Below are 53,619 nucleotides of genomic sequence, written 5' to 3' on the forward strand. Positions count from 1 at the left end.
CCCAGTAACGCCCGAACGGGGATGTCTGGAGAGGTCCGCGGCGGCCTCGCGGGACCGGCCGGAGTTTGCCGCGGGAATCAGTAACTTGTCTGACTTTTGAATCAAAAATTATCCCGGCGGCCGGGTCACGGCCGCCGGGAAATAAAATCCGGACGAGAGCGCGTTGCCTGTACGCCAGAGCGGATCATGGCCTGGCCATCGCCGAAAACAGGGTCCGTTGGGGTAGAGTCGACGCTGTTTCTTGTTGGCGGTCGCCGCTCCCGCCCGTAACTGAAAGGCGGAATCGATATGCCCATTGTCCTGGCTTGGCACATGCTTTGATATGGTGCGATCGCACCATACGTATGCGTCAATGCTCCTCGCGGGGTGCCGCCGGTCTGTCTCGCGCTTAGCCGGCGCTGCGCCGGACTTCCGCTTCGGCGCTCAGCCAGCGCTCGAGCTTTTCCAGCAGCGCGCGCGGGCTGATCGGCTTCGGCAGGTAATCGTCCATGCCGGCTTCCAGGCAGCGTTCGCGGTCGCCCTTCAGCGCATGCGCGGTAACGCCGACGATCGGCACATGCGTGCCCATGTCCTCCTCGAGCCGGCGGATAGCGCCCGTCGCCTCCAGCCCGTTCATTTCCGGCATCGACACATCCATCAGGATCATGCGTGGATTGAGCTTGCTGAAGGCGTCGAGCGCCTTGCGGCCGTTGCCGACGATCTCGAATCGGTAACCGGTCTCGCCGAGGATCTGGGTGAACACCAGCTGGTTCACCTCATTGTCCTCGGCCACCAGGATGTCGAGCCCGCGCTCCGCATCGGCGGGGCGTGGACGCGCCCGCCCCGGCGGCGGCTGCAGCATGGCGCGATCCGATGCCGCCGTCGGCGCCGGCGCGGCTTGCGGGGGGCTGCCGCCGCCAACAGCGGGTTGCGCCGCGGCGCTGCTGTGGCGATGGCGCTGGATGGTCGCGACCAGCGTTTCCAGGAGGATGGAGGAGCGCGCCGGCTTGATCAGCTGCGCGTCGATGCCGAGGTCGCGATAGGCCGTGTTGGCGAGCGACTGGTCGACCGAGGTCAGCATGATGATGGGTGTATGCGCCAAGCCCGCCGTGTTGCGCACGATGCGCGCCATCTCGGCGCCTGTCATGCCGGGCATCTGGTAGTCGAGCACGACGCAGTCGACCGGCACGCCATAGGCGGCGGCGGCAATCAGTACCTTTAACCCTTCGGCGCCGCTTTCGGCCGCGCAGGAATCGAACGTCCACGACGCCATCTGCTCGCTCAGAATCGAGCGGTTGACGGCATTGTCGTCGACGATGAGCACGCGCGCGCCGGTGACGTCGATCGGCATGATGCGCTGTCCGCCCTGCTCGGCCCTGGGCAGCGTGACCGTGAACCAGAAGGTCGAACCCTTGCCTTCGGCGCTGTCGACGCCGATCTCGCCGCCCATCATCTCGACCAGCCGCGAGGTGATGGCAAGGCCAAGACCGGTCCCCTCATGCCGCCTGGTCGAGGAGGTGTCGACCTGGCTGAATTTCTCGAACACCAGCTTCAGCTTGTCTTCCGGAATGCCGATGCCGGTGTCGGTCACGGAAATGGTGAGCTTCGTCCCCGCGGGGACCCGGTCGCCCGTCACATCGACCAGAACATGGCCCTCGTCGGTGAACTTCACGGCGTTGCCGAGCAGGTTGGTGACGATCTGCCTGATCCGGCCGACATCGCCGACGAACTGGCCGTCGAGCCCGGGCTGGACACGGACGATGAGCTCGAGGTCCTTCTCCTTGGCGCGCGTCGATACCAGCGTCGCCACGTCCTCGATCGCCTCGGCGAGATTGAAGGGCGCCGGGTCGAGCACCAGCTGGCCGGCATCGATCTTGGAAAAGTCGAGGATGTCGTTGATGATGGTGAGCAGCGCGTTGCCGGATTTGACGATGATGTCGGTGAACGTCTTCTGCTTCGGATCGAGGTCCGACTTTGCCAGCAGCTCTGCCATTCCAAGAACCCCATTCATCGGCGTGCGGATCTCGTGGCTCATATTGGCGAGGAACTCGGACTTGGCCCGGTCGGCAAGCACGGCGCGCCGGCGCGCCTCGCCGAGCTCGGCCTCGCGCTGCTTGAGCTCGGTGATGTCGGTGGTGGAGCCGATGAGATAGAGCGAGCCGTCCGAGGCGATCATCGCGCCCTTGCGCGCGAACTGGTGCCTGACGCTGCCATCCGGCATCGTCACCGTCTCCTCGATTTCCTGCGTCTCGCCGGTGCGCAGCACGGCAAGGTCGCTGGCGACGAAGGCTTCGCCGTCCGCGCCGAAAATCTCGACATCGGTCTTGCCGATGGCTTCTTCCCTGCTGAAGCCTGTGAGATCGCACCAGCCCTTGTTGACGTAGAACTGCCTGAGATCCGAGCGCTTGGCGTAGATCGACACCGGCACGTTGTCGATGAGGCTGCGGAACACCTCGTTCTCGCTCATGCTCTGCCGGAGCACCTGCTCGCGCGCCTTGACGTCGGTGATGTCGGTGCTGGAGCCGACCAGATGGACGGAGCCGTCGATCGCCACCAGCCGGCTCTTGCGCGTCATCAGCTGCCGCACCGTGCCGTCGCGGTGGGTGACGGCTTCCTCGATCTCGCGCCCCGCGCCGGTCGTCACGACTTCGGTGTCGTCATTGCTGAAACCGTCCGCCTCTTCCGTCGCGAAGAGCTCGCGATCCGTCTTGCCGAACACTTCGTCCTTGGCGAGGCCGGTCAGCGCGCACCAGGCCTTGTTGACGAATTCGATGCTGAGATCGTCGGCCTTGATGAAGGCGGCCACCGGCAGCTCGTCCATCACGTGCCGGTAGAGGTCGATCTGGCGCATGGAGTCGCCCAACGCCTTCTCGCGCGTCTTGATGTCGGTGATGTCGACGCGCACGCCGATAAACGTCCCGTCGTCGGTGCGCATGTCATAGACCTGGTACCAGCGCCCGTCGGCGTTGAGGCGTTCGTAGGCGGAACTCGGCAAACGGTACCGCTTGAGCATGGCGTCAAGCCAGCGCTCGGTGTCGACGCCATACAGACCGTCGATCTCGGCGTCGCCGCTCGAGCGGAAGTAGCCGACCGAATGGCCGAGCGACAACGCCTCGCGGAATGTGCGGCCCGGCTGCCAGGCCGGCTTCAGCGCCGGCAGCGTATCCTGCAGCTTGCGGTTGGCGAAGACGAAGCGGTCGTCGCGATCGTAGATGATGACGCCCGCCGGCAGCGACTCCAGCACGATGGCAAGGTTCCTGTGCGCGTCCTCCGCTTCTGTCTCGCGCTGTTTCATGTCGGTGATGTCGACATAGAAGATCAGCCGCTTGCCGCCGGGAAGCGGCGCCAGCGAGGCGATCAGCGTGCGGCCGTCCTTGCGCGGCAACTGCCTGGATCCCGAGGTTCCAGCCCGGATTTCAGCCTCCCGCTCGGCCACATGGCTTTGCCAGGCCTGTTCCTCGCCGCCGAACGGATCGGCATCGCGGCTGGCTTCCATGAGGTCGCGAAAGCGGCTGCCGGCCGGAGCGCGCAGCGGATCGATCTTCCAGAAATCGTAGAACGCCCGGTTGACCACCTCCGCCCGCAATTCGGCATCGAGAACGATGACGCCGATCGGCATCGAATCGACCATCAGGCTCAGATTGGCAAGCGCCTCCGAAGGCCCGGCCATGTCGTGGACGTCACTGGGAAAAGCCCCGTTGCCGCTCATATCCGCCTTGTCGAAATTCCGCGCGCTGTCCGCCCCGACAGTCCCGTCCGTATCCGCCATTCCTACCCCCAAGGCCGAACCGCGCCGGTTCGTCGACGGAATGTGCCCGACAAGCATTAACGATCCGCTAACCATAATGATTGCAACCGCCTGCCCCCGGTGCCGTTGCCGCAAATTCCGGTCGCCGCCGGCTGCGGTAATCCGCCGGTTGGCGATTAAGGCAATGACGCATTATAAGGTGCCTGAGGTGTTGCTAATGTTTGGTCGAATCACGGCTTTCGTCTTGTGCCCGGTGCTGCTTGCGGCGGGCGGCTGCGTGCGCAGCGACGACGGCACGGTGATCGTACCCAGCCGGATGGATGTCAGGCGCGTCTGGGACGAGGCGCCGCCGGGAACGACCGCGTCGCGGCAAATCGCCTCGGACGTGTTTCCTCTGCCGCCAGGCCCGCCGCCGGATCCCGCTGTCCGGCGTCATTCCAGGCCCGCTTCGGCAAGGCCCTCCTACAGCCGGGATTTGCCCGGCACGTCTTCCGCCGAGCAGCCCCCCCTGACCTGCCGGAATGTCGGCGAAACTGGCAAGCGCTACCGCGTCGTCTGCGAGTAAATTTGCCTGGTCAACACAGCCGGGCGCCTCTGCCGCAAGGCAGGGAACGGCGGCCCGATCAAGTCGCGGGGAAGAAGGCCGGCCCGACCACGCACACCGGCTTCGCGTCTGCCAGGACGAGGGCCTCCGACTAATGCGTGTTGAGATTCAGGTCAGGCCGCGCCGAAAATGATGGGTTCCGAGAACCGGAGCGGAGCGTACTTCGGGTACGTGAGCACCGGAAGCGCAGGAAGCCGTCATTTGCAGGCCGGCCTCACCTGAATATCAACACGCCTTAATGCATGTCGCGCAAAAGTGCCCTCGGTTTTGCGGCAACGACATGCATCAAACAAAGGACCTAAAGCGCGTCGCCTGAATCCGTTTCAGCGCGACGCGCTTTAGGTCGGCGATGGCCAAACCCGCGGCGCGATCACGGATCACTGATGAAACCTTTGATGGGCGACAGGCGTTGTTGGCGTTGATGTGAGCCGCGCTGCGCGGAGGAGACTGAAGATGTCCATCCACTTCACCGTCTCTGGCCTGACCAGGAACCTGATCCATTCGCTTGGGCTGGATCATGAGCAGGCGCCGAGACCCCTTACCCCCGAACAGAGCCTTCTCTTGGATTGTTACCTTGCCGGGCAGATCCCGGACTCCGCCTGGAACGATTACGTCTTCGAGATGCCGGAACTGGAAAAGCACGCCCAGATTCGGCGCGCACGCGGTTTGACCTGAAAGCAATTACAGGAAAAGTGTGAGCGGTTAATGCATGTCGCGCAAAAGTGACCTCGGTTTTGCGGCAACGACATGCATCAAACAAAGGACCTAAAGCGCGTCGCCTGAATCCGTTTCAGCGCGACGCGCTTTAGGCTCGGCGTCTTCGCCGTAGTCTTTCGTCCGGAATTGCGTCAAAACAAATAGTCAAGCCTGCTGCTACTTCTTCGGCGAGTTGAACTGCAACGTGAAGACGTTTCCGGCAACGCCTTGCGCCAGCGACGGCGAAAAGCTGAGCGGCAGGCAATCGTTCAGGGCCTTGGTCGCCGCATCGACATAGGCCTTGCGCGCCTTGTCGTCGCCGCCGACATGGATGGCGGTCGTCCTCGGCGGCCCGATCAGCGTGCCGTCGCGCTTGAAGCTGAAGCTGAGCGTGACCGAGGAATTGTCGGAATTGGCCGGCGGTGTCCAGCAGGCGAGCAAGGCGCCGCCGACCTCGTTCATGCTGTTGAGCGACGCGGCGGCCGATGGAAAGGGCGCAATCGACAGCGTGACCGCCATCACCAAGGATCTTGCCATGTTCATCGCGGGTTCCTCGTTGCCATCGCTCAACCGCCTGGCGGCATCGTACGATCCATGACGAGGATGACAACAGGATTTCAGCCTGCCACGTCGGCGCCGCAATCATACTGTCGTGATTGCGGCGCGATGGCCGGAAAAGCAAAAGGCCGGCACGGAGCCGACCTTTCCCTTGCCTCGTCATGGCGCCAGTACATCCGTGGTCGCGGCGAGGACTGCGACCAGTAGACAGGCCTTAGGTAAACGAAACCTTAACCCCGAAGGACTGTTACGCCCTGGCCTGCGATTTCACATGCGCGATGTAGCCGCGCACGTCGCCGGCGGGTTCGGCGTAAGCCTTGCCGAGCTTCTTCTCCAGCGCCGCCATGTATTCCTTCGCCCATTTGGGCAGCGCGTAGTCGATGACCGCCAGGAATTCGAGCGTTGCCGCCAGCCTTATATCGGCGATCGACGGGTTGTTGCCGCCGATGAACGGCTTGCCGTCGCGAAAGAAAGAGTGAAACACCTCGAGCGGCTCGGCGATCGCGGCCATTGCCGCCTTCTGCGCTTCCGATTTCTTGTCGGGGTGGGCGTCGCTGTGACCGACCTCGCCGGCATATTGCGGGAAGCCGAGCGCCGGGTAGGTCGCGCGCGCGACGTAAGGGTAAAGCGTGCCGACCAGATAGAACATGGCGCTGTCGACCATCGCCCGCTTGGCCGGCGCCTTGGGATAGAACTTATCCAGCCCGTGCTTGTTGGCGAGGTACTGCATGATGGCACAGCTTTCCCACAGCACGCCGCGCGGCAGGCCCTTGTCCTCGATCATCGGCGTCAGATGCGCCGGATTGCGCGCCAGGAACTCGGGCGAACGCGTATGGCCCCAGGCATCGGTCTCCGCCGGATCGAGCCCGGCCGCGCGCGCGAACACCCGCACGGTCATGTTGTTGACGCTCGGCCTCAGCATGCTGAGTTTTACACCCGGCTTCTTAGCCGGCTTCACTTTGGCCTTAGGCGCGGCCTTTGCCGTCGCTTTAGGCGCGGCTTTTGCCGTCGCTTTAGGCGCGGCCTTCGCCGTCGCTTTGGGTGCGGCCTTGGCCGTCGCTTTGGGTGCGGCCTTGGCCGTCACTTTAGGCGCGGCTTTTGCCGTCACCTTCGCGGCCGCCTTGGCCGCGGGTTTCTTTGCACTCTTCGTTGCAGCTTTTGCCATGTCGGTCCTCCCTCTGACCCGGTTAATAAGGATTTTTTGCCGCCCTGTTTTCCGACAGGGTTTCGCGTGACCGCTCGACCAGCGCCTGGATGGCGTCGGCCAGGTGCAGTTCGGCGATGTTGTAGTCGCCGCGCGCCACGCGGATCTTGTGCGCCTCCATCAGCACGTCGGCATGGGTGAAGCCGGCCGGCGGGTCGAAGCGGTAGGAGGCGAGCTCGATCAACAGTCCCAGCGGATCCTCGAAATAGATCGAGTCCATGAAACCGCGATCCTTGACGCCGCTGTGCTTGATGCCGCGCTCGTCGAGCCGCGCGACCGCCTGCAGGAAGGTGACCCGCGACACCGAGAACGCGATGTGGTGGACGCAGCCGATATCGGTCGGTGTCCGCCGCCTGACCGGGGTCCGGCTCTCGTCGGTGAAGACGGTGATCAGCCGCCCGTCGCCCGGATCGAAATAGAGATGGCTTTCGCTCGCCTTGTCGAGATTGGGCTGCTCGAAGATGAAAGGCATGCCGAGCACGCCCTCCCAGAAGTCGATCGAGGTCTGGCGCCCGGCACCGACCAGCGTGATGTGATGAACGCCTTGCGACTGCAGCTTCTGCATTGGCTCCTCCCCGCCTGCTCTTGCGCCTTGCCGGCTGGCGGGTTTCCAAGGGCCTGGCCGCGCTTGGACCAGCCCTAGGCACGCGACCGCCGCCCGGTTCTCGTCGCGCTCCGAATTCCGCATCTTGTCGGATCGCGGCCGGAGCATCGATGAGGGGATGCTAATTCAATCCGAGGCGTTGCGCCAGAAGCGCTGACGCTTCACGGGGTAGGCGCGGGCGTCTCGATCCCTCAGGTCGGGATCCAGGCCACGGTCCTGCCGGTATCGCTAGGAACACCTCCGATTCCGGCCGATAAATGAGGCGAAATGGCACCCAGGGGTACTTCCAGGATGTGCGCGATTGCCTTGAGGGTCTTGGTGGAGGCCGTCTTTCCGGAGCGCTCTATCTGCGACAGCATGCTCGGGGTTATTCCGGCCTGGGCGGCGAGCTGCCTTCCGCTCAGGCCGCGCAGGACCCTGACGGCGCGAACCGGGTTCTCGCCGGCGGCGATCCTGTCGAGGACGCGCTTGGGCAAAGGACTGGTGGCGGCAGGCTCGTCAAGCTCGCTCACACCCGCCATCGCGGTCCGCTTGAGTATGCGGAACTGGGATTCCGGCAGCACGACCATGCGCTCTTTCGAGCCCGGGTGCCTGATGAATTGGACGTTTAGCTTCATGGCAACCTTCGACCTACCTTCTTGGACGAGGAAGGGATATCTGCCGAAAGTCAGGGGCGACGATGACGAAAGTCATATTCGTTTGCGGCCGGTTCGGGCTTACGTCAAAGTGGACTGCCGCGCCCCGCGGTTGTTTTTGCGAGAACGAATGATCGATATCGGCACAGAATTACTGCCGGCCGCGCAAGCGGAAGTCATCGGGCTTGCTGTTTTGCGGGCCGACAGGACAGTTCAGCAAAAAGTGGGGCGCTTGGTCGAGTGGCTCCCCGCCCTTGGAGCGGACTGCTGCCTGTGCACGCTGCTGGTCGGCATGGAGGCCGAGATGGCGGCCTTGTCCGAGGGACGCCGCGACCTGATCGCCTTGTCGGGCGTGCGGGCCGAATTGCCGGGGCTGGACCGCCCCGTCACCGCTGTGATCCTGTGGAATGGCGATCGATCGCACTACGTCGTGATCGCGATGCCCGACTTCACGGCGCGCCAGGCCGAGATCATGTTCGAAAGCGAGCGGCGCGCCCGACGCTTGATGGAGCAGCAGCTGGAAGCCGCCAATTCCGAGGTGCGCTTCGCGACGCTCGCCCGCACCCGCCTTCGCCTGGCGCGCGACCTCCACGACACGCTCGTGCATTCGATCATCGCGTTGCTGACGCAGATCCGGTTGACGCGGCATTTCCTGGCGACCGATCCAGCCCGCGTTGCGGACGGGCTCGCGATTGCCGAGGAAGCCGCGATAGCCGGCCTGGCGCGGGCGCGCGACGCCATCGCCCGGCTCAGGATGCCCGACGATCTTGAGTCTGGTTCGGATGTCGAGAAGATGCTGTCGGACTTCGCGCAGCAGACCGGCATCGAGGTCTCCACGCAAATCGATGACGGAGCTCGCCCCGGGCTGCAGGATCACGAGACGACGATTCGGCGCATCGTCGGCGAGGCGTTGCGTAACGTCGAGGCGCACGCGAAGGCGCGACGGGTTCGGTTCGACGCGGTCGTGGAGAGAACCGAAGCTGGCGGAAGGCTTGTTGTCGATGTCCGCGACGATGGACGCGGCTTTGACGGGGCCGTCCCTAAACAGGGGCATTTCGGGCTGATTGGAATGGCCGAATTCGCCGAGCTCGCCGGGGGACAATGCGCGGTCGAAAGCGCGCCGGGGGCGGGTACGCTGGTTAGGACATCCCTGCCCCTGACCGTGTCGGCGACGAACGAACGGCCCAGCAGCGGCGAGCGTATAGCCGGATGACCGATCCGCAGCTCAAACCCGAAAGGATACGCGTGCTGATCGCCGAGGATCAGACATTGATCCGGGAAGGCCTTGCCACGCTGCTTGCCCAGCAAAACGACGATTTCGAGATCGTCGGCGCCGCCGCCGATGGCGAGCAGGCGATCGAGTTCGCGCGTCGGTACCGTCCGGACGTCGTCTTGATGGATCTGCAGATGCCGCGCGCCGACGGCGTCACGGCAACCCAGCGTATCCTGCGCGAATTTCCGGGAACCGGCATCGTCGTCCTGACCACGTTCGACACCAACGACCTGATCTTCGAGGCTGTCAGCGCCGGAGCCAAGGCATATCTGCTGAAGGACTCCAGGATCGACGAGATCGCGGCGACGATCCGAACCGTAGCGAACGGCCAATCCGCGCTTTCACCCGGTGTCGCCGCGAAAATCCTCGAGGAATTCAAGCGATTGCGTCCGCGCCACGCCCCGGCGAGCGCGCCGGCGCGCGGCGACCTCACCGCGCGCGAGAACGAAATCCTCAAACTGATCGTCGAAGGCAAGAGCAATGGCGAAATCGGCGCCCAACTGCATTTGGCCGAGGGGACGATAAAGAACTACGTCAGCACGATCCTGGAGAAGTGCGGGGCCAAGAACCGGACCGAACTGGCCATCAAAACGATAGGCTGAGCGATCTCGCGGGTTAACGCCCGTCCGGCACGGCAGGGCCGTCGATTGCTCAGAAAGGCCCGCGGCTCGGGGTTTAGGAAAGCCACGGGGAAGTCTGGTTGCCTGAGTTCCTGTTCTTGGCGGCAGGTCGGAGAAGACGACGCCGGTGCCTCGCTGAGGCCCTCGACGGCTATTTCCTTGCCTGATTGCGAGCTTCGATTTCACGAAGCGCCAGTATGGTCAGGACCATCTCGGCGCTGCCAACCGACGGTCGCGGCGCGAGCAGGCGCACGAGTGCGTTGAGCCGCTCGGTATCCATTTCGGCCAAATGGCCTTTGACGGTCCGCATGGTATCGTCGAGCTTCGTCAGCAATTCCGCAACGATCGTCATGTCCGAAGCCTTGCCCATGGTTCGCGGGCGATTTTGTTAGAGGCGGAACGCTGTGCTGAAGATTTCCGCTGATCGGCCGAGAGGGCTTGCGGATTGAGAAACGACGCAGTCTGGAGCGAGATCGAGGCGGCCGGACCAGGGTCCGGCCGCCTCGAACGATTCTGCTATTTTCTCGCGAGCAGGTCGCGGATTTCGGTCAGAAGCTGCACATCGGCAGGCGGCGGCGCGGCGGCAGGGGCCGGCTTTTCGCGCTCAAGCCGCTTGCGCATATTGTTCACCGCCTTGACCATCAGGAAGATGATGAAGGCAAGGATCAGGAAGTTCAGCACCACGGTGATGAAGCTGCCATAGGCAAAGACCGCGCCCTCTTTCTTGGCATCGGCCAGCGTGGCCGAATGGACGTTCGAGGACAGTCCGAAGAAGTAGTTGTTGAAGTCCAGCCCGCCGAAGATCGCGCCGACGATCGGCATGATGATGTCGTTGACGAGTGAATCGACGATCTTGCCAAAGGCGGCGCCGATGATGACGCCGACGGCCAGGTCCATCACATTGCCCTTGGAAATGAATTCCTGGAATTCTTTCAGCATCCCCATCTCCTCTTAGCCATTTGCCTGTTGCCGCCGTCAGGCGAAGACGCTCTCGCGCCTGAAATGCTTGACGAGCAGATAGTAGAAGACCGCGCGATGTTTGTTGCGGTTGGTGCGGCCGTACTGGTCGATGACCCTGGCGAGCCCCGCGTCCAGGCCGGCATCGGCCGCGAGCCCCAGTCTTTTGACGAGAAAATTCTGCTTGACCCGTTCCAGCTCCTCCTTGTCCGAAGCCGAAACGGTGGATGCATCCTTGTCGTAGATCGCCGGGCCGCAGCCCTTCGTCACCTTCGTCAAGAGATCCATATCCGCCGTAAGGCCGCACTTCACCCTCAGGTCCGCCGCATATTTGCTGATCAGTTCGTCTTGCTTGCTCACACGCTTGCCCTCTCGTTTCCGGCTGAACAGCGACGTTGCCGTCGAGCCGCGCGGCCTGGTTGCCGCAAAGCCATGTCCGGATTTGTCTTGTCGCCCGTGGTGTCAGCCGCGGCGCGTCGCGAGCACCCCGTCGGGGCTGGCCTGGTCGACGGCGGCCGGAAGATGCTGTGCCAACACGGCGGCCACCTGATCCAGCGGAATCCCGAACTGGCTCGCCAGTTGCTGAAGACGTTGGTCGCCAAGAGCCGACTTGATCTCGTCGGGCGCGATCGGAAGATTGGCGCCGTTGGTGCTCAGCCAGGATTCGACGCGGTCGCCGAGACCCGACTTCTGCAGCATGGCAAGCACCCCCTGATAACCGCCAACACTGGTCAACGCATCCGCCAGGAGGTTCGAGCCTCCGCCCTGCTGCCCGCCCTGCAACGCGCTTTGCAGACTGTCCAAAAATCCCATCCGGAAACCTCCCGTCGAAAATCACGTCCGCCGTCGCGCAGCGTTCAGTCGTTCTGATCTAGGTCGTTTCGTCGGGTCGCGACACCTGACGAAGGTCAGGACCGGAGATGACGAAGGTCATATTCGGCGGCAGCCTGACAGCCTCGATCCGATCAGGCTCGAAGGATGACTGGCGTGAGGGTAGTCATTGCGATAGGTGACGATGGACATGGCGGCGCGAATGCCACGCTCGACCTATGACAGCCCGGCGACGGCAATAAGTCGATTGCCTGTCGCACGAATTAGGATTTGATATAACGATCGTCACAGTGTCAGTGAGCGTGGAAAACCGGGGAACGAACATGAAAGCCGCCGAGCAAGCTGGAAAAGCCAAGGATGGAGCCGCATCCGCCAACGGATCGGAAGCGACCATCCATCCCGACGCGACGATCGATCAGGTTCGCAATCTCCTGTTCGGAGGCGCGCAGCGATCGATCGAGAGCAACCTTGCCGGCCTGCGCGAGGAAATGCAGGCCACCATCAAGCAGCTCCAGGCGGACTTTGCCAAAGAGCTCGCGATCCTGCAGGCGCACATCCTGGAACTTGAGCGGGAGACCGAACAGAAGCGGCTCGCCTCGCAAAGGGACATCGGCGCCGCGATTTCGGAGCTTGGAGCAACCATCAGCGGGCTAGGGTCCGGCCGCGCGGGAAAGTAGCATGACGTCCGCCGCCGGCCAGAACCGTGAGATCGAGCAGCTTAGAAAACTGCTCTTTCAAACGGAGGCGGCGCGTCTCGAGGCGCTGGGGGCGGACGTCGCCCTGCTTCAGCAGTATATAGGCAGCCCCTCCCGCCTGGAAACGGCAACGGCCGACATCCTCGTCGCAGCGCTGGAGCGCGCCGAGGTCGTTCGGCCGCGCGAACTGGCGAACGTCATCGCGCCATCGGTGGTCTCCGCGATCCGCAGCGAGATCAGGAACTCACGCGACCTCATGGTCGATGCGCTCTACCCGATCACGGGCAGGCTGGTCAGCGCGGCCGTGGCAAACGCTTTCAAGGAACTCGTCGCGCGGCTGGAGCAGCGCCTCAACGCCCTGACATCCACGGAGCTGTGGATCGGGCGCATCAAGTCGCTGGCGACGGGCCGTCCGATCAGCGAGTTCGTTCTGGCAAATGCCAGTCCGCCGCGCGTCAACCGGCTGCTCATGATCGAGCGCGGCAACGGACGCCTCGTCGCGGACTGGAAGCGCCAAGAGACCTCTGACGAGCGGGCCGACCTGCTGAGCGCGATGGTCGCGGCGATCCTGGAATTTTCCGTCCAGGCCCTGGCGGGAGAGGGCAATCTGCAGCAGCTCGATTTCGGCGGACGCGAGATCGTGCTGCGCGCCTCGCCCCGGTTCATCCTGGCGGCGGAATGCATCGGCCCCCTTCGCCCCACCGACGACGCCAGGATCAATTCGCTTTTCTTCGACACGATCGAGACCATGGATGGCGGCATCGGCTGCGACGCGGCCATGCTGGCGTCGCTGGCCTCCTCCATAGAAGCGGGTCCTGCCGTGGAGCCGAAGCCGCGTCGGAGCGCAAAGGTCGTCCTGTTCGTGCTCGCGGCTCTCGTCGCCGCCGGGTTGGCATGGCTGGCGAGCGTCTATTGGACCCGCACGATGCTGGAGCGCCGCACCAACGATGCGCTCCAGGAACTGGCCGGCAAGGAACCGCTGCTGGAAACGTTTCCGCTGCGTCTGGATTTCGACCACCGCAACCGCAGCGTCTCGGTCTCCGGCATAGAGCCAAGCCAGGTGCAGACGGCTCCGCTGATCGACGCCCTGGCCACGGCCGCCACGCCCTATCGGGTCGTCGGCCGAATCGGCGTCGTGCCAGGCACGGAACAATTGGCGACGCTCAGCGCCGACATCGACGCCCTGCGGCAATCGGCGACCGGCCTCCAGGCGGGCATCGACGAAAACCGCCGGGCGCTCGCTGAACTGCGGCAATCTCTCGCCGGCTTGCAGAGGTCCGCCGGCGAAACCGGCGAAGCGGTTGCCGGTCAGCGGCAGTCCCTCGCCAGCTTGCAGGCCCGCATCGATCAGGCGCGCGTGCCGAGTGAAGAAGAGGCGAAATCCCTTGCCGGCCTGCAGGCAGGCCTTGACCAGACACGGGCAGCGCTCACCGAGGAAACAAAATCCAGGAACCAGCAATATGATGCCATGCGGTCGATCGCCGACGGCCCCGCCGAGCGGCTCGATCGCTTCATGACCGCGACGGCAATCTTCTTTGGCGACGCCGACGCCTTTGCCGATGACAAGGCGGCCGACCAGCAGATCCGCGATCTGGCCGGACTTCTTGCGGGCAACGACCTGAGGATCCGGGTCGTCGGGCACGCGGATGACACCGGAACGGAAACGACCAACCGCGCGGTCGCCCGCAAGAGAGCGGATCAGGTGGTGAGGAAATTGACCTCGCTCGGGATCGAGCCGTCGCGGTTGTTCGTGGTTTCGCGCTCGTCATCGATGCCGATTTCCGACGTGCCGAGCGAAGGCAACCGCCGCGTCACCTTCGAAAACGTGTTCCGCGCCGAGCGCCCTCAATGATGCTCAGCGCAAAGGTCATGCTGCTTGGCGACATGGGTGTGGGCAAGACGTCCATCATGTATCGCCTCGTGCACGATCGCTTCGACGGCGAATACAAATCGACGCTCGGTGTCGAGGTGCTCAGCTACGATGTTCCGGCCGATCCGGTCCGCGGCGGCGACGCGGCGCGCCTCGTGCTATGGGACACCGACGGCGATTTCGGGACGCGCATCTTCGACACCGTCTACGTGACCGGCGCGTCGGCCGCCATCGTCGTGTCGGACGTGACGCGCCCGCAAACCGTGACGCGCATGGTCGAGCTGGTTCGCAGCTTCGAGACGAGATTTCCGGGCAGGCCGTACAGGGCCCTCGTGAACAAGATCGATCTCGCCGAAGCCCCCGGCAGTGCCGAAGAGATCGGCCAGCTGCCGCGATCGAGCGTCAAGTTCGTGAGCGCCAAGAACGGCGAGGGAATCGTGGAGGCCTTTGCCGAGCTCGCCGAAACGATACGGCGCCGACAGCTTTAACTTTAGATCGGTCGGTGTGGCTTTGCCTTGACGGTCGCGGCTAACGACCTCAGCCGGGTCAGCTTGAGGTAATTTCGTAGTGAAGAAGCTGGGCGTCGCCGAGCGACGATGTCCGTCCAGGCGAGATGACGCCGGAGCCGAAGAGCAGAACATCTTCACGGCGCACGAATACTTCATGGCCGGGTCCCATCGACAAAAATGTGCCCGACGAGCTTCGCTCAATAAACCGGGCCTTGCCGTTCGAAATGGTGAAAGTCGCGTGGTGCCGTGAGACCCAGGGCCGCTGGACGACGATATTGCATTCGGGAGATCGGCCGATCGTCACCGATTCGTTGTTTCGGCAGGTTCGCAACTGATCTCCATAGCGGATGACCAGATTGATCTGCCGCGGCAGGGCGGAGCGCCTGTCGACAAAGGTGCCCCGGCTGGTGATGTGCGTGCTGGGAACCCCGTCGTCTCTCCCCAGCGTATAGACATCGAAGAGTTCTTGCTTCCCCTTGAAGGCCATTTTGTCGAGAAGCCGCAAGGCACCGCGGCTGCCTGCGGAAAGGGCTTCGAAGAAGCTCTGGCTGATCAACACCTCCCCGGGATTGGCCGTGCTGGACAACCTTGCGGTGACATTGACAACGTCGCCGAATAGCGCGCCCCGGGCGCGAATGACCGCCCCGAAATGCAAACCGATACGGGCGCTCAACGGTCCTTTCGTCAGTTGGCTGCTGATTTGGCAGACAGCCCCCAGCGCCGCCTCCGGTCTCTCGAACAGGCTGAGCACGTCATCGCCCTTCGAGTAAATGAAATCACCGCCGTGCCGGCCGGCGATCTCGCGTATCACGTCCAGGCAATCCGACACCTGCTGCAGGGCGGCATCGTCGCCGATGCGCTCATAGAGCGGCGTGCTGCCCACGACATCAGCCAAGAGGACTGCGGCTAGAAGTCTTTCCTGATCCATCGACCCGTATCCGCCCCGAGAACGCGGCGTGTATAACATAACAAAGTTGCCCTTGACCTATCCATGCAGTTCTCGGTGACGGGAATGGATTCAGGGCCGGGCGTTCATGACGCGGCTCGATTGTTCGAGATAACAGCTTGGTGCTTGGCGAGCTACTCGGAAGGGCTCCGCTGACGCTGTTCCTGCGTAGGCAGTTCGCGCAGCGTTGCGGCTTCATGACCTCCAAACCGAATGCTTTGGTAGCGCCGATCCACGAGAAGGCCATGCCGGTGATCCTGACTACGCAGGAAGAGATCGAGACGTGGATGACAGCGGCATGGTCGGAAGCAAAGGCGCTCCAGCGCACGACACCTGATGACGCGCTGGTCATCGCCGACAAGCCTGCGACGCAGATCAAGTTTCCGCAGCAGGCGCAAGCACAAGGTTCGATGTTATGAGACGGACCAACCCGTCGAGGGCTCCGGCCAAAACGGGCGAAAACGCCGCGCAGGGTATTGTTGCGGGATCGCTAATACTACGGTCTGGTTTTAGCCGTCTTGCCCCCGAGTTGACTAGGCTCGGCGGTCAGCCCAACTCACCCCAACGCGGACTGCCGGGCCGCATCAGGCAAACCCTTTTGCCAGTGTCTGTCTAAGCCGTTGCAGGGGTTTTCTGCAATCGGGCGGCGGCAGTGTAACGTCCTCCGTTCGTACGGCGAGTGAATTAGCAGTCCCTGATATAATGACATTCAGGTCGGCGTTTTGTTCCTACCCCTAACCCCGCGCCGGCCAGGCCCGGCTCGCGCGCGGCACCCCCCGCCTTACGCGGCCGGGCCGCCCTAGGGCCGCTACTGTTACCCCGATGGACTGCCCACCCGATGCGCGGTCGAGTGTCGCTCGAAAATTGCGAGCTTGTGCCTATAAGTCATTCGCACAGTTGCAGAGCAACCCTCACATCTGAAGGTTGCGACGCTCTTGATCCAAGAGCCTTTCTTGACAATCTTCCTATGGCACTCCGGGCAATCAAACATCAGGTTCTTGTCGCCCAGGTCATTTGATAAGGGCATACGCATCCCCCAGCCAAGCACGTACCCCAACACCTTTGCTCGGACTGATCGCATACACGATCCTTTACAACTGTAAGCTTCGTCACACTGGCGCGCATGCGGCCAGGATTGAGCTGCTGCGGTCCAGCACAAGCTTGTGTGGGCGCTCGCCAGTGGCGCAGGCAGACCGCCCGGCGTGATCTTATGCCGGTCGTTTCGTGAACGAAAAAGGCGGGCCTTCCGGAGCCCGCCGCCGGCTTGAGGGCGCCCCGCGACGGGCCGGCAGACGGGTACGCACCCGTTGTTTCCGCTCAAGCTCTCGGGTTGCTAATCGCCAACTCGTCCAGTTCCCGACTATTGGGTCGAGCACCTCATCACAATGAAGGGCGACATGCGCAGGCAGCTATGGGATCCATTCTGAAATATTCACGGGGAATTTCTAAGATGGACGCAGTAGGCCTTTATCGATGTCCTGGAAATCCGCCCTTTGCCTGCATCCTGGATAAGGCCAACTGCAATTACATGGCCCAGGACGCCTACCGTGCTGGGGGGATCAAGCCGGACTTTGACGCATTGCCGTGGGAAGCTGACTACAGGGCCGCAAAGCAAAATTCTAGAAAGGCATGACTGTTGGAATGCGGCCTCGCCAGCCACCGGCGCGCTTGCCAAGGGCTTCCGCGATCACACCATTTCTGGCATCCGCCACTTTAGTCATACTGCATATGCGGCGGACCACGGTTCGCCAGGCCGGCGCACCCTTAGGCAATCTCCAACGAGAGGCGCCGGCCACCCCTAGCCCGCTGCGGGTGATGGTGGCACATCTTGCAGCGGGCTATCGGTGAATATTAGCAATTTCTTGACTAAGCCGCCTGCCGTGCCAGAGTCCATAGGATGGACATTCCGTTAGCGCCTACTAAAAAAGCGCCAATGACGGGCGGAACGATTCTCCGTGTTTGCGCTTTCTGGGTGCATGGCCCCGCTGCCACCAATCCAATCGCCTCTGCTTCCTGATGGGAGCCCCGACCGCCCCATCAACTGCGAAGTTGCCCTCGAGCCCGCGTTTGAAGCTTTGGTGAAGGCCTCCCTTGTTAGAGGCTGGTCGGCGCAGGAAGTCTCCGAAACGCTGCTCAAACTCGCGACAGAACATGCGGAAACGGTTATGGGGCGCGAAAGAGTGGCCGCGCGGCTGTACCGTTGGCGCGTCAGCAGCTTGCTGGATATGTACGTTAGCCAATTCTTCGGCAGACTTAGGTGAATGCCTCGCCCGTCTACTACTAATGCATGTCGCGCAAAAGTGACCTCGGTTTTGCGGCAACGACATGCATCAACGAAGGACCTAAAGCGCGTCGCCTGAATCCGTTCCAGCGCGACGCGCTTTAGACCCTCGCCACATTTTTTGGAGCATTCTCCGTCGCGGGGAAAAGGGCTTGAACAAAGTACGACAGCCGGTTCCGACCAATGGCTCAGGCGCACCGGTGCTAGGTGCTCCCGCCGACTGCGGTTGGCGAGCGTACCGCGTGGCCTGATCTTCGTCGCCGTAGCCGCTGCAAGCGCCTTCGTCACCGGAATGGCAGCGTCGTCGCGACGCATCTTACATTGCAAAATTGCAGCGCTCGGAAGGCTTATTTGACCGTTATTTGACGGTTCCGTCCGCCGTATCGCTAAGTGATTGAAAATATTTGGTACGCCCAAGGGGAATCGAACCCCTGTTCCCGCCGTGAGAGGGCGGTGTCCTGACCGCTAGACGATGGGCGCGCTCAAGAACCGGCTACATAGGCTGGCGGCGGGGAAAAAGCAACCGAGCAGATTCCGGAAAAGTGTCGTGCGGTTTTCCGGCAGAAATCCGCGACAAACAAAAAGACCCAAGCGGGGCATTCGTTGGCTTGCCAAGGAATGCCCCGCTTGGGCTTTCGACCGCTTTGCGCTTTGACGAGTGGCCTTGGTTAGCCCTGCCGCTTCGGCTCGATCAGGTCCCAGAGATTGCCGTGGAGATCGGCGAACACCGCCACCGTGCCATAGGCCTCGTGGCGCGGCGCTTCGCGGAACTCGACACCCCTGCCGAGCATCGCTTGGTGGTCGCGGGAAAAATCGTCGGTTTCCAGGAACAGGAAGACCCGGCCACCGGTCTGGTTGCCGATGCGGCTTGCCTGCTCCTCGCCGGAGGCCTCCGCCAGGAGCAGCCGCGCACCCTGGCCGTTCGCCGGCGCGACGGTGACCCAGCGCTTGCCGCCGCCGAGATCGACATCTTCGGTGAGCACGAAGCCGAGCCGCTCGACATACCAGGCGATCGCCTCGTCGTAATTGCCGACGACGAGCGCGACGGTCGCGATGCTGCGGTTTACGGCAAAGCCGCTCATGTCCGCGGCAAACTCGTTTGTCCGCATTGCGGGCTCATTTGTTTCGGATTGGGAACTGGCCGATGACGCGGCGCTCTGCGATGTCGTAGACGAAGATCGAACGGCTACCGTCGGCAAGCTCGGCGTCGATCGACAGGCGGTTGCCGGAGAGCGACTGGCTGACCACCTTGGCGCCGACCGGCAGCACGATGTCGCCGGAGAGCGGCGCTCCAGAGGGCGCCTGGACCTCGCCGGCCGGCGCCGGGCCGGCGACAGGGGCGTTGCGGGCTTTGTAGACAAGCGCCCCGATCACCACCATAAGGGCGAGGAACAGAAGGCCGAGATTGACGATCATGAAGCGGACGAGCTTGCGGCGCACGTTCTCGGCCGCGGGGTCGAGCGGCTTTTCCTCATCTTCATCGGCGATCGGCCGGGCCATGGCTAAACAATCCGCAACGGGTTTCGATGAGCGCTCATAACGAAGAGACCCCGATATTGATAGAGGACGAATTGGCGGACGAGGAATCCGGCGAAGCCGTCGTGCTCGAAGCCGGCACGGACGCCGCCGGCCAGCGGCTCGACCAGTGGCTTGCCGGCCGGCTCGGACCGGAGCTCTCGCGCAGCCGCGTGCAGGCGCTGATCAAGCAAGGCGCGGTCTCCATCGCCGGCAAGCCGGTGCTGGAAGCCAAGCGCAAGCTGATCGCCGGTGAGCGGATTGAGATCCTGGTGCCCGCGCCGGAACCGGCCGAGCCGCAAGGCGAAGACATTCCCCTCGACATCCTCTACGAGGACGACGAGCTCATCGTGATCGACAAGCCCGCGGGACTGGTCGTCCACCCCGGCGCCGGCAACTGGACCGGCACGCTGGTCAACGCGCTGATCCATCACTGCGGCGACAGCCTATCCGGCATCGGCGGCGTCAGGCGGCCGGGCATCGTCCACCGGCTGGACAAGGAGACCAGCGGCGTCATGGTCGTGGCCAAGACCGACCGGGCGCACAAGGCCCTGTCGGAGGCCTTTGCCGATCACGGCCGCACCGGCGATCTCGAACGCGCCTATCTGGCGCTGGTCTGGGGCATCCCGCAACGGCAGGCCGGCACCATCGACGCCGCGCTCGGCCGCGCCGCCGACCGCGTCCGCCGCGCCGTGGTGCCGGAAAGCCGTGACGATGCCCGCCATGCCGTCACCCATTTCAGCGTTGTCGAACGCTTCGGCGAGGACCAGCAGGCTTTCGCCAGCGCAAGCCTGGTCGAATGCCGGCTGGAGACCGGCCGTACCCACCAGATCCGCGTCCACATGGCCCATATCGGCCACCCCGTGATCGGCGACCCGGATTACGGGCAGGCCTTCCGCACCAAGGCCAACCGTCTGCCCGAACCCTTGAAAACCAAGGTCACCGCCTTTCCGCGGCAGGCCTTGCATGCCTGGCTCCTTGAATTCCGGCATCCGACCACCCATCTGATGATGAGGTTCGAAGCGCCGATGCCGGCAGACATGGAGGAACTCGTCGGCGACTTCCGAAAAATTTGAACCGACCCGCCACCAACAAGCTGCAAACCAGCCATCAAAAAACCTGACCGGCGTTGTTCACTTCAGCGTGACAGACTGTTTAGCGTTGAACAAATGCCTGTCTTTTCTGGTTTTGTTCCTATATATAGAGGTTGTCGCGGATGAGCCTTTGGCATCCGTGACGAATGCCCGCCGCGTTTCGGGGGCATCCACTCCAAAGAGAGAGGGGGCGCTATCATGGCCCAATCATTACCCAGTATCGTTTCCGGTGAAGGCGGTCTCGCCCGCTACCTGGAAGAAATCCGCCGCTTTCCCATGCTTCAGCCGCAGGAAGAGTACATGCTCGCCAAGCGTTATGCCGAGCATCAGGACACTACGGCTGCCCACAAGCTCGTCACCAGCCATTTGCGGCTCGTCGCCAAGATCGCCATGGGCTATCGCGGCTACGGCCTGCCGATCGGCGAGGTGATCTCGGAAGGCAATGTCGGCCTCATGCAGGCCGTTAAGAAATTCGAACCGGAGCGTGGTTTCCGGCTCGCCACCTATGCCATGTGGTGGATCAAGGCCTCGATCCAGGAATACATCCTGCGCTCGTGGAGCCTGGTCAAGATGGGCACGACCGCCAACCAAAAGCGCCTGTTCTTCAACCTGCGCAAGGTGAAGGGCAAGATCCAGGCGCTCGACGATGGCGACTTGAAGCCCGACCAGATCGCCGAGATCGCCACCCGCCTCAATGTTTCCGAGGCGGAAGTGGTGTCGATGAACCGCCGCCTGTCGGGCGACGCTTCGCTCAACGCCCCGATCCGGGCGAGCGAGGGCGAGTCCGGCGAATGGCAGGACTGGCTGGTCGACGACCACGAAAGCCAGGAAGAGATGCTGATCGAGCAGGACGAGCTGGAAAACCGGCGCTCCATGCTGTCGGGCGCTCTGTCGGTGCTCAACGAGCGCGAGCGGCGCATCTTCGAGGCACGTCGCCTCGCCGAGGAGCCGCTGACCCTGGAAGAGCTGTCGGCCGAGTTCGATATCAGCCGCGAGCGCGTGCGCCAGATCGAGGTGCGCGCCTTCGAGAAGGTGCAGGACGCGGTCAAGGCCGCCGCCAAGCGCCAGACCCAGGCGCTGCGCACCATCGAGGCGCAGCCTGCGGCGTAACAAGCTCAAGGTATCAATGGATAAAGGCGGCGCTTCGGCGCCGCTTTTTTGTTTTTGGCGAAGGCGGCGAATTAGCCCCTTTCTCCCCATCACCATACGGGGAGAAATGCCCGGTTCATCCTCCGTAGCTGCAGCGCAGCTGCTGCGAAGGAGGGCAGGACAATGAGGGGCAGCGCCGACGCTGCGAGGTTAATTGCTCAGCACAGATCTCCGAGCAGCTTGGCGCTCCATCCTCGACCGCCGCGCCGCCCCTCATCCGCCCTTCGGGCACCTTCTCCCCGTGGAACGGGGAGAAGGAAAGGCTCACGCCGAGGGCTGCTTGGTCTTCCTCAGATAAGGCAGCACCGTCTCGTACGCCCCAAAACGCTTGATCGCGTCCTCGTTGGAGACGGCGGCGGTGATGATGACGTCGTCGCCCTGCTTCCAGTTGGCCGGCGTCGCCACCTGGTGCTTGGCCGTCAGCTGGATGGAATCGATGACGCGCAGGATCTCGTCGAAGTTGCGGCCCGTGGTCATCGGATAGGTCAACACCAGCTTGATCTTCTTGTCCGGACCGATGACGTAGACCGAGCGCACGGTGGCGTTGTCGGCCGGCGTGCGGCCCTCCGAGCTCTCGCCGGCACCGGCCGGCAGCATTTCATAGAGCTTGGCGACATGGAGGTCTTTGTCGCCGATCAGCGGATAGTTCACCGTATGGCCGGTGGCGGTCTTGATGTCGGCCTGCCACTTGTCGTGGCTGGACACCGGATCGACCGAGATGCCGATGATCTTGACGTTGCGCTTTTTGAAGTCGCTTTCGAGACCGGCCATGGTGCCGAGCTCGGTGGTGCAGACCGGCGTGAAATTCTTTGGGTGGCTGAACAGCACCGCCCAGCCGTCGCCGATCCAGTCGTGGAACTTGATGGTGCCCTGTGTGGTCTCGGCCGTGAAATCCGGCGCGATATCGTTGATACGAAGACTCATGGCCTATCCCTACCCTATTTTGAAAAATTGTAGCCGGCTTGCGGCTGGCCGTTGCCGGCTCCGAAGCCTAGCACCATCACTGCACCGGTAAAACGCCGCACACGATGGCGGCGGCCCTCACGGAACAAAAATTTTCGCTGCCATCGGTGAGCCGCGGCAGGATTTTCTACTTCCGATAGAGGAGAAGCCGCTCAGGCCTTCTTTAACGCCAGCGTCGCCGCGAGATCTTCCATGCGCTGCGCCAGCGCGCCGAGCGCCGTGGTCAGCACGCTGTCGCTTTTGTCGGCCTTGGTCAGCGCCTCGTCGCGGGTCTTTCGCAAGGTCAGCACTTCGCTCTCCATGCCCTTGACGCGCTTGGTGAGCTCCGAGAGCTCGTCCATCACCATGATGCCGGCCATGACGGTGAGCCGCTGGTCGCCGATCTCGCCAAAGGAATCCTTCAGATGCGAGACATAGCGGTCGAAGCGCTCGGCAAGGTCGATCAGATGCTCTTCCTGGCCCTCGTCGCAGGCCATCCGGTACTGCTTGCCGTCGATGGAAACGGTGACCTGTGCCATTGACCCTACCTGTCCAGAACCGCCCGGATGGTTTCCATGGCGGTCACCAGCCGGCGCGACACTTCCTTGTTGGCATCTTCAAGCCGCTCGGCGCGCGCTTCGGAATTGTCGAGCTCCTGCGCCAGGCGCGAACGGTCGGCGTTCATGCGCTGCACCTCGGCCTCGGCTTCCGAATAATCGCGCTCATGCTCAAGCTTCGCCGCCACGGCGTTTTCCAGCCCTTCCATGGCTTTGCCCAGCCTGGCGATGACTTCCTTGAGGGTCGTTTCCCCGGTCATGGCCTCGTCCTATGCCCTGCCCATCACCGAATCGCTCGCGTTCAGAACGCGTTACCTCGGAAAGATTAGGCACCGGGTGAAGGGCGCGTCAACAAAGCTCTCGCGACTGTCCCCCGCTATCGCTAATGTAAGGCGCTCGATGCCATCACAAGCCCGGCAAAATCCACCCCGATTTGTTGACTAAAAGGCCGTGCCTGCTATGTGTCGCGGCATCTTTTCCAAGGGCTCTCCCCAGGCTCCAACCCACTTCCGGAGGAAGCATGACGTCGCGTGAACAACATGATCGGATGGCCAACGCGATCCGTTTCCTTTCCATGGATGCCGTCGAGAAGGCGAACTCCGGTCACCCCGGCCTGCCGATGGGCTGCGCCGACATCGCCACGGTGCTGTTCAGCCGTTTCCTGAAATTCGACGCCAAGGCGCCGCACTGGGCCGACCGCGACCGCTTCATCCTGTCGGCCGGCCACGGCTCGATGCTGCTCTATTCGCTCCTCTACCTCACCGGCTATGAGGATATGACGATCGACCAGATCAAGCATTTCCGCCAGCTCGGCTCCAAGACCGCCGGCCATCCCGAATACGGCCATGCCGCCGGTATCGAGACCACCACCGGTCCGCTCGGCCAGGGCCTTGCCAATTCGGTCGGCTTCGCGCTCGGCGAGCGCATCATGAACGCCGCCTTCGGCAACGACCTCGTCAACCACTACACCTATGTGCTGGCCGGCGACGGCTGCCTGATGGAAGGCGTCTCCCAGGAAGCCATCGCGCTGGCCGGGCATCTGAAGCTGAACAAGCTGATCGTCTTCTGGGACAACAACAACATCTCGATCGACGGCCCGGTCTCGCTGGCCGACAACACCGACCAGGTCGCCCGCTTCCAGGCTTCCGGCTGGAACGCCAGCCATATCGACGGTACCGATCCGGAAGCGATCGCCTACGCCATCGAGGCGGCGCGCCATTCCGACAAGCCGACGATGATCGCCTGCAAGACCACCATCGGCTTCGGCGCTCCGACCAAGGCCGGCACCAACAAGGCGCATGGCTCGCCGCTGGGTGCCGAGGAAATCGCCGGCGCGCGCAAATTCTTCAACTGGGAATCGCCGCCCTTCGAAATTCCCGCCGACATCCTCGACGCCTGGCGCGCCGTGGGCAAAAACAGCACCAAGGCGCGCGCCGACTGGGAAGGTCGCCTGGCCAAGGCCGAGCCGACGCTGAAGGCTGAGTTCGAACGTCGCCTCGCCGGCAAGCTGCCGTCGAATTTCGACGCCGTCATCGCCGACTACAAGAAGAAGCTCTCGGCCGACAAGCCGAAGGTCGCCACCCGCAAATCGTCGGAAATGGCGCTGGAAGTCATCAACGGCGCGGTGCCGGAAACCATCGGCGGCTCGGCCGATCTCACCGGCTCCAACAACACCAAGACCAGCCAGACCAAGAACATCACGCCCGACGACTACGGCCAGCGTTATGTCCATTACGGCATCCGCGAGCATGGCATGGCGGCGGCGATCAACGGCCTGACGCTGCACGGCGGCCTGATCGCCTATGGCGGCACCTTCATGTGCTTCTCCGACTATGCCCGCCCCTCGATGCGACTGGCCTCGCTGATGGGCATCCGCTCGATCTTCGTCATGACGCATGACTCGATCGGCCTCGGCGAGGACGGCCCGACCCACCAGCCGGTCGAGCATCTGGCGGCGCTGCGCGCCATCCCGAACCACAATGTCTTCCGCCCGGCAGACGCGGTCGAGACGGCCGAATGCTGGCAGATCGCGCTCGAATCCGAAAAGACGCCGTCGACGCTGGCGCTGACCCGTCAGAACCTGCCGACGGTGCGCACCGAGCATTCGGCGAAAAACCTCTCCAGCCAGGGCGCCTACGAGCTGGCCGCCGCCAGCGGCGAGGCCGTGGTGACGATCTTCGCCACCGGCTCCGAGGTCGAGATCGCCCTCGGCGCGCGCGACCTGCTCGAAAAGCACGGCCATCCGACCCGCGTCGTCTCGGTGCCCTGCTTCGAGCTGTTCGACCTGCAGAGCGAGGATTATCGCAAGAAGACGATCGGCAACGCCAAGGTGAAGGTCGCGATCGAAGCCGGCATCCGCCAGGGCTGGGACCACCTGATCGGCACCGACGGCATCTTCGTCGGCATGCACGGCTTCGGCGCCTCGGGCACGATCGAACAGCTCTATCCGCATTTCGGCATCACCGCCGATGCCGCGGCCAAGGCGGTCGAAGCCCGCCTGCACGGCGAGTAGGAATTGCCTCGGGCCCGGCAGCGCCGATAGACGGTTTTGCCGGGCTGGACCAACCTAATCGATTTAAATGCGACGTTCTGCGGCTGGATTCTTGGGCCTTCCGCCGTTATGAAGCTGCGGACCCATCCGCTTTCCAGCCCCCAAGGGAGAGAACAATGACCGTCAGAGTTGCCATCAACGGATTTGGCCGCATCGGCCGCAACATCCTTCGCGCCATCCATGAATCCGGCCGCAAGGACATAGACGTGGTCGCCGTCAACGACCTCGGCCCGGTCGAGACCAACGCGCACCTTTTGCGCTACGACAGCGTGCATGGCCGCTTCCCGCATGAGGTGAGTGTCGATGGCGACCAGATCTCGGTCGGCAAGGAGAAGTTCAAGGTCACCGCGATCAAGGATCCGACCCAGCTGCCGTGGAAGGAGCTCGGCGTCGACATCGCGCTCGAATGCACGGGCATCTTCACCGCCCGCGACAAGGCCGCCGCGCACCTGACCGCCGGCGCCAAGCGCGTCCTCGTTTCGGCTCCGGCCGAAGGCGCCGACCTCACCGTCGTCTACGGCATCAACCACGACAAGCTGACCAAGGACCACATCGTCATCTCGAACGCGTCCTGCACCACCAATTGCCTGGCGCCGCTGGCGGCGGTGCTGCACGAGACCGTCGGCATCGAGAAGGGCATGATGACGACGATCCACTCCTATACCGGCGACCAGCCGACGCTGGACACCATGCACAAGGACCTCTACCGCGCCCGCGCCGCTGCGCTCTCGCAGATCCCGACCTCGACCGGTGCTGCCAAGGCGATCGGCCTCGTGCTGCCCGAGCTCAAGGGCAAGCTCGACGGCATTTCGATCCGCGTGCCGACCCCGAACGTCTCGGTCGTCGACTTCAAGTTCATCGCCAAGCGCTCGACCACCGCGCAGGAAATCAACGAGGCGGTCATCGCCGCCTCCAAGGGCAAGCTGAAGGGTGTTCTGTCCGTCACCCATCACCCGAACGTGTCGATCGACTTCAACCACGATCCGCATTCCTCGATCGTCGCGCTCGACCAGACCAAGGTGATGGACGGAAACTTCGTTTCGGTGCTCTCCTGGTACGACAACGAATGGGGCTTCTCGAACCGCATGGGCGACACCGCCGTCGCCTTCGGCAAGACCATCGCCTGATCGCTGCCGTCAATTTACAGTTCAAGGCGCCCGGCTTCAGCCGGGCGTTTTCGTTTGTACGGCCCCGACCGCTAAACTTACCGAAAATCAGCGGCATAAGGCGAAAAACCACGCTGTTGCCTTGCACTGGTCACGTCTTCGCCCCACTCTCCCGCAAAGCCACGGATAGAGGGATTCTGGAGGGGCAATAGCGGATGGAGCATGCGATCTATCTCGTGACGCTGGTCGGTACGGCGCTCATTGTCGCCGCCGCGTTTTCGAGCCTGATCGCCTTCCGCTTCGGCGCTCCCCTGCTGCTGCTCTTCCTCTGCATCGGGCTTGCCACCGGCGTCGACGGCCTCGGTATCGAATTTGACAATGCCCGGCTGGCTTATTTTGCCGGCTCGTTGGCCTTGGCCGTCATCCTGTTCGATTCCGGTTTCGGCACGCCGCTCAACGCGCTCAGGCAAGCGGCCGGGCCGGCGCTGTCGCTGGCCACGATCGGCGTTATCCTGACCACGGCCATCTTCAGCACCGCCGCCTCCTATGTTTTCAAGCTCAGCTGGCTGGAATCCTCCCTGCTCGGCGCCGCGGTCGCCTCCACCGACGCGGCCGCCGTGTTCTTCCTGCTGCGCGCCGGCGAAATCCATCTGCGCGAGCGCGTGCGTTCGACGCTCGAAGTGGAATCCGGCACCAACGACCCGATCGCCATCTTCCTCACCATCACCCTGGTCGAGATCATCGCCGCGCATGCCAACCCGGAAGCCAATGTGCTGGCCACCAACCTTTTGCTCGGCTTCCTCGCCAATATGGGGCTCGGCGCCGTCATCGGCGTCCTCGGCGGCTTCGGCATCGTGCGCCTTGTCGAGCGGCTCAATCTCGACCACGGCCTGCTGCCGATCTTCGTGCTGACGCTGTCGCTGATGGTGTTCGCGGCAGCCGGCGCCATCGGCGGCTCGGGCTTCCTTGCCGTCTACCTTGCCGGGCTGATCGCCGGCAATTCCGACATCCGCGCCGTCACCATCCTGAAGCGTTTCCAGGACGGCATGTCGTGGCTGGCGCAGATCATCATGTTCCTGATCCTCGGCCTGTTCGCCACGCCCTCGCAATTCCCGGCAATCCTGGTGCCGGCGGTACTGCTCGGCCTATTCCTGATCTTCGTGGCGCGCCCGGTGGCGGTGTGGCTCTGCCTGGTCCCGTTCCGCCTGCCGCGGCCGGAGGTCGCCTTCGTCTCCTGGGTCGGCCTGCGCGGCGCGGTCTCGATCCTGCTTGCCATCACGCCCTTGCTTGGCGGCCTCGAACATGGCCGCCTGATCTTCAACGCCGCCTTTATCATCGTGCTCGTGTCGCTGGTGGTGCAGGGATGGACGGTCGGTCCGCTGGCGCGCCGCCTTGGCCTGATCGTGCCGGCGCGTCTCGGGCCGCTGGACAAGGTGGAGCTCGAATTGCCGGGCTCGGCGCATCATGAGCTGCTCGCCTATCGCGTCGCGCCCGGCAGCCCGGTGGCGCGCGGCGAGCGCATCCCGCGCTGGGCCAGGCCCTCTCTGGTGCTACGCGACGGCCGCTCGATGCGCTTCCAGGACATGGGCCGGTTGGCGGCCGGCGATCAGGTCTACATCTTCGTGCCGGATCGCTATCCGCGTCTGCTCGACAAGCTTTTCGCCAGCCGCGCCGTGGTCGACCCCGAGGATGCCGATTTCTTCGGCGCCTTCGCCCTCGATCCGGCCCGCTCGGCAGCCGAACTGGAAGCAGCCTATGGGCCAGGCCTGACCGAAGCCGAGCAGAAGCTCACCGTCGCCGCGCTGGTTTCAGACCGGCTCGGCGGCCATCCCGAATATGCCGACCGCGTGGTGATCGGCCCGATCGAGCTGATCGTGCGCGATGTCGATGAAAAAGGCAGGATCACCGGGCTTGGCCTATCCTTCGAGCCGACCGCGCCGGTGGCGCGCGTGCCGGTGTTCATGAGCGCCGGCGAGATCGGCGACCGCATCGCAGCCATCATCCGCAACTGGCGCAGGCCGGCGGAAGAACAGGCGGTCGAGGACCTGCCAATCGAGACCGTGGCGTCCGGGCCGGACGGGCGGAAGGCAACCGGCGAAGGCTGATGTCTCACGGCGACATCATTTTTGCGCGTGCGCCGTCAACGCGACCCTTGCATCGTCCTTCGCGCCGGGTATGGTCGCCGCGTTTTCGCTAGAGCAATTCCAGGAAAAGTGTAGGCGATTTTCCGTCTGGAATTGCGTCAAACGCACTAAGAAGGAACGACCATGGCCGGCTTCAAGACACTCGACGATATCGGCGCCGTCAGCGGCAAGCGCGTCCTGGTGCGCGTCGACCTCAACGTTCCCGTCGCCGACGGCAAGGTGACCGACGCCACCCGCATCGAGCGCATCGCGCCAACCATCGCCGAGCTCTCGAAAAAGGGCGCCAAGGTGATCCTGCTTGCCCATTTCGGCCGCCCCAAGGACGGCCCCTCTGCCGAGTTCTCGCTCGAGCCGATCGCCAGGGCCGCGGCTGACGTTCTCGGCCGCCCGGTCGGCTTCGCCGCCGACTGCGTCGGCGACAAGGCTGCGGATGCCGTCGCCGCCATGAAGGACGGCGACGTGCTGCTGCTCGAAAACACCCGCTTCTACAAGGCCGAGGAGAAGAACGAGCCGGGCTTCACCGAAAAGCTCGCCGCCAATGGCGACATCTATGTCAACGACGCCTTTTCCGCCGCGCACCGCGCGCATGCCTCGACCGAAGGCCTGGCGCGTCATTTGCCGGCCTATGCCGGCCGCACCATGCAGGCCGAGCTCGACGCGCTGGAAAAAGGTCTCGGCAATCCGGTCCGCCCGGTGGTGGCCATCGTCGGCGGCGCCAAGGTCTCGAGCAAGATCGACCTTTTGATGAACCTCGTGAAGAAGGTCGACGCGCTGGTGATCGGCGGCGGCATGGCCAACACCTTCCTGGCAGCGCGCGGCACCGATGTCGGCAAGTCGCTCTGCGAGCATGACCTCGCCGACACCGCCAAGCAGATCATGATCGAGGCGGCCGAAGCCGGCTGCGCCATCATCCTGCCCGCCGACGGCGTGGTGGCCAAGGAATTCAAGGCGGGTGCCGCCAGCGAGACCGTCGCCATCTCGGACGTGCCCGCCGACAGCATGATCCTCGATGTCGGCGCAAAGACCGTGCAGAGCGTCAACGACTGGATCGACCGCGCCGCGACGCTGGTCTGGAACGGGCCGCTCGGCGCCTTCGAGATCGAGCCCTTCGACCGCGCCACGGTGGCGGCGGCAAAACATGCGGCGGCCCGCACCAAGGCGGGCAAGCTTGTGTCGGTCGCCGGCGGCGGCGACACGGTGGCCGCGCTCAACCATGCCGGCGTCGCCGACGACTTCACCTATGTCTCGACCGCCGGCGGCGCTTTCCTCGAATGGATGGAAGGCAAGCCGCTGCCCGGCGTCGAGGTGCTGAAGCGCTGAGCCGTCAAGACTTGGCGAGCGGGCACAGCGATCGAGGACTTTCAATCGATTCGAGCTTTTCGGGGTCATTCCTTTGGCAGTAGTGTTCTGCTAGCGCGGAACAAACGCACCGTAGGAGAAGCCCCATGAGCGAACGTCTCGAAGATATCGCCGCCGCGATCGTGGCCGATGGCAAAGGCCTTTTGGCCGCCGATGAAAGCTCCGGCACCATCAAGAAACGCTTCGACGTCATCGGCGTCGAGTCGACCGCCGACAATCGGCGCGACTACCGCGAGATGATGTTCCGCGCCTCCGACGCGATGACGAAGTACATCTCCGGCGTCATTCTCTATGACGAGACCATCCGCCAGAAGGCCGCCGACGGCACGCCGCTGGTCGATATCATCAAGGCCGCCGGCTCGATCCCGGGCATCAAGGTCGACGCCGGCGCCAAGCCGCTGGCCGGTTTCCCGGGCGACACCATCACCGAGGGCCTGGACGGGCTGCGCGAGCGGCTTGCCGACTATTACAAGCTCGGCGCCCGCTTCGCCAAATGGCGCGCGGTGATCGATATCGACACCGGCAAGGGCGTGCCTTCGGCCAATTCGATCGCCTCGAACACCCACGCGCTGGCCCGCTACGCCGCGCTTTGCCAGGAGGCCGGCATCGTGCCGATCGTCGAGCCGGAGGTGCTGATGGACGGCGCCCATTCGATCGACACCTGCTACGACGTCTCGAAGGCGACACTGGTCAAGCTCTACGACGAGCTTTACGCGGCGCGCGTCGTCCTGGAAGGCTCGATCCTGAAGCCCAACATGGTCATCTCCGGCAAGAAGTCGGGCAGGACCGACAGCCCCGAGGAAATCGCCGAGAAGACGATAAAACTGTTCCGCGAAGTGGTGCCGGCCGCCGTGCCGGGAATCGCCTTCCTCTCCGGCGGGCAGGAGGACGAGGAGGCGACCGCCAACCTCAACGCCATCAACGCCATCGGGCCGCATCCGTGGAAACTGACCTTCTCCTATGGCCGCGCGCTGCAGGCCGCGCCGCAGAAGGCATGGAGCGGCAAGGCCTCGAACGTCGCCGCCGGCCAGGCCGCCTTCACCCACCGCGCCCACATGAACCATCTGGCGGCACTCGGGAAATGGAAGCCGGCGCTGGAGAAAGCCGCCTGACGCTATCCCTTCGCAGCGCTTAAGAAACCCGGGCCGATGGCCCGGGTTTTGCTTTTTGCGAGCCGCGTTCCCACTTGTGGGGCTGCGACCGCTATCGACCATGTCGGATCGCGCCGATGTCGAACGTCCTTGGCAGGAGAGGACAGGAGATGGTCATGCATCGCAATGCCGTGGTTTCGCGGGAGGACTGGTTTGAGGCGCATCGCAAGCACCTCGAGCGCGAGAAGGAACTGACACGGTTCCGAGACCTTATCGCCGCCGAACGGCGGCAGTTGCCCTGGTTCAAGCTGCGCAAGGACTACGTCTTCGAAACCGAAGCAGGGCCGAGGCGCTTTGGCGACCTGTTCGCCGGCAAGAGCCAGCTCATCGTCTACCATTTCATGATGGCGCCGGGCTGCGATCACCGCTGCCAGGGCTGTTCGTTCCTCGCCGACCATATCGACGGCGCCGACCAGCATCTGAAGCATCATGACGTCTCGCTGGTCGTGGTCTCGCGCGCGCCGCTGGCCGAGATCCTGCCCTACAAGCAGCGCATGGGCTGGAAGTTCGACTGGGTGTCGTCCTACGCGTCGGACTTCAACTACGACCTGCAGGTCTCCTTCACCGACAAGCAGATCGCTACCGGCGAAACCACCTATAATTTCGAGAAGAGACCGCTGCGCTCGAAGGACCTGCCCGGCACCAGCATCTTCTATCGCAATGAATTCGGCGACATCTTCCTGACCTTCCTGTCACGCGCTCGCGGCGGCGACGCGCTGATCGGCGCCTATCATTATCTCGACATGACGCCGAAGGGCCGCGACGAGACCGGTCCGTATCACAACCTGATGGACTGGGTGCATCTCCACGACGAATACCAGGACAAGAGCGACGAGCGACCGGACTGCTGCGAGTAATCGGCCTCGTTCACCTCGGACGAAACATGCGCTAGAGCATGATCCCGAAAAGTGGGAACCGGTTTTCGGAGAAGATCATGCTCCAACAAAGAGGTAGATCGTGATGGCGATTCAACGAAACGCCATCACGATCTAATGGCTTGGCCTTTACGGTAACGGAACCGCCATGCAGCGTCTGCTTGCCCTTCTCACCTGGCTCGCTTTCCCGGTCTATGTCTGGCAGGGCCTCGGCGTGCGCCGGCGCACAACGCGCATGCTGCCGGCGCGAGGCCCGGTGCTGCACGAAATACCAGGCAAGGCGCCACCGGTCGCCTTGCTGGTCCTGGGCGATTCCTCGGCAGCGTCGGTCGGCATCGAGCAATCCGAATACGGGCTTGCCGCGCAGCTTGCCGGCCTGATCGCCGAACGCACCGGCAGCGCCGTGCGCTGGCGCGCCGCCGGCTTCAATTCGGCGACCTCCGGCCAGATCCGCGACCATGTCCTGCCCAACCTTTCGGCCGATCCCTGGACGCATATCGTGCTTGCCATCGGCACCAACGACACCAAGAATTTTCACTCCGTGCCGCGCTTCAAGAAGGAGTTCGGCGGCCTGCTCTACGCGCTGCGCGCCAAATGGCCGGAAGCGCGTGTCGTGTGGTCGCCGGTGCTGGAGTTCACCCGCGCGCCGGCAATGCCGCCATTGCTCGGCAAGATCCTCGAGATCCGTGCCACGGAGATGAACCACATGGGCGTGCGGCTCTGCAATGAGCGCGGCGCCGTCGCCGCCGCGCGCCTGCCGATCACCAATCCCGAGGCGGGTTTCGCCTCCGATGGCTTCCACGCCTCGGAAGCAGGCTATCGCGCCTGGGCGGTGCACCTGGTGGATTTCGTGCTGGGCGACGAAGCGAGCGACCTGACTTAGGTCCAATGGCCTAAGACAGCGGCAAGCGAGATCGCGGCCATGGCCAGCAGCGCCAGCTTCCAGAAATCGCCGCGCCGCTTCAGTCCCGGCCATCCCAGCGGCTTGATGACCTGGATCAGCATGATGCCGCAGATGACTAGGGCGAGCAGTTTCGTCATGCCGCCTTTGACCAGCATCGATGGCGGCTGTCAAAGCCGTTCTTAAGGCGCCCTTCGGGCGGAACACTCCTGACAGGAATCGGGCTCGCTCGCCCCCCCGAAGCGGCGCCGCATCGCCTTCTTCGACACCCTGCCAACCTCCTGACAGACTGCTGTCAGGAGGGGTGTGAGATACTCTCCTCATCAAACAGAGAGGAGTCAGGTCATGAACGGTTTTACCATTCTGCGTAGCGTGCAGCATTATGTCGGCAGGATCCGCACCGTGCGCAACGAGATCCGCACCCAGCGTTTCCTGAACACCTTGCCGGCGGACATCCGCAAGGACATCGGCTGGCCGGACCTTTACACCGGCCGCGTCCGCGAAAACTGAAATTTTGCCGCCCGCGACTTGGATTGTGGCGGCACCGCGCCCAGATGTAATGGCGGCCAGTGATGTTGAGTTCAGGGAAGAAGCCTTTGTCCGCCGGTAGTTTCGCCGCAGCCTCCTGACAGTATGTTGTCAGGAGGAGTGCGGTAATTGGAACGGCTTCGATCCTGACAGCAACGAACATGATCCGACGATCCGGAGTAATCCGCGCATGGTGAAAAGCTGGAACGACAAGCTGAACACACCGGGCATCAACGGCATCAAGCCGTCGCCGCGCACGGTCGGCGATGTCGTCGAAGGCCAGCCGATGCTGGTGCCGACCGCGCGCCAGGTCGACGACTTCATCCGCTCGATCCCAGAAGGGGTCGAGATGGATGTGCGCGCGCTGCGCACCGCTTTGGCCATCGAGCACGGCGCCGAAGTGACATGCCCGGTGACGATCGGCTATCATCTGCGCACGGTTGCCGAGGCTGCTCACGAGGATCTCGATCGCGGCATGGCGCTGAGCGACATCGCGCCGTTCTGGCGTGTGCTGGATGCCGAGACGCCAACCACGGGCAGATTGTCCTTCGGCGCGAAATTCGTTGCCGCGCAGCGCAAGCGCGAAGGGCTGAAGCCATAAACCCCGGGGGATCTATCGATGCGTCGTGCCGACAGGCTTTTTCAGATCGTGCAGCATTTGCGGGGCGGCCGGCTGGTCACCGCGCAAAAGCTCGGCGCGTGGCTCGAGGTTTCCGAACGCACCATTTACCGCGACATAGCCGACCTGCAGTCGACCGGCGTGCCGATCGACGGCGAAGCGGGTGTCGGCTACATGATGAGGGAGGGTTTCGACCTTCCGCCCCTGATGTTCACACGTGACGAGATCGTGGCGCTGGTTGCCGGCGCCCGCATGGTGCGCGCCTTCGGCGGCGCCGCAATGGCGAGGGCCGCCGACGAGGCGCTGGTCAAGATCGGCGCCGTGCTGCCCGATACCGAGAAGGATCGCATCGCCCGCACCGAGATCCACACGCCGATGTGGGTGGTGAGCGACGCCGCGCGCGAGGCCATCGATTTGATCGAGCGCGCCGTCGAGAAACGCCAGGTGCTGACCATCGACTATTCCGACGAGGCCGGCCGCGGCACCGCGCGCGACATCAGGCCCTTGGGCCTGTGGTTCTGGGGCAAGGTCTGGACCCTTGTCGCCTGGTGCGAGATGCGCGACGACTTCCGCGCCTTCCGCATCGACCGCATCGCCTCGGTCGTCATTGCCGGCCGCATCTTCAAGCCGGAGCGCGGCAAGCAGCTCGCCGATTTCTACCGCGCCGTAGAGCGCAGCGAGGATTACGGCATGGCGCCCGACCGCGCCGCGCGGACGTGACTTCCTCCCAAGCCATTGTCCAATAAAAAAGCCCGCTCGAAGCGGGCTTTTTTGTTGGAGCGCCGGGAAGGCTTACTCCTGGTCGTCATCGTCCTTGTCCTTCGACTTGAGCGCCGAAAGCTTGGCGAAGACGGCATTGGCGTCGAGCTCCTGATCCTCGTCCTTCGGCTTCTCCGGCGCCGGCACCAGCCGTTCGGTGAGCGCGGCGGGCAGCAGCGTGTCGCCGACGGGCTGCGCCGGCTCGCGGCCACGCGAGGCGCGGTTGACCTCAAGGTCGAGGTCGATCTGCGAGGTAAGGCCGAGCGTCACCGGATCCATCGGCTGCAGATTGGCCGAGTTCCAGTGCTTGCGCTCGCGGATCTGCTCGATCGTCGACTTGGTGGTGCCGACAAGACGCGAGATCTGCGCGTCCTTGAGCTCGGGATGGTTGCGCACCAGCCACAGGATGGCGTTCGGCCGGTCCTGGCGCTTTGACAGCGGCGTGTAGCGCGGGCCCTTGCGCTTCGATTCCGGCACCCGCACCTTCGGGTCCGACAGCTTCAGCCGATGGTTGATGTCCTTCTCGCCACGCGCGATCTCGTCGCGCGTCAGCTGGCCGGTGATGATCGGGTCCATGCCCTTGATGCCCTGCGCCGACTCGCCGTCGGCGATCGCCTTGACCTCGAGCGGATGCAGCCCGCAGAACTGCGCGATCTGCTCGAAGGAGAGCGCGGTGTTGTCGACCAGCCAGACGGCGGTCGCCTTGGGCATCAGCAGCGAATTGGCCATATCAAAAATCCTTCTCGTTCGCCCGCGTTCCCGCGCGGGCGGTGGTTTTAGAGCCACCAAAATGGGAAATTCGCGGCCTGTATAAACGCTCCCTCAAATTTTCGCAATGTTTTTGGGAAAGGGCTGGTCCAATGCATGTCGCCCAAAAAGTGTTCGGCGGTTTTGGGAGAACGACGTGCACAAAACAAAGTTTTAAAGCGCGTCGCCCGAATCCGTTTCGGCGCGACGCGCTTTAAGGCCCGAAAAAGACAAAACCCGCTGGACGAGGTCCAGCGGGCTTGGAACCGGAAACAAAGCAAGCGTCTCGACGGCTCTGGCTTGCATGTCCAGCCCGGCCTTGCGGCCGGGCCGTGTCTGATTACACCGCCTGGCGGGCGATGCGCTCGATGTCGGCGCGGTTGATGCCGAGATCGCTCAGCTGGCGGGAATTGAGCTTGTTCAGCTCGCGCACGGTCTCGTTGTACATGCGCCACTTACGGAAAGCACGGATCGGGTTCATTTGAATTTCTCCAGTCGTTTGATGAAATCGTTTGATGCCGTGTAAATAGGCACGACTGCCCAAGAAATGAACGGACGCTTTTGCATGGCCGCAATGCGTTTTGTGCATTGCACCATTAAGCCTTCGTTCAGCTTGGAACCGGGGACGCGCGAGGGCCGAGATGTATCGAGTTTCAGGTCAGGCCGAGTCGAAAATGGTGGGCTTCGAGAACCGGCCTACGCCGGCCGTAGCCTTCATAGAGCGGAAACATTCATGAGGGCTTCGGCCGGCGAAGGCCGGAGCGGAGCGTACTTAAAGTACGTGAGCACCGGAAGCGCAGAAGACCGGCATTTGCAGACCGGCCTCACCTGAAACTCGATACATCTCACCCGACGTCGAGGACGATCTTGCCTATGTGCTCGCCCTCTTCCATGCGCTCATGCGCGCGCCAGGCTTCGGTCAGCGGAAAGATCATGTCCATGACGGGAGCAACCTTGCGCGTGCCGAGCAGCGGCCACACCTGGGCCTCCAGCGCAGCGGCGATGGCCGCCTTGAACTCGACGGTGCGCGGCCTGAGCGTCGAGCCGGTATGGGTCAGGCGCTTGACCATGAGCGTTGCGAAATTGGTGCTTGCGACAGCGCCGGCCTGCACGGCAATCTGCACGATGCGCCCCTCGACGGCCGCGGCATCGTAGTTGCGCGCGACATAATCGCCACCGACCATGTCGAGGATGACGTCCGCGCCCTTGCCGCCGGTCGCGTCCTTCACCGCGGCGACGAAATCCTCCTCGCGGTAGTTGATGGCCCGGTCGGCGCCGAGCTTCAGGCAGGCGTCGCATTTCTCCTTGCTGCCGGCGGTGGTGATCACATAGGCACCGAAGGCCGAGGCAAGCTGGATGGCGGTGGTGCCTATGCCCGACGAGCCGCCATGGACAAGCAGCGTCTCGCCCTTCTTCAGGCCGCCGCGCTCGAACACATTGTGCCAGACGGTGAAGTAGTTTTCCGGAACCGCGGCGGCCTCCGAATAGGTGAAGCCGGCCGGGATCGGCAGCACGCTGCCGGCATGCACCTTGACATATTCGGCATAACCGCCGCCCGGCGTCAGCGCGCAGACCCGGTCGCCGATGCGCCAGCGCGATATCTCGTCGCCGAGCGCCGCGATTTCGCCGCCCACCTCGAGGCCGGGCAGGTCGGAGGCGCCGGGCGGCGGCGGATAGGCGCCGTTGCGCTGCTGGACGTCCGGCCGGTTGACGCCGGCCGCGTGCACCCGGATCAACACTTCGCCGGGGCCGGGTACGGGCATGTCACGGGTTTCCGGCTTGAGCACCTTTGGCCCGCCGGGTTGCGAGATCGCGATGGCCGTCATCGTGGCCGGTATCTTCTGTCCGTTTGCCATGGCTTTCTCGTCTCCTCGGATGCGTGTCGTCGCTCGTGGTTTGCATCGGCGCCCCTGCCCTATGTATGCTGATTGCCAAATCAGGCAAATGGCCAAGTAAGGGAGGAGCGACGGATGGCGATCTTCGACGACGAACCCAGGAAGAAGCCGCGCCCGCACGAGATCGGCCAGGACCTGTCGCTGCTTTCCGTGGACGAATTGTCCGAGCGCATCGCATTGCTGCGCGACGAGATCGCCAGGCTGGAAGCCGAGCGCACCGCCAAAGGCGCCACCAAATCCGCCGCCGAGTCGCTGTTCCGCCGCGGATAAATTTTTCGGCGTGCTCGCTCGCCGCCGAAAAGCCCGAATGCATCTGTCTTCAGACCCTGCGTCTCGAACCCGGATCAAGCGATGTTTGCAACCTATCGACCGATACTCTCGCTGCTGCGCGGCACGGCCTTCCTGCTCGCAGCATCCGGCCTGCACGGCCTGCTCCTGCCGCTGCGCGGCCAGGTGGAGGGTTTTTCGACGGCATCGCTCGGCCTCATGGGCACGGCCTGGGCGGGCGGCTTCGTTACCGGCTGCTTCTTCGCGCCGCGTCTCGTGCGCCGCGCCGGCCATGTCAGGGCCTTCGGCGCCTTCGCCGCGTCGGGCGCTATCATCGCGCTGCTCACCGGCCTCATAATCGACGAGTATTTCTGGATCCTTTTGCGCGCGTTCACCGGCTTCACCATGGCCGGCGCGTTCATGGTCATCGAAAGCTGGCTGAACGAGAAGGCGACCAACGAAAACCGCGGCACCGTCTTCGGCCTCTACATGATGGTCACCTATGCCTCGATCATGGGCGGCCAGATGATCGTCGCCGGCGGCGACGTGCGGTCGGCCTCGCTGTTCATGATCACCGGCATCCTGTTTTGCCTGTCGCTCATTCCGACGGCGGTGTCGACGCAGTCGCATCCCAAGCCCCTGCAGGACGTCAAGCTCGACGTCAAAGGCCTGTACGCCAATTCGCCGGTGTCGGCGGTGGCCTGCGTCCTGATCGGCATCGCCAACGGCGCCTGGGGCACGCTTGGCGCCGTCTATGGCGCGCGTATCGGCATATCGACCGCCGAGATCGCGCTGATGATGAGCCTTGTCGTCGTCGCCGGCGCCGCCATGCAGCTTCCGGCCGGACGCCTGTCGGATACAACCGACCGCCGCTTCGTGCTGGCCGGCGCGGCCTTCGGCGCGGCCCTGGTCGCGGTGCTGATCTTCCTGATCGCGCCGCGTTCGGGTGTCTTCGTCATCGTGATGACCGCCGCCTATGGCGCTTTCGCCTATACGCTCTATTCGATCGCCGTCGCGCATGCCAACGATCACGCCCGCTCCGAGGACTTCGTCAAGGTTTCCGGCGGCCTGCTCTTGCTCTACGGCTTCGGCACGATGATCGGCCCGCTTTTGGCCGCGGCGCTGATGGGCTCGGTGCGTCCGGAGGGGCTTTTCCTTGCAACCGCGCTCGCACATCTCAGCCTTGCCGGCTACACGCTGCTGCGTATCCGCGCCCGCGCGCCGGTGCCGATCGAGAACCGCGATGCCTTCAAGACGCAGCCCGCGGACCGCGCGGTCACGCCCGAGGCCACGCGGCTCGATCCGCGCAGAAAGATTGAAACCAATAGTTGAGATTCTGAAGACTTTGCCTCACAAATAAAGGCATGATGTTTTCTGACGCCTTCGTGGCGATAGCCGATCCCAACCGGCGCTATCTCTTGGAAGAACTCCGGCGCGGCCCGAAGACGGTGAACGAACTGGCGGCCGGGCTGCCCGTCTCACGCCCTGCGGTTTCCCAGCATCTGAAGGTCCTGCTTGACGCCGGCCTGGTCAATGCCAGGGCCGAAGGCACGAGGCGCGTCTATGCCGTCAGCAGCGCCGGCTTCCTCAGGCTCAACATCTGGCTCGACCAGTTCTGGGAAACGGCGCCGGGGGAATGACTTGAGGGCGCCGAGCCGCAGGCGCGCGAGAAGGTGATCGTGTCTTGGACACCGGGCCTTAGTTCGCCGCCAGGGCTGCGCCGAGCGCGTCGAGCAATTCGCCGGTCCCATGCTCGCGGGTAGCCGGCGTGTCGATGCCGTCGAAGAAGGCCCCCTGCTCCGTGAGGATAAGCCGCGTCCCGTTGCCTTCGGCGATCAGCTCGATCGTCGCGAGCGAAACCGAGACCCGGGTTTCGCCGAACAAGAGCTCGTAGCTGTAGACGATGCGCCGGTTGGGCACGATGTCCTGATAGACGGCGTTGTAGAAATGCATCTGCCCATCGCTGGGGCAGCCGGCATTCACCTCCTTGCCGCCGACGCGAAAATCCATCTCATGCCGGCTGTGCATGGGGTTGTCGGGGTCGAAGAACCAGCGCTTTTTGGCGGCCGGATCGCTCAGCGCGAAAAAGACCTTCTGGGGCTCCACCGGATAGACGCGCTCGATGACGAAGGCGGAATGGACGACGGATCGTTCGCTCATGGCGGGCTCCTTCAGGTTTCATCCTTGGTTTCAGCGAGGAAATCGCCGAGACGGTCGAGCCGGCCCTCCCAAGCGAGCCGCCGCTCGTTGATCCAATGCTCGGCAGCCCGAAGCGCCTGCGGCTCGATCTGGCAGGTCCGCACCCGGCCGAGCTTTTCCGTCCTGACCAGGCCGCTCGCCTCGAGCACGTTGAGATGCTGGACGACGGCCGACAATGACATCGCCAGCGGTTCCGCCAGCTGGCTGACCGATGCCGGCCCGCGCGACAACCGTTCCACCATGCTGCGCCGGGCTGGATCGGCGAGCGCTTGGAACATCAGGTCGAGCTGGGCGGGATCGTGCAGCATGCCGGCTAGCCGTTATTGTACGGAAAGAGCTTGAAGTAAGGTCCCGCTTCCTCGATGACGCGGGCGAAGGACGCACGCGCGAGCAACCGGTCGTGGTAGCGTTTCACCGCCGGGAACTTGTCGCCGAACGGCTCGACCTTGTTGGCATAAAACAGTGCCGGCGATGCGGCGCAGTCGGCCATGGTGAAGGTCTCGCCTACAGCCCAGGTCTTGCCCTGCATCTCCTCTTCTATGATGGCGTAGGAGTTGCGCAGCTGCGCGCGGGCCTCCTCGACGCCGAACGGATCGGTCTTGTCCCTTGGCCGCAGCCTGTCGCCGACGATCTTCTGCATCGGATGCTGCACGTAGAAATCATAGAAGCGGTCGGCTTGGCGGACCTTGAGGGCGAGATCAACGTCGGCGGGAACGAGCTCGACCGGCCCCGGATAATGCGCGGCGAGATATTCGACGACGATGGTCGATTCCAGCACCGTGCGGTCCCGCGCATCGTCATGCAGCGCCGGCATCTTGCCGGTCGGCGATACCTTCAGGAAGGCCGCGCGCGAAGCTTCGTCGCCAAGGTCGACGATCACCGGTTCGAACGGCGTGCCGTTCTCGTAGAACGCGATCAGCGGCTTCCAGCAGAACGAAGCCAGCGGGTGGAAATGCAGCGTCAGGGACATTCTCGCTCTCTTCGCGTTCGGCTATCGGGTAATACTGAAGTAACTGCTTCACTATTTCCGTAAACCCGTTGAGTCAAGCCGGAACCTCCACGCCTAATGATGTGCGACGATGGCGTCGACGATTTGCTGCCAGTCGTTGCGATGCAACTCATGGCCACCGCCCTCGACCTTGACCAGCCTTGCGCCGGGAACCGCACTTGCCAGCGCTTCGCCATGCTCGATCGGGAAGAGCGGATCGGCAGTGCCGTGAATGACGAGCAACGGCACGGACAGATCCCGCACCGTGCGCTGCGGGCCGCCGCCCTCGAGCAGGAAATGGTTGGTCGCGCTGGCGAGGCCGCCGGATCGGTCATAATCCGCCTCGATCATCGCGCGCGTCTGTTCCTCGTCGAACGGATGGCGCGTGCTGGCAATCGCGCGGGCGTCCTTGAGCATGAAGTCGAGTACCTGCCCCCGCTTCGACCAGTCGACATTGGCGCCCTCGGCAGAATGTTCCTTATAGGCTTCGGTCATTCCCGGCAGGCCGGATGTATCGACGCCGAGCGGCGAAGAGGAGATCACGGTGAGCGCGCCGACGCGTTCGGGATATTTCAGCGCCACGCTCTGCGCCAGCATGCCGCCCATCGACATGCCGACGACATGCGCCTTGGCGACGCCATGGTCGTCGAGCACGCGCATGGCGTCGTCCACCATGTCCTCGAACGTGTAGGTCGGCGCTCCAGACGGATATTTGCTCGAAAGGCCGGTATCGCGGTTGTCGTAGCGGATGACGAAGCGGCCGCGCTCGGCGAGTTGCCGGCAGAAGGCTTCGGGCCACCACGACATCGAGGCCATGGCGCCCATGATCAAAAGGATCGCTGGATCTTTCGGGCTGCCGAAAGTCTCCGAAACGATGTCGGGGCGCTGTGCTGCGGCGGTCATCTGCTCCTCCAATCCGATTGCATTTTGCAATCAGTTGCACGATAATCAAACTGATATCATAATGCAACTGGTTTTTCTGGAGAGTGCCATGAGCATCGACCGTCGGTCCGGCTGCCCGATCAATCTCTCGCTTGAGGTGTTCGGCGACCGATGGAGCCTGATCATCCTGCGCGACATGATCTTTGGCGGCCGGCGCCATTTTCGCGAATTGCTCAACGGCTCGCTGGAGGGCATCGCCTCCAACATTCTGGCCGACCGGCTGAAGCGGCTGATGGAGCTCGGGCTGCTGACCAAGGCCGACGACCCCAGCCACAAGCAGAAGGCGATCTACAGCCTGACCGAGATGGCGATCACGCTGGTGCCGATCATGGCGCAGCTCGGCGCCTGGGGACGCGTCTGGCTGCCGGTCACGGAAGAATTGTCGATCCGCGCCGAACTGCTCGAAAAGGGCGGCCCGCCGCTATGGGAGCAGTTCATGGACGAGTTGCGCCACGAGCATCTCGGCGCACCGTCGAAGACGCCGCCGGGCGCGCCGACCGTGCGCCAGCAACTGCGTGCTGCCTACGACGAAGTGGTTGCGCGAAAGGCTGAAACGACGGCAGGTTGAGGCGGGGCAAGAAATTTCGTCATTCCAGGGCGAAGCAGGAGCGAAGCTCCGTCGCGGAGACCCTGGAATCCATGCCGTTACCGTCGCCAAGGAGTGCAGCGGAGCAGAATTCTGCACCGCAGCAGCGCTTCCAAGTCACGGCATGGATTCTATGGTCTGCGCGCGTCGCTTCGCTCCTTGCTCCGCCATAGAATGACGATGCGATCAATGTGCTTCGCCAATCGCGAAGTCATGCGATCAGAAATTCTATGCCGTATCTCAGTTCAGATTGATGTCGCGGCTCGCCGACCGCATCGACACCGAGAAGCCGGCCAGCACATCGAACAGCGCGATGATCATCAGCGTGAAGAAGACGGAGTGCGCCGCGCCCTTCACCAGCAGGAATTCGACCAGGAAGGCGATGAAGACCAGCGTCGACAAAAGATGATCCAGGATCGAGGCATTGGTCGTGCGCACCGATTTCGAGATCTCGATGAAGAGGAAGATCAGCCCGATCAGCACCATAAGGTCGCCGAGCGTCATCGAGAACACCCCGCCCGACATCATGCGGAAGGAGAACATCTCGGTCATCCAGGGATCGTCGCCGCCGCCGAACAATCCGAGCAGGCCGAGATTGTAGAGGACGAAAGGCACGATCAGCAGCGGGATGGCACCGAACATCTGGGCGACTCCAATGGGGGCACCCTTTTGTAAAATCCGCCGCAGGCGCGCCGTCAAGGGTTTTCGCCGGCGACGGCGAACACGCTCTAAGACCTAATGAAATAACGGTGTCAGCCGGTTGTCATGCTTTCGGCAAAGCCGGCCAGGTATGGCCGCCACACGCCACAGCAGCCCTGTCGCCAAAACAAAAAGACCGGCCAGGGGCCGGTCTTTTGAAAACGTCACAAACCTATGGAAGCTTCTCAGCTTTCCTTCGGCTCCAGAACCTGGCGGCCGCGATACATGCCGGTCTTCAGGTCGATGTGATGCGGACGGCGCATTTCGCCGGAATTCTTGTCCTCGACATAGGTCGGGGCCTTGAGGGCGTCGGCCGAGCGGCGCATGCCGCGCTTCGACGGAGAGGTTTTTCTTTTTGGAACGGCCATGGATATGCTCCACTACATGGTCAAAATGCCCCGGCAACCCTCGCGAAAGGGCCGCATCGAGGCCATAATCTGAGAAAGTCGGGTGCCTATACACGCCTTGCGCAGTTTTGGCCAGCGGTGGCCGCGAATTTTTTTGAGCCGGCGCCGCTTCGCCCTAACCCTTCCGCAGGACAGAGTCCGCTGGCTGCGCGGCGGTTATCGGATCGGCGTGCCGATGGATGAGCTTCCAGCCGCCTTCCTCGTGGCGAAAGATGCTCGTAGCCCGAAGATGCACTGGGGTGACATCCTTGCGCCCGCCGACCTTGGATTCGAGCCGCTCCACCTCGACGATGTAGGCGAGACCGGCGGTTACGTATTTCGATATGGCGTCGAAGCCGATCGCATCGCCATCCCGGTAATTCGATGCCGCACGCTTCATGGTCTCGACGACCTGCGTCAATCCGCGCGCGAAAGGTCCGAAGGGGTTGCCGAGGGTGACATCGTCTTGTTCAGAGAACAGCCGCTTGGCGGGCTCGTAATCTCCCCGCATGAACGCGCCGAGCGCCCGGTGGTATTGCTCGACGACTTGTTCGAGATCATTGGTGGGATTCATCGATCCGCTCCTTCTGATCGCGGATAAGGCTGACACGAGGTTCGTTATGCCACTCCGTCAGCGCTGCAAGAATCCCCCTTGAGCGAATGAACGTCAACGGCCTTTAGTCAAGGCAACCGACATAGGCGCCGGACCGGCTCGCACGGCGTTCGATCAGCGAGGCCAGCCGTCGCAAGCCCGGCCCCGGCTTGGCCGGATTGCGCGCGATCGGGTTGGGCAGGCTGACGGCGAGCAACGCCGCCTGCCTTCGCGACAATTGCTTGGCCGAGACACCGAAATGGTGTTGGGCGGCGGCCTCGATGCCGTAGATGCCCGGCCCCCATTCGGCGATGTTGAGATAAATCTCCATGATCCGCCGCTTCGACATCACCGCATCGAAATAGACGGCCAGCGGCAGCTCGACCACCTTGCGCACGCTGCCCAGCGGGCGCGACCACAGAAACAGGTTCTTCACCGTCTGCATGGTGATGGTGGAAGCGCCGCGCGTTGCCTCGCCGGCCAGTGCGTCGTCGACCACGCCGCGCAACTCGCCGAGATCGACGCCGCGGTGGAAGCAGAACTGCCCGTCCTCCGACATGATCACCGAATGCGCCAGCACCGGCGCCACATCGTCGATCGACACCCAGCGCCGGTCGTAGCCGGAAAACGTCACAAGGTCCTTCAGCATCAGCGTCGAGACCGGATGCACGAAGGACGGCAGGTAAAGGAAGGTGAGCACGACCGGGACAGCCGCCAGCACAAGCGCCACGACCAGGCAGCGCCGGGCGATGCGCGTCACACCGGCGCGGTTCAGGCGCCGACGTCGCGCCATGTCCAGCCCTTCGCTTTCATATTCGACGATCGGTTCCGTCAAGCCGCCCAACCCGTGCCTCGCCCCCTCCGGCATAAAGGCGCAAGGCTTCTTGCGCAATGTCTGTGTGTCGGCTACCGCTCCCGACCATGAGCAAAGACGACCAGATCGCCTTCGAATCCGCGCTTTTCATGCGCGCCGCCGCGGTCGAGACCGAGCTGCGGCGGATCCTCGACGCGCGTCCGCTTTCGGGCGAGATCGCGCGACCCGATCGCCTGATGGCGGCCATGCGCCACGGCGTGCTCAACGGCGGCAAGCGGCTGCGTCCTTTTCTGATCCTGGAAAGCGCTGCGCTGTTTTCGGCCGACAATGACGCGGCGCTGCGCGTCGCGGCGGCGCTGGAATGCGTGCATTGCTATTCGCTCATCCATGACGATCTGCCGGCCATGGACGACGACGATTTGCGGCGCGGCCAGCCGACGGTGCACAAGGCCTTCGACGAGGCGACCGCGATCCTTGCCGGCGACGCGCTGCTGACTTTGGCCTTCGACATCATCGCCGGCGAAGCGACCGCGCTGTCGGCCGAGCGCCGCGCCACCCTCGTTCTCGCACTTGCCCGCGCGGCCGGCGCCGGCGGCATGGTCGGCGGCCAGATGCTGGACCTCGAGGCCGAGCGCAAGCGGCCGGACGAGGCCGGCATCATCACCTTGCAGGCGATGAAGACCGGCGCGCTGATCCGCTTCGCCTGCGAGGCCGGCGCGATCGTTGCTGGCGCACCGCCAGCGGACCGCGAGAGACTGGCCGAGTTCGGCTCGGCGATCGGCCTTGCCTTCCAGCTCGCCGACGACCTGCTCGACCTGACGGCGGACGCCAAGCAGATGGGCAAGGCGACGAACAAGGACGCCGCCGCCGGCAAGGCGACGCTTGCCGCGCTGCACGGACCCGACTGGGCGCGCGGCCAGCTGCACGGCCTGATCGACCAGGCGCATGCGCTGCTCGAGCCCTATGGCGATGCGGCTGAGTTGCTCAAGGAAGCCGCGACCTTCGTGGCGACGCGCAGCAACTGACGCTGCCCCAAATAGCAACAGACCCAAGGGCTGGATCTCATCCCCTTGCCGCCGCATTCGCGACAACGAACACCGCGTAGAGCGACTGCCGCGCCGTGATGAAAAGGCGATTGCGTTTGGGGCCGCCGAAGGTGAGGTTGGCCACCGTCTCCGCAATGCGTATCTTGCCGATCAGCGTGCCGTCTGGGTCGAAGCAGTGGACGCCGTCGCCGGCGCCTGCCCAGACGCGGCCGGCCGTGTCCACCCTGAACCCGTCGAACAAACCGACCGTGCAAGTTGCGAACACGCCAAGCTCGCGCAGCGCGCCGCCTTCCACGGCGAATTTGCGGATGTGCCTCGGCCCGTCCTTCTGATGCGTGACGCCGGTGTCGCCCACATAAAGAATGCTCTCGTCCGGCGAGAACGCGAGCCCGTTGGGCTTGGCCATGGTGGAGATAACACGCACCACCTCGCCGCTCACGGGGTCGGCGCGGTAGACATGGCAGCCGTCGATCTCCTGCTCGGCGCGATCGCCCTCATAGTCGGTCGCGATGCCGTAGGGCGGATCGGAAAACCACACCGTGCCGTCCGAGCGCACCACGACATCGTTCGGCGAGTTCAAGCGCTTGCCTTCGAAGCGATCGGCGATCACCGTGATCGAGCCGTCGTGCTCGGTGCGCGTGACACGCCGCGTTCGGTGCTCGCATGTAACCAGCCGTCCCTGCGTGTCGACCGTATGCCCGTTGGCGTTGTTGGACGGCGCGCGGAAGACCGAGACCTCGCCATTGGTGTCGTCATAGCGCATGATGCGGTCGTTCGGGATGTCGGAGAACACCAGGTAGCGGCCGGCCGCGAACCAGGCCGGCCCCTCTAGCCAGCGTCCGCCCGTCCACAGCCGCTCTACCGCCACGTGACCGACGAAACAGCTCTCGAAACGCTCGTCGAGAACTTCGAACCCGGCACCTTCAATGTCTCCGAACATGACCACTTCTCCGCGAAAACCGGCTCATCGATAGCCTTCGCGGCGCGCAGCTTTCAAGACTTGACCTGCAAAAATGTTAGCGATAACATCAATCGCAATTCAGTCGTTTGCTTGGCTTGGGAGGAGGCCAAAAAATGCGGCCCAAGCTCATCGAATTCATCGACATCTCCAAGCGCTTCGGCGGCACCTTGGCGTTGAAGTCGGTCTCGCTCGACATCCACGAGGGCGAGATCGTCGCTCTGCTCGGCGAGAATGGCGCGGGCAAGTCGACGCTCATCAAGACGCTCGCCGGCATCCACAAGCGCGACCAGGGGACGATCCGCTTCCGCGGCGAGGACTACCATCATCGCCCGCCGCGTCCGAACCAGCCGCAGAAAGTCGCCTTCATCCATCAGGACCTCGGTCTGATCGAATGGATGACGGTGGCCGAAAATGTCGGCATGGCGCAGGGTTTTTCTCGGCGTTCCGGTCTGATCGACTGGCGCGACACCGAGCGTCGCGCCGAGCGCGCGCTGGCATTGGTCGGCTGCGCCTTCGATCCGGCGACGCGCGTCCAGGACCTGTCACGAACCGAAAAGTCACTGGTGGCCATTGCGCGCGCCTTGGCCACCGAGGCCGATGTCCTGGTGCTCGACGAGCCGACGGCAAGCCTGCCTGCGGACGAGGTCGAGCGCCTGTTCGAGGCGCTGCGGCCGCTGCGCCAGCGCGGGGTCGGAATGATCTACGTCTCGCACCGGCTGGACGAGGTGTTCCGCATCGCCGACCGCGTCGCGGTCATGCGCGACGGCCGAATGGTCGCGGTCAAGCCGGTCGACGAGACCACGCCGCAGGAACTGGTCGATCTCATCGTCGGTCGGCCGGCGCACCAGATGTTCGCCAAGTCGCGCTGGCAGGATGGGCCGGAGCGGCTCAAGGTCGAAAAGCTTACCAGCGGCAATGTCGGCCCAGTAGGTTTCGAGGCGCGCTCGGGTGAATTGCTCGGACTGGTCGGCCTGCGCGGTGCCGGCCAGGAAGCCGTCGGGCGCGCGCTGTTCGGCGCCGAGCGTTTCGACGGCACGGTGCTGCTCGACGGCAAGCGCCTCGACCTGTCCTCGGTCGGCGCCGCCCTTGCCGCGAGCGTCGGGCTGATCGCCCGCGACCGCACCGAGGAGTCTGTGGCGCTGTCGCTCTCCGTGCGCGAGAACATGTATCTCAATCCGTCGGCCGTCGGCCGCGGGCTTTTCTCCTTCATGAAGCCGGCGCGGGAAAGCGAGCTTACCCGGGAGCTCGGCGCCCGGCTGGGGCTGCGCCCCAACGACCCGCATTTGCCCATCGAGGCGCTGTCCGGCGGCAACCAGCAGAAGGTGGTCGTCGGCCGCTGGCTGGCGACGGGCCGCAAGCTTTTGATCGCCGAGGATCCGACGGCCGGCGTCGATGTCGGCGCCAAGGCCGAGATCTACCGGCTGATCGCAACCGCCGTCGAAGCCGGGCTGGCGGTCATCGTCGTGTCGACCGATTTCGAGGAGGTCGCCCATATCTGCCACCGCGCGCTCGTCTTCTCACATAACCGCATCGTGCGCGAGCTGGCCGGCGATGCCCTGACGACGGCGGCGCTGGTCAGCGCCGCCTCCGTGTCCGAAGCCGCCTGAGGAGAATCCATGAACTCGATCAAGTCGACGGCGCTGGAGCCGACCCGTTCGGAACTCTCCGGATTGAGCCCTGCCCAGAGGACGGCGCGCTATCTGCCGGTCTACGGCCTGCCGATCCTGATGCTGCTTCTGATCGTGCTGTTCTCGCTGCTCCTGCCGCGAACGTTTCCGACGCTGCTCAACCTGCGCTCGATCGTCTCCGACAAGGCGATCATCGCCATCCTGTCGCTGGCCGCCATGATCCCGATGGCCGCTGGCCGCATCGACCTCACCGTCGGTTACGGCATCGTGCTGTGGCACATCCTTGCGATCAGCCTGCAGACCGCCTTCGGCATTCCGTGGCCGATCGCAGTGCTGATCGTCATCGCGCTCGGCGTCCTCACCGGCTTCATCAACGGCCTGCTGGTCGAGGTGGCGCGCATCGATTCCTTCATCGCAACGCTCGGCACCGGCACCGTGCTCTATGCTTTGGCCATGTGGTACACCGGTGGCCGCCAAGTCGTCGGCGTGCTGCCTGACGGCTTCCTTGCGCTCAACGGCACGATGCTGTTCGGCCTGCCGATCACCGGCTACTACGTGATTATCCTGGCGCTGGCGATGTGGCTGGTGCTCGAATATCTGCCGATCGGCCGCTACCTCTACGCCATCGGCGCCAACCCGAAGGCGGCCGCGCTCAACGGCATTCCGGTGCAGAAATTCGTCATGGGCGCCTTCGTCGCCTCCGGCGCACTGACCGCGCTCGGCGGCGTGCTGCTCGCCTCGAAGCTGCGGATCGGCCAAGCCAGCGTCGGCCTCGAATACCTCCTGCCGGCGCTGGTCGGCGCCTTCCTCGGATCGACCACCATCAAGCCCGGTCGGGTCAATGTCTGGGGCACGATCGTCGGCGTCGTCATCCTTGCGGTCGGCATTTCCGGCATCCAGCAGTTCGGCGGCTCGTTCTGGGTCGAGCCGCTGTTCAACGGCGTCACCCTGCTCGTGGCGATCGGCATCGCCGGCTACGCGCAGCGCCGCCGCGGCGCGGTCGTGCCGCCCCGAGCAGCCACCGATCAACCACCCGCCAGCCAACCAACAAAGACAACCGACAATGCTTAATGGGAGAAACGATATGCAGCGCAGAACATTCCTCCAGCTTGGCGTCGCCTGCCTGGCGTTTGGCATCGCCTCGCCGACCCTGGCCGACCCCATGGCCGCCGCCAAGGCCGTCGTCGACAAATACGCCAGCAAGGTCGAGAAGTGGGACGGCCCGACGACAGGACCGAAGGGCGCTGCCGGCAAGACCATCGTCGTGCTCGGCGCCGACATGAAGAATGGCGGCATCCTCGGCGTCACCAAGGGTGTGGAGGAAGCCGCGGCGGCACTTGGATGGACGGTCAAGACCCTTGATGGCGCAGGCTCCATCGGCGGCCGCACGGCGGCCTTCGGCCAGGCGCTGGCGCTCAATCCCGACGGCATCATCATCAACGGCTTCGACGCGGTCGAGCAGAAGCCGGCGATGGAACAGGCCAAGGCCGCCAAGATCCCCATGGTGGCATGGCATGCCGCGCCGACGGTCGGGCCCATCGACGATCTCGGCATCGTCGCCAATGTCTCGACCGATCCGATGGAAGTGTCGAAGGCGGCCGCCGACTGGGCCTTCGTCGACGCCAAGGGCAAGCCCGGCGTCATCATCTTCACTGATTCCACCTACCAGATCGCCATCGCCAAGGCGGACCGGATGAAGAAGGAGATCGAGGATCTCGGCGGCAAGGTGCTCGAATATGTCGATACGCCGATTGCCGAGACCTCGCAGCGCATGCCGCAGCTCACCACGTCGCTCCTGCAGAAATACGGCGATGCGTGGACCCACTCCCTGGCGATCAACGATCTATATTTCGACTTCATGGGACCGTCGCTGGCGGCGGCCGGCAAGTCCGGCACCGACGCGCCGATCAACGTGGCGGCGGGCGACGGCTCGGAATCGGCCTACCAGCGCATCCGCTCGAGCCAGTTCCAGAAGGTGACGGTGGCCGAACCGTTGAACCTTCAGGGCTGGCAGCTCGTCGACGAGCTCAACCGCGCCATGGCCGGCGAGAAGTGGTCGGGCTACATCTCGCCGCTGCATGTGGTGACGTCGGACAATGTCGAATTCGACGGCGGCCCGGACAACCGTTTCGATCCCGGTAACGGCTACCGCGACGAGTACAAGAAGGTCTGGGGCAAGTAAGCACTACAGGATCAGGACAGGCAAGCGGCCGGCGATCATCCCGCCGGCCGTTTGTTTTCTCCGAACCGATCAGGCCGTGTGGCGAACGATTACCTTGGGCGTCATGCCGAGGACGACCCGGTCGTCGGGTGCTCGCCGCCCGTTGAGCAGGTCGAGCACCAGTTCGGCGACGCGGATGCCGATCTCGTGCGCCCCGACGTCGATCGTCGTGATCGAGGGCACCGACTGCTCGGCAAGGTCATAGGCGCCGAAGCCGGCGATCGCGACGTCATCGGGAACGCGGATGCCGCGCCGTACGCACTCCATCAGCGCGCCGAAGGCGGAAAGGTCCGACACGCACATCACCGCCTGTGTGTCGGGCCAGCGCGAGATCATCTCGATCATGGCGGCAGCACCCTCGCGCATCGAGATCGGCGGCACGCCGGAAGCGATGACGCGCGAAGCATCGAGGCCGCGGTCCTGCAATGCGGCGACGAAGCCGCGCCGCCGGTCCAGGCCGCGCGTGTCGCGCGAGGTGTCGCCGCCGATGAAACCGAGCCTCAAGTAGCCGCGTTCGACGAAATGATCGACCATCAAGCGCCCGGCGTCTGCGTTGGAAAAGCCGACGACATGGCCGATCGGATCGGCCGGCAGGTCCCAGGTCTCCACCACCGGGACGCCGGCATTGGCCAGCATCTTGCGGCAGCGCGGCGTATGCCGGCCGCCGGTGACGATGATTGCTTCCGGCCGTCGCTGCAGCAGCTGACCAACCAGACGCTCTTCCTCCTCGACATTGTAGTCGGTGAAGCCGAGCAGGATCTCCAGCCCGCTGTCGCGCAGGCCCTCGGTCATGCCACGCACGGTGTCGGCGAAATTGGCGTTGTTGATCGAGGGGATCGTCGCCGCCACGAAACCGGAGCGCCGCGACGACAGATTTGCGGCGATGCTGTCGAAGACGTAGCCGAGCTCCTCCGCCGCCTTGAGTATCCGGTCGCGCGTGTCGGCGCTGACCGAGGCGTCGCGCTTGAAGGCACGCGACACCGTCATCGTCGAGACGTTGGCGCGATGCGCTACATCGGCCATGGTCGGGCGTTTTGGCGAAGATTGCATATCCGTACGTTATCGATATCACAACGGAATGCAACGCGCCCTCGCGGCTTATGCGAAGGCGATCTGAACCTTCATCGCTCGGCTGCGGTCATTGGCGAGATCGAAGCCCGATAGAACCTCGTCGCAGGCCACGGTGTGGGTGATCAGCGGCTTCACGTCGATCAGCCCCTTGCGCATCAATTCGACCCCGACGGCGAATTCGGCATGGAAGCGGAACGAGCCGTTGATCGAGAGTTCCTTCGCGGTGACCGCCATCATCGGCAGCGTCATGTCGCCGCCGAGGCCGAGTTGGACGATGCAACCGCGTGGGCGCAGCGCCGCGATGCCTTGCGCCAGCGCGGCAGCAGCGCCCGAGCACTCGTAGAGGACATCGAACGTTCCCTTGTCGGCGAGATAGGGCGCCAACCCCTCCGGGTCGTTTCGGGTGTTGATTGTCCTGTCGGCGCCGACGCGCATCGCCATCGACAGCGTGAAATCGGCGATGTCGACGGCGACGATTTCGGCGGCGCCGGCGCGCCGCGCGCTGATGATCGACAGCAGGCCGATCGGTCCGCAGCCTGTGACCAGCACCCGCTTGCCAAGCATCTCTCCGGCCCGACGCGTTGCGTGCAGACAAACCGCCAGCGGTTCGGCCATCGCGGCTTCCCCTGCGCTCAACCCGTCGGCCGGCACGCATTGCAGCGCGTCCGCCACCAGCATTTCACGGAACGCGCCCTGGATATGCGGAAACGGCATGGCGCTGCCATAGAAGCGCATGTTGAGGCACTGGTTGTGCATGCCTTCGCGGCAGTAACGGCAGCTGTAGCAGGGCCGCGACGGCGAGACGGCGACGAGTTGTCCCGCTTCCAGTCCACCGACACCCGGCCCGAGCTTCTCGATCACGCCGGAGACTTCGTGGCCAAGGATCATCGGCTCCTTCAGACGCACCGTTCCGAAGCCGCCATGATTGTAATAGTGCAGGTCGCTGCCGCAGATGCCGCCGGCGGCAAGACGGAGCAGCACCTGGCCTGGACCTGGCTCCTCGACCGGGTGGTCCTCGATGCGCAGGTCCTTGGCGGCGTGTATGACGATCGACTTCATGGCAGGCGAACTCCTCTTGCGGTTCAGGCAAGCAACGGCTTCCCGTGAAAAATTGCGCGAAACAGTTTCAGAGCACCGGCGTCAGCAGCGGCTGGCCGGCAAAATGAGCAGCAAGGTTGTCGCGCACCAGCTTGCCCATCGCTTTGCGCGTTTCGATGGTGCCCGACGCGTGGTGCGGCTGCAGAAGCACATTGTCGAGCGCCAGGAACCGCGGATTGAGCTTCGGTTCGCCTTCGAAGACGTCGAGCGCGGCGGACC

Annotated in this window: 58 protein-coding genes, 1 tRNA gene and 1 pseudogene (1 of these 60 running past the window's edge); 28 read left to right on the plus strand and 32 right to left on the minus strand. The window is 63.9% G+C overall.

Features of this window, described 5'->3' with window-relative positions; genetic code table 11:
* Positions 1–388: 388 nt before the first annotated feature.
* Positions 389–3,748, minus strand: a complete 3,360-nt coding sequence (locus tag WDX12_RS06135; protein WP_434724272.1) for a response regulator — start codon at positions 3,746–3,748, stop codon at positions 389–391.
* Between the two features lie 196 nt (positions 3,749–3,944).
* Between WDX12_RS06135 and WDX12_RS06140 the strand changes: the two genes are divergently transcribed.
* Together WDX12_RS06140 and WDX12_RS06145 are read left to right on the plus strand one after the other, a co-directional pair.
* Positions 3,945–4,292: a hypothetical protein gene (locus WDX12_RS06140; RefSeq protein WP_434724273.1), complete on the plus strand. Its 348-nt coding sequence runs from the start codon at positions 3,945–3,947 to the stop codon at positions 4,290–4,292.
* Between the two features lie 492 nt (positions 4,293–4,784).
* Positions 4,785–5,006 carry a hypothetical protein gene (locus WDX12_RS06145; RefSeq protein WP_320296559.1) on the plus strand — a complete coding sequence of 74 codons (222 nt, stop codon included), beginning with the start codon at positions 4,785–4,787 and terminating at the stop codon, positions 5,004–5,006.
* A 198-nt stretch (positions 5,007–5,204) separates the two neighbouring features.
* On the opposite strand, the gene WDX12_RS06150 is transcribed toward WDX12_RS06145, so the two are convergent.
* The 4 genes from WDX12_RS06150 to WDX12_RS06165 form a co-directional block, all read right to left on the minus strand.
* Positions 5,205–5,564, minus strand: coding sequence for a hypothetical protein (locus tag WDX12_RS06150; RefSeq protein WP_320296772.1), 360 nt, complete (start codon positions 5,562–5,564; stop codon positions 5,205–5,207).
* A 268-nt stretch (positions 5,565–5,832) separates the two neighbouring features.
* Positions 5,833–6,750 (minus strand): glutathione S-transferase family protein, encoded by a 918-nt coding sequence (locus tag WDX12_RS06155; protein ID WP_434724274.1) that lies wholly within the window; start codon positions 6,748–6,750, stop codon positions 5,833–5,835.
* A 22-nt stretch (positions 6,751–6,772) separates the two neighbouring features.
* The gene (locus WDX12_RS06160; RefSeq protein WP_320296556.1) at positions 6,773–7,354 is read right to left on the minus strand and encodes a VOC family protein; all 582 of its coding nucleotides are present in this window, start codon (positions 7,352–7,354) and stop codon (positions 6,773–6,775) included.
* A 230-nt stretch (positions 7,355–7,584) separates the two neighbouring features.
* Positions 7,585–8,010 carry a helix-turn-helix domain-containing protein gene (locus WDX12_RS06165; protein WP_434724275.1) on the minus strand — a complete coding sequence of 142 codons (426 nt, stop codon included), beginning with the start codon at positions 8,008–8,010 and terminating at the stop codon, positions 7,585–7,587.
* 148 nt (positions 8,011–8,158) lie between these two features.
* On the opposite strand from WDX12_RS06165, the gene WDX12_RS06170 reads away from it, so the two are divergent.
* Entirely contained in the window at positions 8,159–9,241 is a 1,083-nt protein-coding gene (locus tag WDX12_RS06170; RefSeq protein WP_434724276.1) for a sensor histidine kinase, read from the plus strand.
* Positions 9,238–9,903, plus strand: coding sequence for a response regulator transcription factor (locus WDX12_RS06175; protein ID WP_434724277.1), 666 nt, complete (start codon positions 9,238–9,240; stop codon positions 9,901–9,903). The genes WDX12_RS06170 and WDX12_RS06175 overlap by 4 nt, the downstream gene beginning before the upstream one ends.
* 169 nt (positions 9,904–10,072) lie before the next feature.
* On the opposite strand, the gene WDX12_RS06180 is transcribed toward WDX12_RS06175, so the two are convergent.
* From WDX12_RS06180 to WDX12_RS06195, 4 genes are all read right to left on the minus strand, one after another.
* Positions 10,073–10,273 (minus strand): hypothetical protein, encoded by a 201-nt coding sequence (locus WDX12_RS06180; RefSeq protein WP_320296552.1) that lies wholly within the window; start codon positions 10,271–10,273, stop codon positions 10,073–10,075.
* Between the two features lie 164 nt (positions 10,274–10,437).
* Positions 10,438–10,860, minus strand: a complete 423-nt coding sequence (gene mscL / locus WDX12_RS06185) for a large conductance mechanosensitive channel protein MscL (protein ID WP_434724278.1) — start codon at positions 10,858–10,860, stop codon at positions 10,438–10,440.
* Between the two features lie 36 nt (positions 10,861–10,896).
* Positions 10,897–11,238, minus strand: a complete 342-nt coding sequence (locus WDX12_RS06190) for a DUF2853 family protein (RefSeq protein ID WP_320296550.1) — start codon at positions 11,236–11,238, stop codon at positions 10,897–10,899.
* Positions 11,239–11,340: 102 nt separating this feature from the next.
* A complete protein-coding gene (locus tag WDX12_RS06195; RefSeq protein ID WP_434724279.1) occupies positions 11,341–11,691 on the minus strand; it encodes a YidB family protein in 351 nt (116 codons plus the stop codon).
* 341 nt (positions 11,692–12,032) lie between these two features.
* Here WDX12_RS06195 and WDX12_RS06200 point away from each other — a divergent pair, with 341 nt between their 5' ends.
* From WDX12_RS06200 to WDX12_RS06210, 3 genes are read left to right on the plus strand one after another with little or no spacing between them, the layout of a single operon-like run.
* Positions 12,033–12,386, plus strand: a complete 354-nt coding sequence (locus tag WDX12_RS06200) for a hypothetical protein (protein ID WP_320296548.1) — start codon at positions 12,033–12,035, stop codon at positions 12,384–12,386.
* Between the two features lies 1 nt (position 12,387).
* Positions 12,388–14,256: an OmpA family protein gene (locus WDX12_RS06205; RefSeq protein ID WP_434724280.1), complete on the plus strand. Its 1,869-nt coding sequence runs from the start codon at positions 12,388–12,390 to the stop codon at positions 14,254–14,256.
* 17 nt (positions 14,257–14,273) lie between these two features.
* The gene (locus WDX12_RS06210; protein ID WP_320296546.1) at positions 14,274–14,762 is read left to right on the plus strand and encodes a hypothetical protein; all 489 of its coding nucleotides are present in this window, start codon (positions 14,274–14,276) and stop codon (positions 14,760–14,762) included.
* A gap of 58 nt (positions 14,763–14,820) precedes the next feature.
* Here WDX12_RS06210 and WDX12_RS06215 read toward each other — a convergent pair whose 3' ends face one another.
* Positions 14,821–15,711: an FHA domain-containing protein gene (locus WDX12_RS06215; RefSeq protein ID WP_434724281.1), complete on the minus strand. Its 891-nt coding sequence runs from the start codon at positions 15,709–15,711 to the stop codon at positions 14,821–14,823.
* A gap of 212 nt (positions 15,712–15,923) precedes the next feature.
* On the opposite strand from WDX12_RS06215, the pseudogene WDX12_RS06220 reads away from it, so the two are divergent.
* Positions 15,924–16,148 (plus strand): annotated as a pseudogene (locus tag WDX12_RS06220) (SOS response-associated peptidase); the annotation flags it as partial.
* 2,267 nt (positions 16,149–18,415) lie between these two features.
* On the opposite strand, the gene WDX12_RS06225 reads toward WDX12_RS06220, so the two are convergent.
* The 3 genes from WDX12_RS06225 to WDX12_RS06235 form a co-directional block, all read right to left on the minus strand.
* A tRNA-Glu gene (locus WDX12_RS06225) sits at positions 18,416–18,490 on the minus strand.
* Between the two features lie 188 nt (positions 18,491–18,678).
* Positions 18,679–19,092 carry a VOC family protein gene (locus WDX12_RS06230; protein WP_320296771.1) on the minus strand — a complete coding sequence of 138 codons (414 nt, stop codon included), beginning with the start codon at positions 19,090–19,092 and terminating at the stop codon, positions 18,679–18,681.
* 34 nt (positions 19,093–19,126) lie between these two features.
* On the minus strand, positions 19,127–19,510 hold the full coding sequence (locus tag WDX12_RS06235; protein WP_434724282.1) for a fimbrial protein: 384 nt from the start codon (positions 19,508–19,510) through the stop codon (positions 19,127–19,129).
* A gap of 26 nt (positions 19,511–19,536) precedes the next feature.
* On the opposite strand from WDX12_RS06235, the gene WDX12_RS06240 reads away from it, so the two are divergent.
* Both WDX12_RS06240 and rpoH read left to right on the plus strand, forming a co-directional pair.
* Complete coding sequence (locus WDX12_RS06240; RefSeq protein WP_434724283.1) at positions 19,537–20,601, plus strand: RluA family pseudouridine synthase; 1,065 nt, start codon at positions 19,537–19,539, stop codon at positions 20,599–20,601.
* Between the two features lie 216 nt (positions 20,602–20,817).
* Complete coding sequence (gene rpoH, locus WDX12_RS06245) at positions 20,818–21,729, plus strand: RNA polymerase sigma factor RpoH (protein WP_112100827.1); 912 nt, start codon at positions 20,818–20,820, stop codon at positions 21,727–21,729.
* Between the two features lie 303 nt (positions 21,730–22,032).
* On the opposite strand, the gene WDX12_RS06250 is transcribed toward rpoH, so the two are convergent.
* The 3 genes from WDX12_RS06250 to WDX12_RS06260 all read right to left on the minus strand — a co-directional run bounded on the left by WDX12_RS06250 (position 22,033) and on the right by WDX12_RS06260 (position 23,527).
* Positions 22,033–22,692, minus strand: coding sequence for a peroxiredoxin (locus WDX12_RS06250; protein ID WP_434724284.1), 660 nt, complete (start codon positions 22,690–22,692; stop codon positions 22,033–22,035).
* 191 nt (positions 22,693–22,883) lie between these two features.
* A complete protein-coding gene (locus WDX12_RS06255) occupies positions 22,884–23,249 on the minus strand; it encodes a cell division protein ZapA (RefSeq protein ID WP_140647887.1) in 366 nt (121 codons plus the stop codon).
* A 5-nt stretch (positions 23,250–23,254) separates the two neighbouring features.
* Entirely contained in the window at positions 23,255–23,527 is a 273-nt protein-coding gene (locus WDX12_RS06260) for a DUF4164 domain-containing protein (RefSeq protein ID WP_023763725.1), read from the minus strand.
* Positions 23,528–23,787: 260 nt separating this feature from the next.
* On the opposite strand from WDX12_RS06260, the gene tkt reads away from it, so the two are divergent.
* From tkt to WDX12_RS06295, 7 genes are all read left to right on the plus strand, one after another.
* On the plus strand, positions 23,788–25,779 hold the full coding sequence (tkt, locus tag WDX12_RS06265; protein ID WP_434724285.1) for a transketolase: 1,992 nt from the start codon (positions 23,788–23,790) through the stop codon (positions 25,777–25,779).
* A 155-nt stretch (positions 25,780–25,934) separates the two neighbouring features.
* Positions 25,935–26,945 (plus strand): type I glyceraldehyde-3-phosphate dehydrogenase, encoded by a 1,011-nt coding sequence (gene gap / locus WDX12_RS06270; protein WP_320296540.1) that lies wholly within the window; start codon positions 25,935–25,937, stop codon positions 26,943–26,945.
* A 194-nt stretch (positions 26,946–27,139) separates the two neighbouring features.
* Positions 27,140–29,029: a potassium/proton antiporter gene (locus WDX12_RS06275; protein ID WP_434724286.1), complete on the plus strand. Its 1,890-nt coding sequence runs from the start codon at positions 27,140–27,142 to the stop codon at positions 29,027–29,029.
* 162 nt (positions 29,030–29,191) lie between these two features.
* Positions 29,192–30,388 (plus strand): phosphoglycerate kinase, encoded by a 1,197-nt coding sequence (locus WDX12_RS06280; RefSeq protein WP_434724287.1) that lies wholly within the window; start codon positions 29,192–29,194, stop codon positions 30,386–30,388.
* 125 nt (positions 30,389–30,513) lie between these two features.
* Complete coding sequence (locus WDX12_RS06285) at positions 30,514–31,539, plus strand: class I fructose-bisphosphate aldolase (RefSeq protein WP_320296537.1); 1,026 nt, start codon at positions 30,514–30,516, stop codon at positions 31,537–31,539.
* Positions 31,540–31,694: 155 nt separating this feature from the next.
* A complete protein-coding gene (locus WDX12_RS06290; RefSeq protein WP_434724288.1) occupies positions 31,695–32,435 on the plus strand; it encodes a DUF899 domain-containing protein in 741 nt (246 codons plus the stop codon).
* Between the two features lie 166 nt (positions 32,436–32,601).
* On the plus strand, positions 32,602–33,336 hold the full coding sequence (locus WDX12_RS06295) for an SGNH/GDSL hydrolase family protein (protein WP_434724289.1): 735 nt from the start codon (positions 32,602–32,604) through the stop codon (positions 33,334–33,336).
* Here WDX12_RS06295 and WDX12_RS06300 read toward each other — a convergent pair.
* On the minus strand, positions 33,333–33,494 hold the full coding sequence (locus WDX12_RS06300; protein ID WP_320327882.1) for a hypothetical protein: 162 nt from the start codon (positions 33,492–33,494) through the stop codon (positions 33,333–33,335). The genes WDX12_RS06295 and WDX12_RS06300 overlap by 4 nt on opposite strands.
* A gap of 205 nt (positions 33,495–33,699) precedes the next feature.
* Here WDX12_RS06300 and WDX12_RS06305 point away from each other — a divergent pair, with 205 nt between their 5' ends.
* The 3 genes from WDX12_RS06305 (at position 33,700) to WDX12_RS06315 (ending at position 35,221) form a co-directional block, all read left to right on the plus strand.
* On the plus strand, positions 33,700–33,864 hold the full coding sequence (locus WDX12_RS06305; protein ID WP_116397974.1) for a hypothetical protein: 165 nt from the start codon (positions 33,700–33,702) through the stop codon (positions 33,862–33,864).
* A 208-nt stretch (positions 33,865–34,072) separates the two neighbouring features.
* Positions 34,073–34,483: a hypothetical protein gene (locus WDX12_RS06310; RefSeq protein ID WP_434724290.1), complete on the plus strand. Its 411-nt coding sequence runs from the start codon at positions 34,073–34,075 to the stop codon at positions 34,481–34,483.
* An 18-nt stretch (positions 34,484–34,501) separates the two neighbouring features.
* On the plus strand, positions 34,502–35,221 hold the full coding sequence (locus WDX12_RS06315; RefSeq protein WP_224668401.1) for a helix-turn-helix transcriptional regulator: 720 nt from the start codon (positions 34,502–34,504) through the stop codon (positions 35,219–35,221).
* Between the two features lie 72 nt (positions 35,222–35,293).
* Here WDX12_RS06315 and WDX12_RS06320 read toward each other — a convergent pair whose 3' ends face one another.
* The 3 genes from WDX12_RS06320 to WDX12_RS06330 form a co-directional block, all read right to left on the minus strand.
* Complete coding sequence (locus WDX12_RS06320) at positions 35,294–35,989, minus strand: DUF1013 domain-containing protein (protein WP_434724291.1); 696 nt, start codon at positions 35,987–35,989, stop codon at positions 35,294–35,296.
* A gap of 358 nt (positions 35,990–36,347) precedes the next feature.
* Positions 36,348–36,488: a DUF1127 domain-containing protein gene (locus WDX12_RS06325; protein ID WP_292587512.1), complete on the minus strand. Its 141-nt coding sequence runs from the start codon at positions 36,486–36,488 to the stop codon at positions 36,348–36,350.
* A gap of 364 nt (positions 36,489–36,852) precedes the next feature.
* A complete protein-coding gene (locus tag WDX12_RS06330) occupies positions 36,853–37,863 on the minus strand; it encodes an NAD(P)H-quinone oxidoreductase (protein ID WP_320296532.1) in 1,011 nt (336 codons plus the stop codon).
* A 114-nt stretch (positions 37,864–37,977) separates the two neighbouring features.
* Here WDX12_RS06330 and WDX12_RS06335 point away from each other — a divergent pair, with 114 nt between their 5' ends.
* The 3 genes from WDX12_RS06335 to WDX12_RS06345 all read left to right on the plus strand — a co-directional run bounded on the left by WDX12_RS06335 (position 37,978) and on the right by WDX12_RS06345 (position 39,809).
* Positions 37,978–38,172 (plus strand): DUF1192 domain-containing protein, encoded by a 195-nt coding sequence (locus WDX12_RS06335; protein ID WP_140645782.1) that lies wholly within the window; start codon positions 37,978–37,980, stop codon positions 38,170–38,172.
* A gap of 81 nt (positions 38,173–38,253) precedes the next feature.
* Positions 38,254–39,501, plus strand: a complete 1,248-nt coding sequence (locus tag WDX12_RS06340; RefSeq protein ID WP_320296531.1) for an MFS transporter — start codon at positions 38,254–38,256, stop codon at positions 39,499–39,501.
* Between the two features lie 32 nt (positions 39,502–39,533).
* Positions 39,534–39,809 carry an ArsR/SmtB family transcription factor gene (locus WDX12_RS06345; RefSeq protein WP_320296530.1) on the plus strand — a complete coding sequence of 92 codons (276 nt, stop codon included), beginning with the start codon at positions 39,534–39,536 and terminating at the stop codon, positions 39,807–39,809.
* A 58-nt stretch (positions 39,810–39,867) separates the two neighbouring features.
* Here the strand turns inward: WDX12_RS06345 and WDX12_RS06350 are convergent, their stop codons facing one another.
* From WDX12_RS06350 to WDX12_RS06365, 4 genes are all read right to left on the minus strand, one after another.
* Positions 39,868–40,329: an SRPBCC family protein gene (locus WDX12_RS06350; RefSeq protein ID WP_434724292.1), complete on the minus strand. Its 462-nt coding sequence runs from the start codon at positions 40,327–40,329 to the stop codon at positions 39,868–39,870.
* An 11-nt stretch (positions 40,330–40,340) separates the two neighbouring features.
* Positions 40,341–40,676 carry an ArsR/SmtB family transcription factor gene (locus WDX12_RS06355; protein ID WP_320296528.1) on the minus strand — a complete coding sequence of 112 codons (336 nt, stop codon included), beginning with the start codon at positions 40,674–40,676 and terminating at the stop codon, positions 40,341–40,343.
* A 5-nt stretch (positions 40,677–40,681) separates the two neighbouring features.
* The gene (locus WDX12_RS06360; protein ID WP_320296527.1) at positions 40,682–41,338 is read right to left on the minus strand and encodes a glutathione S-transferase family protein; all 657 of its coding nucleotides are present in this window, start codon (positions 41,336–41,338) and stop codon (positions 40,682–40,684) included.
* A gap of 93 nt (positions 41,339–41,431) precedes the next feature.
* A complete protein-coding gene (locus WDX12_RS06365) occupies positions 41,432–42,259 on the minus strand; it encodes an alpha/beta fold hydrolase (protein WP_434724293.1) in 828 nt (275 codons plus the stop codon).
* Positions 42,260–42,347: 88 nt separating this feature from the next.
* Between WDX12_RS06365 and WDX12_RS06370 the strand changes: the two genes are divergently transcribed.
* A complete protein-coding gene (locus WDX12_RS06370) occupies positions 42,348–42,866 on the plus strand; it encodes a winged helix-turn-helix transcriptional regulator (protein ID WP_320296525.1) in 519 nt (172 codons plus the stop codon).
* Positions 42,867–43,124: 258 nt separating this feature from the next.
* On the opposite strand, the gene WDX12_RS06375 is transcribed toward WDX12_RS06370, so the two are convergent.
* The 4 genes from WDX12_RS06375 to WDX12_RS06390 all read right to left on the minus strand — a co-directional run bounded on the left by WDX12_RS06375 (position 43,125) and on the right by WDX12_RS06390 (position 45,405).
* Complete coding sequence (locus tag WDX12_RS06375) at positions 43,125–43,526, minus strand: hypothetical protein (RefSeq protein WP_042641631.1); 402 nt, start codon at positions 43,524–43,526, stop codon at positions 43,125–43,127.
* 242 nt (positions 43,527–43,768) lie between these two features.
* On the minus strand, positions 43,769–43,951 hold the full coding sequence (gene rpmF, locus WDX12_RS06380) for a 50S ribosomal protein L32 (RefSeq protein ID WP_006203806.1): 183 nt from the start codon (positions 43,949–43,951) through the stop codon (positions 43,769–43,771).
* A 154-nt stretch (positions 43,952–44,105) separates the two neighbouring features.
* Positions 44,106–44,543: a YybH family protein gene (locus WDX12_RS06385; protein WP_434724294.1), complete on the minus strand. Its 438-nt coding sequence runs from the start codon at positions 44,541–44,543 to the stop codon at positions 44,106–44,108.
* A 103-nt stretch (positions 44,544–44,646) separates the two neighbouring features.
* Entirely contained in the window at positions 44,647–45,405 is a 759-nt protein-coding gene (locus WDX12_RS06390) for a biosynthetic peptidoglycan transglycosylase (protein ID WP_434724295.1), read from the minus strand.
* Between the two features lie 77 nt (positions 45,406–45,482).
* Here WDX12_RS06390 and WDX12_RS06395 point away from each other — a divergent pair, with 77 nt between their 5' ends.
* Entirely contained in the window at positions 45,483–46,400 is a 918-nt protein-coding gene (locus tag WDX12_RS06395) for a polyprenyl synthetase family protein (RefSeq protein ID WP_434724296.1), read from the plus strand.
* Between the two features lie 37 nt (positions 46,401–46,437).
* Here the strand turns inward: WDX12_RS06395 and WDX12_RS06400 are convergent, their stop codons facing one another.
* Entirely contained in the window at positions 46,438–47,361 is a 924-nt protein-coding gene (locus tag WDX12_RS06400; protein ID WP_320296516.1) for an SMP-30/gluconolactonase/LRE family protein, read from the minus strand.
* Between the two features lie 134 nt (positions 47,362–47,495).
* Between WDX12_RS06400 and WDX12_RS06405 the strand changes: the two genes are divergently transcribed.
* The 3 genes from WDX12_RS06405 to WDX12_RS06415 are packed head-to-tail and all read left to right on the plus strand — an operon-like array spanning position 47,496 to position 51,192.
* Positions 47,496–48,989, plus strand: a complete 1,494-nt coding sequence (locus WDX12_RS06405) for a sugar ABC transporter ATP-binding protein (RefSeq protein WP_434724297.1) — start codon at positions 47,496–47,498, stop codon at positions 48,987–48,989.
* 9 nt (positions 48,990–48,998) lie between these two features.
* On the plus strand, positions 48,999–50,081 hold the full coding sequence (locus WDX12_RS06410) for an ABC transporter permease (protein WP_434724298.1): 1,083 nt from the start codon (positions 48,999–49,001) through the stop codon (positions 50,079–50,081).
* Positions 50,082–50,094: 13 nt separating this feature from the next.
* Positions 50,095–51,192: an ABC transporter substrate-binding protein gene (locus tag WDX12_RS06415; RefSeq protein ID WP_320296513.1), complete on the plus strand. Its 1,098-nt coding sequence runs from the start codon at positions 50,095–50,097 to the stop codon at positions 51,190–51,192.
* Between the two features lie 69 nt (positions 51,193–51,261).
* On the opposite strand, the gene WDX12_RS06420 is transcribed toward WDX12_RS06415, so the two are convergent.
* The 3 genes from WDX12_RS06420 to WDX12_RS06430 all read right to left on the minus strand — a co-directional run.
* Positions 51,262–52,254 (minus strand): LacI family DNA-binding transcriptional regulator, encoded by a 993-nt coding sequence (locus WDX12_RS06420; RefSeq protein ID WP_434724299.1) that lies wholly within the window; start codon positions 52,252–52,254, stop codon positions 51,262–51,264.
* 75 nt (positions 52,255–52,329) lie between these two features.
* Positions 52,330–53,361: an L-idonate 5-dehydrogenase gene (locus tag WDX12_RS06425; protein ID WP_434724300.1), complete on the minus strand. Its 1,032-nt coding sequence runs from the start codon at positions 53,359–53,361 to the stop codon at positions 52,330–52,332.
* Between the two features lie 67 nt (positions 53,362–53,428).
* On the minus strand, positions 53,429–53,619 hold the 3' end of the coding sequence (locus WDX12_RS06430; protein ID WP_434724301.1) for a 2-hydroxyacid dehydrogenase. The gene runs 757 nt beyond the window's last position; 191 of the gene's 948 nt are visible here — the last part of the coding sequence; its start codon lies beyond the right edge, outside the window; it ends in the stop codon at positions 53,429–53,431.

Origin of the sequence: Mesorhizobium sp. RIZ17 (assembly GCF_051127865.1) — a bacterium.
Classification (GTDB): Bacteria; Pseudomonadota; Alphaproteobacteria; order Rhizobiales; family Rhizobiaceae; genus Mesorhizobium; species Mesorhizobium humile.

What these genes read in the sequence shown, in the direction of transcription:
- WDX12_RS06205 (WP_434724280.1), top strand. Translation starts at nt 12,388, where the DNA reads ATGACGTCCGCCGCCGGCCAGAACCGTGAGATCGAGCAGCTTAGAAAA.
- gap (WP_320296540.1), top strand. Translation starts at nt 25,935, where the DNA reads ATGACCGTCAGAGTTGCCATCAACGGATTTGGCCGCATCGGCCGCAAC.
- WDX12_RS06355 (WP_320296528.1), bottom strand. Translation starts at nt 40,676, where the DNA reads ATGCTGCACGATCCCGCCCAGCTCGACCTGATGTTCCAAGCGCTCGCC.
- WDX12_RS06395 (WP_434724296.1), top strand. Translation starts at nt 45,483, where the DNA reads ATGAGCAAAGACGACCAGATCGCCTTCGAATCCGCGCTTTTCATGCGC.
- WDX12_RS06165 (WP_434724275.1), bottom strand. Translation starts at nt 8,010, where the DNA reads ATGAAGCTAAACGTCCAATTCATCAGGCACCCGGGCTCGAAAGAGCGC.
- WDX12_RS06160 (WP_320296556.1), bottom strand. Translation starts at nt 7,354, where the DNA reads ATGCAGAAGCTGCAGTCGCAAGGCGTTCATCACATCACGCTGGTCGGT.
- WDX12_RS06385 (WP_434724294.1), bottom strand. Translation starts at nt 44,543, where the DNA reads ATGAATCCCACCAATGATCTCGAACAAGTCGTCGAGCAATACCACCGG.
- WDX12_RS06135 (WP_434724272.1), bottom strand. Translation starts at nt 3,748, where the DNA reads ATGGCGGATACGGACGGGACTGTCGGGGCGGACAGCGCGCGGAATTTC.
- WDX12_RS06340 (WP_320296531.1), top strand. Translation starts at nt 38,254, where the DNA reads ATGTTTGCAACCTATCGACCGATACTCTCGCTGCTGCGCGGCACGGCC.
- WDX12_RS06280 (WP_434724287.1), top strand. Translation starts at nt 29,192, where the DNA reads ATGGCCGGCTTCAAGACACTCGACGATATCGGCGCCGTCAGCGGCAAG.
- WDX12_RS06250 (WP_434724284.1), bottom strand. Translation starts at nt 22,692, where the DNA reads ATGAGTCTTCGTATCAACGATATCGCGCCGGATTTCACGGCCGAGACC.
- WDX12_RS06145 (WP_320296559.1), top strand. Translation starts at nt 4,785, where the DNA reads ATGTCCATCCACTTCACCGTCTCTGGCCTGACCAGGAACCTGATCCAT.
- WDX12_RS06230 (WP_320296771.1), bottom strand. Translation starts at nt 19,092, where the DNA reads ATGAGCGGCTTTGCCGTAAACCGCAGCATCGCGACCGTCGCGCTCGTC.
- WDX12_RS06305 (WP_116397974.1), top strand. Translation starts at nt 33,700, where the DNA reads ATGAACGGTTTTACCATTCTGCGTAGCGTGCAGCATTATGTCGGCAGG.
- WDX12_RS06350 (WP_434724292.1), bottom strand. Translation starts at nt 40,329, where the DNA reads ATGAGCGAACGATCCGTCGTCCATTCCGCCTTCGTCATCGAGCGCGTC.
- rpoH (WP_112100827.1), top strand. Translation starts at nt 20,818, where the DNA reads ATGGCCCAATCATTACCCAGTATCGTTTCCGGTGAAGGCGGTCTCGCC.
- WDX12_RS06155 (WP_434724274.1), bottom strand. Translation starts at nt 6,750, where the DNA reads ATGGCAAAAGCTGCAACGAAGAGTGCAAAGAAACCCGCGGCCAAGGCG.
- WDX12_RS06260 (WP_023763725.1), bottom strand. Translation starts at nt 23,527, where the DNA reads ATGACCGGGGAAACGACCCTCAAGGAAGTCATCGCCAGGCTGGGCAAA.
- WDX12_RS06300 (WP_320327882.1), bottom strand. Translation starts at nt 33,494, where the DNA reads ATGACGAAACTGCTCGCCCTAGTCATCTGCGGCATCATGCTGATCCAG.
- WDX12_RS06360 (WP_320296527.1), bottom strand. Translation starts at nt 41,338, where the DNA reads ATGTCCCTGACGCTGCATTTCCACCCGCTGGCTTCGTTCTGCTGGAAG.
- WDX12_RS06315 (WP_224668401.1), top strand. Translation starts at nt 34,502, where the DNA reads ATGCGTCGTGCCGACAGGCTTTTTCAGATCGTGCAGCATTTGCGGGGC.
- WDX12_RS06285 (WP_320296537.1), top strand. Translation starts at nt 30,514, where the DNA reads ATGAGCGAACGTCTCGAAGATATCGCCGCCGCGATCGTGGCCGATGGC.
- WDX12_RS06180 (WP_320296552.1), bottom strand. Translation starts at nt 10,273, where the DNA reads ATGACGATCGTTGCGGAATTGCTGACGAAGCTCGACGATACCATGCGG.
- WDX12_RS06200 (WP_320296548.1), top strand. Translation starts at nt 12,033, where the DNA reads ATGAAAGCCGCCGAGCAAGCTGGAAAAGCCAAGGATGGAGCCGCATCC.
- WDX12_RS06320 (WP_434724291.1), bottom strand. Translation starts at nt 35,989, where the DNA reads ATGGCCAATTCGCTGCTGATGCCCAAGGCGACCGCCGTCTGGCTGGTC.
- WDX12_RS06345 (WP_320296530.1), top strand. Translation starts at nt 39,534, where the DNA reads ATGATGTTTTCTGACGCCTTCGTGGCGATAGCCGATCCCAACCGGCGC.
- WDX12_RS06310 (WP_434724290.1), top strand. Translation starts at nt 34,073, where the DNA reads ATGGTGAAAAGCTGGAACGACAAGCTGAACACACCGGGCATCAACGGC.
- WDX12_RS06170 (WP_434724276.1), top strand. Translation starts at nt 8,159, where the DNA reads ATGATCGATATCGGCACAGAATTACTGCCGGCCGCGCAAGCGGAAGTC.
- WDX12_RS06420 (WP_434724299.1), bottom strand. Translation starts at nt 52,254, where the DNA reads ATGGCCGATGTAGCGCATCGCGCCAACGTCTCGACGATGACGGTGTCG.
- mscL (WP_434724278.1), bottom strand. Translation starts at nt 10,860, where the DNA reads ATGCTGAAAGAATTCCAGGAATTCATTTCCAAGGGCAATGTGATGGAC.
- WDX12_RS06290 (WP_434724288.1), top strand. Translation starts at nt 31,695, where the DNA reads ATGCATCGCAATGCCGTGGTTTCGCGGGAGGACTGGTTTGAGGCGCAT.
- WDX12_RS06210 (WP_320296546.1), top strand. Translation starts at nt 14,274, where the DNA reads ATGCTGCTTGGCGACATGGGTGTGGGCAAGACGTCCATCATGTATCGC.
- WDX12_RS06175 (WP_434724277.1), top strand. Translation starts at nt 9,238, where the DNA reads ATGACCGATCCGCAGCTCAAACCCGAAAGGATACGCGTGCTGATCGCC.
- WDX12_RS06415 (WP_320296513.1), top strand. Translation starts at nt 50,095, where the DNA reads ATGCAGCGCAGAACATTCCTCCAGCTTGGCGTCGCCTGCCTGGCGTTT.
- WDX12_RS06255 (WP_140647887.1), bottom strand. Translation starts at nt 23,249, where the DNA reads ATGGCACAGGTCACCGTTTCCATCGACGGCAAGCAGTACCGGATGGCC.
- WDX12_RS06215 (WP_434724281.1), bottom strand. Translation starts at nt 15,711, where the DNA reads ATGGATCAGGAAAGACTTCTAGCCGCAGTCCTCTTGGCTGATGTCGTG.
- WDX12_RS06195 (WP_434724279.1), bottom strand. Translation starts at nt 11,691, where the DNA reads ATGGGATTTTTGGACAGTCTGCAAAGCGCGTTGCAGGGCGGGCAGCAG.
- WDX12_RS06405 (WP_434724297.1), top strand. Translation starts at nt 47,496, where the DNA reads ATGCGGCCCAAGCTCATCGAATTCATCGACATCTCCAAGCGCTTCGGC.
- WDX12_RS06325 (WP_292587512.1), bottom strand. Translation starts at nt 36,488, where the DNA reads ATGAACCCGATCCGTGCTTTCCGTAAGTGGCGCATGTACAACGAGACC.
- WDX12_RS06365 (WP_434724293.1), bottom strand. Translation starts at nt 42,259, where the DNA reads ATGACCGCCGCAGCACAGCGCCCCGACATCGTTTCGGAGACTTTCGGC.
- WDX12_RS06140 (WP_434724273.1), top strand. Translation starts at nt 3,945, where the DNA reads ATGTTTGGTCGAATCACGGCTTTCGTCTTGTGCCCGGTGCTGCTTGCG.
- WDX12_RS06330 (WP_320296532.1), bottom strand. Translation starts at nt 37,863, where the DNA reads ATGGCAAACGGACAGAAGATACCGGCCACGATGACGGCCATCGCGATC.
- tkt (WP_434724285.1), top strand. Translation starts at nt 23,788, where the DNA reads ATGACGTCGCGTGAACAACATGATCGGATGGCCAACGCGATCCGTTTC.
- WDX12_RS06335 (WP_140645782.1), top strand. Translation starts at nt 37,978, where the DNA reads ATGGCGATCTTCGACGACGAACCCAGGAAGAAGCCGCGCCCGCACGAG.
- WDX12_RS06275 (WP_434724286.1), top strand. Translation starts at nt 27,140, where the DNA reads ATGGAGCATGCGATCTATCTCGTGACGCTGGTCGGTACGGCGCTCATT.
- WDX12_RS06370 (WP_320296525.1), top strand. Translation starts at nt 42,348, where the DNA reads ATGAGCATCGACCGTCGGTCCGGCTGCCCGATCAATCTCTCGCTTGAG.
- WDX12_RS06425 (WP_434724300.1), bottom strand. Translation starts at nt 53,361, where the DNA reads ATGAAGTCGATCGTCATACACGCCGCCAAGGACCTGCGCATCGAGGAC.
- WDX12_RS06295 (WP_434724289.1), top strand. Translation starts at nt 32,602, where the DNA reads ATGCAGCGTCTGCTTGCCCTTCTCACCTGGCTCGCTTTCCCGGTCTAT.
- rpmF (WP_006203806.1), bottom strand. Translation starts at nt 43,951, where the DNA reads ATGGCCGTTCCAAAAAGAAAAACCTCTCCGTCGAAGCGCGGCATGCGC.
- WDX12_RS06375 (WP_042641631.1), bottom strand. Translation starts at nt 43,526, where the DNA reads ATGTTCGGTGCCATCCCGCTGCTGATCGTGCCTTTCGTCCTCTACAAT.
- WDX12_RS06235 (WP_434724282.1), bottom strand. Translation starts at nt 19,510, where the DNA reads ATGGCCCGGCCGATCGCCGATGAAGATGAGGAAAAGCCGCTCGACCCC.
- WDX12_RS06410 (WP_434724298.1), top strand. Translation starts at nt 48,999, where the DNA reads ATGAACTCGATCAAGTCGACGGCGCTGGAGCCGACCCGTTCGGAACTC.
- WDX12_RS06400 (WP_320296516.1), bottom strand. Translation starts at nt 47,361, where the DNA reads ATGTTCGGAGACATTGAAGGTGCCGGGTTCGAAGTTCTCGACGAGCGT.
- WDX12_RS06240 (WP_434724283.1), top strand. Translation starts at nt 19,537, where the DNA reads ATGAGCGCTCATAACGAAGAGACCCCGATATTGATAGAGGACGAATTG.
- WDX12_RS06150 (WP_320296772.1), bottom strand. Translation starts at nt 5,564, where the DNA reads ATGGCAAGATCCTTGGTGATGGCGGTCACGCTGTCGATTGCGCCCTTT.